At 37.7% G+C, this 52,423-nt stretch carries 49 protein-coding genes and 3 pseudogenes; 22 read left to right on the top strand and 30 right to left on the bottom strand.

What is annotated here, in order from left to right:
* Window positions 1-83: 83 nt before the first annotated feature.
* The 6 genes and pseudogenes from H4J66_RS07275 to H4J66_RS20260 form a co-directional block, all read right to left on the bottom strand.
* Window positions 84-551: pseudogene (locus H4J66_RS07275) on the bottom strand (peptide-methionine (S)-S-oxide reductase).
* Window positions 552-591: 40 nt separating this feature from the next.
* Complete coding sequence (gene msrA, locus H4J66_RS07270) at window positions 592-1,092, bottom strand: peptide-methionine (S)-S-oxide reductase MsrA (RefSeq protein ID WP_182172481.1); 501 nt, start codon at window positions 1,090-1,092, stop codon at window positions 592-594.
* A gap of 2 nt (window positions 1,093-1,094) precedes the next feature.
* A complete protein-coding gene (msrB, locus tag H4J66_RS07265; RefSeq protein ID WP_182172478.1) occupies window positions 1,095-1,541 on the bottom strand; it encodes a peptide-methionine (R)-S-oxide reductase MsrB in 447 nt (148 codons plus the stop codon).
* 567 nt (window positions 1,542-2,108) lie between these two features.
* Entirely contained in the window at window positions 2,109-2,366 is a 258-nt protein-coding gene (locus H4J66_RS07260; RefSeq protein WP_182172476.1) for a hypothetical protein, read from the bottom strand.
* A gap of 228 nt (window positions 2,367-2,594) precedes the next feature.
* Window positions 2,595-2,930, bottom strand: coding sequence for a cytochrome P460 family protein (locus tag H4J66_RS20265; RefSeq protein ID WP_310650636.1), 336 nt, complete (start codon window positions 2,928-2,930; stop codon window positions 2,595-2,597).
* Window positions 2,931-3,039: 109 nt separating this feature from the next.
* Window positions 3,040-3,207 (bottom strand): hypothetical protein, encoded by a 168-nt coding sequence (locus H4J66_RS20260; protein ID WP_259369080.1) that lies wholly within the window; start codon window positions 3,205-3,207, stop codon window positions 3,040-3,042.
* 55 nt (window positions 3,208-3,262) lie between these two features.
* On the opposite strand from H4J66_RS20260, the gene H4J66_RS20760 reads away from it, so the two are divergent.
* The 6 genes and pseudogenes from H4J66_RS20760 to H4J66_RS07235 all read left to right on the top strand — a co-directional run bounded on the left by H4J66_RS20760 (window position 3,263) and on the right by H4J66_RS07235 (window position 5,352).
* Window positions 3,263-3,493 (top strand): cupin domain-containing protein, encoded by a 231-nt coding sequence (locus H4J66_RS20760; protein ID WP_409049358.1) that lies wholly within the window; start codon window positions 3,263-3,265, stop codon window positions 3,491-3,493.
* Window positions 3,397-3,876, top strand: coding sequence for a cupin domain-containing protein (locus H4J66_RS07250; protein WP_182172474.1), 480 nt, complete (start codon window positions 3,397-3,399; stop codon window positions 3,874-3,876). The genes H4J66_RS20760 and H4J66_RS07250 overlap by 97 nt, the downstream gene beginning before the upstream one ends.
* A gap of 17 nt (window positions 3,877-3,893) precedes the next feature.
* Window positions 3,894-3,980 (top strand): annotated as a pseudogene (locus H4J66_RS20610) (hypothetical protein); the annotation flags it as partial.
* Between the two features lie 6 nt (window positions 3,981-3,986).
* Window positions 3,987-4,220 carry a helix-turn-helix domain-containing protein gene (locus tag H4J66_RS07245; RefSeq protein WP_182172472.1) on the top strand — a complete coding sequence of 78 codons (234 nt, stop codon included), beginning with the start codon at window positions 3,987-3,989 and terminating at the stop codon, window positions 4,218-4,220.
* A 138-nt stretch (window positions 4,221-4,358) separates the two neighbouring features.
* On the top strand, window positions 4,359-4,547 hold the full coding sequence (locus tag H4J66_RS20755) for a type II toxin-antitoxin system RelE/ParE family toxin (protein ID WP_409049357.1): 189 nt from the start codon (window positions 4,359-4,361) through the stop codon (window positions 4,545-4,547).
* Window positions 4,548-4,848: 301 nt separating this feature from the next.
* Entirely contained in the window at window positions 4,849-5,352 is a 504-nt protein-coding gene (locus tag H4J66_RS07235; RefSeq protein WP_182172468.1) for a MarR family winged helix-turn-helix transcriptional regulator, read from the top strand.
* 32 nt (window positions 5,353-5,384) lie between these two features.
* Here the strand turns inward: H4J66_RS07235 and H4J66_RS07230 are convergent, their stop codons facing one another.
* Complete coding sequence (locus H4J66_RS07230; RefSeq protein ID WP_182172466.1) at window positions 5,385-7,340, bottom strand: choline BCCT transporter BetT; 1,956 nt, start codon at window positions 7,338-7,340, stop codon at window positions 5,385-5,387.
* Window positions 7,341-7,595: 255 nt separating this feature from the next.
* Here H4J66_RS07230 and H4J66_RS07225 point away from each other — a divergent pair, with 255 nt between their 5' ends.
* The 3 genes from H4J66_RS07225 (at window position 7,596) to H4J66_RS07215 (ending at window position 13,546) form a co-directional block, all read left to right on the top strand.
* Window positions 7,596-10,250, top strand: a complete 2,655-nt coding sequence (locus tag H4J66_RS07225; protein WP_182172463.1) for a TonB-dependent receptor — start codon at window positions 7,596-7,598, stop codon at window positions 10,248-10,250.
* A gap of 130 nt (window positions 10,251-10,380) precedes the next feature.
* Complete coding sequence (locus H4J66_RS07220; protein ID WP_182172460.1) at window positions 10,381-12,390, top strand: tetratricopeptide repeat-containing sulfotransferase family protein; 2,010 nt, start codon at window positions 10,381-10,383, stop codon at window positions 12,388-12,390.
* 118 nt (window positions 12,391-12,508) lie between these two features.
* Window positions 12,509-13,546, top strand: a complete 1,038-nt coding sequence (locus tag H4J66_RS07215; RefSeq protein ID WP_259369079.1) for a GGDEF domain-containing protein — start codon at window positions 12,509-12,511, stop codon at window positions 13,544-13,546.
* A gap of 75 nt (window positions 13,547-13,621) precedes the next feature.
* Here H4J66_RS07215 and H4J66_RS07210 read toward each other — a convergent pair whose 3' ends face one another.
* From H4J66_RS07210 to H4J66_RS07205, 3 genes and pseudogenes are all read right to left on the bottom strand, one after another.
* A complete protein-coding gene (locus H4J66_RS07210; RefSeq protein WP_259369081.1) occupies window positions 13,622-13,996 on the bottom strand; it encodes a response regulator in 375 nt (124 codons plus the stop codon).
* 51 nt (window positions 13,997-14,047) lie between these two features.
* Window positions 14,048-14,161: pseudogene (locus H4J66_RS20255) on the bottom strand (ATP-binding protein); the annotation flags it as partial.
* A 99-nt stretch (window positions 14,162-14,260) separates the two neighbouring features.
* Window positions 14,261-14,530, bottom strand: coding sequence for a HAMP domain-containing sensor histidine kinase (locus H4J66_RS07205; protein WP_182172454.1), 270 nt, complete (start codon window positions 14,528-14,530; stop codon window positions 14,261-14,263).
* A 573-nt stretch (window positions 14,531-15,103) separates the two neighbouring features.
* Here H4J66_RS07205 and H4J66_RS07200 point away from each other — a divergent pair.
* The 4 genes from H4J66_RS07200 (at window position 15,104) to H4J66_RS07185 (ending at window position 19,532) form a co-directional block, all read left to right on the top strand.
* Window positions 15,104-15,571 carry a (2Fe-2S)-binding protein gene (locus H4J66_RS07200; protein WP_259368652.1) on the top strand — a complete coding sequence of 156 codons (468 nt, stop codon included), beginning with the start codon at window positions 15,104-15,106 and terminating at the stop codon, window positions 15,569-15,571.
* Window position 15,572: 1 nt separating this feature from the next.
* Window positions 15,573-17,750, top strand: a complete 2,178-nt coding sequence (locus tag H4J66_RS07195) for a xanthine dehydrogenase family protein molybdopterin-binding subunit (protein WP_182172451.1) — start codon at window positions 15,573-15,575, stop codon at window positions 17,748-17,750.
* 90 nt (window positions 17,751-17,840) lie between these two features.
* The gene (locus H4J66_RS07190) at window positions 17,841-18,863 is read left to right on the top strand and encodes an XdhC family protein (RefSeq protein WP_182172448.1); all 1,023 of its coding nucleotides are present in this window, start codon (window positions 17,841-17,843) and stop codon (window positions 18,861-18,863) included.
* 24 nt (window positions 18,864-18,887) lie between these two features.
* A complete protein-coding gene (locus H4J66_RS07185; RefSeq protein ID WP_182172445.1) occupies window positions 18,888-19,532 on the top strand; it encodes an NTP transferase domain-containing protein in 645 nt (214 codons plus the stop codon).
* Between the two features lie 212 nt (window positions 19,533-19,744).
* On the opposite strand, the gene H4J66_RS07180 is transcribed toward H4J66_RS07185, so the two are convergent.
* Entirely contained in the window at window positions 19,745-20,152 is a 408-nt protein-coding gene (locus H4J66_RS07180) for a GFA family protein (protein WP_182172442.1), read from the bottom strand.
* Between the two features lie 353 nt (window positions 20,153-20,505).
* Here H4J66_RS07180 and H4J66_RS07175 point away from each other — a divergent pair, with 353 nt between their 5' ends.
* Window positions 20,506-22,839 carry a fatty acid cis/trans isomerase gene (locus H4J66_RS07175; RefSeq protein ID WP_182172439.1) on the top strand — a complete coding sequence of 778 codons (2,334 nt, stop codon included), beginning with the start codon at window positions 20,506-20,508 and terminating at the stop codon, window positions 22,837-22,839.
* A 149-nt stretch (window positions 22,840-22,988) separates the two neighbouring features.
* Here H4J66_RS07175 and H4J66_RS07170 read toward each other — a convergent pair whose 3' ends face one another.
* From H4J66_RS07170 to H4J66_RS07160, 3 genes are read right to left on the bottom strand one after another with little or no spacing between them, the layout of a single operon-like run.
* The gene (locus H4J66_RS07170) at window positions 22,989-23,696 is read right to left on the bottom strand and encodes an energy transducer TonB (protein ID WP_182172436.1); all 708 of its coding nucleotides are present in this window, start codon (window positions 23,694-23,696) and stop codon (window positions 22,989-22,991) included.
* A complete protein-coding gene (locus H4J66_RS07165; protein WP_182172434.1) occupies window positions 23,693-24,289 on the bottom strand; it encodes a sigma-70 family RNA polymerase sigma factor in 597 nt (198 codons plus the stop codon). Before H4J66_RS07165 ends, H4J66_RS07170 begins: the two co-directional genes overlap by 4 nt.
* 9 nt (window positions 24,290-24,298) lie before the next feature.
* Window positions 24,299-24,907, bottom strand: coding sequence for an energy transducer TonB (locus tag H4J66_RS07160; RefSeq protein WP_182172431.1), 609 nt, complete (start codon window positions 24,905-24,907; stop codon window positions 24,299-24,301).
* 286 nt (window positions 24,908-25,193) lie between these two features.
* Here H4J66_RS07160 and H4J66_RS07155 point away from each other — a divergent pair, with 286 nt between their 5' ends.
* Entirely contained in the window at window positions 25,194-26,636 is a 1,443-nt protein-coding gene (locus H4J66_RS07155) for a response regulator (protein WP_182172429.1), read from the top strand.
* On the opposite strand, the gene H4J66_RS07150 is transcribed toward H4J66_RS07155, so the two are convergent.
* The 3 genes from H4J66_RS07150 to H4J66_RS07140 all read right to left on the bottom strand — a co-directional run bounded on the left by H4J66_RS07150 (window position 26,633) and on the right by H4J66_RS07140 (window position 28,715).
* Window positions 26,633-27,055, bottom strand: a complete 423-nt coding sequence (locus H4J66_RS07150; protein ID WP_182172426.1) for a hypothetical protein — start codon at window positions 27,053-27,055, stop codon at window positions 26,633-26,635. The two genes, H4J66_RS07155 and H4J66_RS07150, sit on opposite strands and share 4 nt — an antisense overlap.
* Window positions 27,056-27,086: 31 nt before the next feature.
* Window positions 27,087-28,067: a WD40 repeat domain-containing protein gene (locus H4J66_RS07145; RefSeq protein ID WP_182172423.1), complete on the bottom strand. Its 981-nt coding sequence runs from the start codon at window positions 28,065-28,067 to the stop codon at window positions 27,087-27,089.
* A gap of 174 nt (window positions 28,068-28,241) precedes the next feature.
* Window positions 28,242-28,715, bottom strand: a complete 474-nt coding sequence (locus tag H4J66_RS07140; RefSeq protein ID WP_220463233.1) for an NYN domain-containing protein — start codon at window positions 28,713-28,715, stop codon at window positions 28,242-28,244.
* Between the two features lie 138 nt (window positions 28,716-28,853).
* Here H4J66_RS07140 and plsB point away from each other — a divergent pair, with 138 nt between their 5' ends.
* Entirely contained in the window at window positions 28,854-31,295 is a 2,442-nt protein-coding gene (gene plsB / locus H4J66_RS07135) for a glycerol-3-phosphate 1-O-acyltransferase PlsB (RefSeq protein ID WP_182172417.1), read from the top strand.
* A 104-nt stretch (window positions 31,296-31,399) separates the two neighbouring features.
* Here the strand turns inward: plsB and ubiA are convergent, their stop codons facing one another.
* Both ubiA and H4J66_RS07125 read right to left on the bottom strand, forming a co-directional pair.
* Entirely contained in the window at window positions 31,400-32,263 is an 864-nt protein-coding gene (gene ubiA / locus H4J66_RS07130; protein WP_182172414.1) for a 4-hydroxybenzoate octaprenyltransferase, read from the bottom strand.
* Window positions 32,264-32,300: 37 nt separating this feature from the next.
* Window positions 32,301-32,873, bottom strand: coding sequence for a chorismate lyase (locus tag H4J66_RS07125; protein WP_182172411.1), 573 nt, complete (start codon window positions 32,871-32,873; stop codon window positions 32,301-32,303).
* A 308-nt stretch (window positions 32,874-33,181) separates the two neighbouring features.
* Between H4J66_RS07125 and H4J66_RS07120 the strand changes: the two genes are divergently transcribed.
* Window positions 33,182-33,574, top strand: coding sequence for a flagellar basal body-associated protein FliL (locus H4J66_RS07120; RefSeq protein ID WP_182172409.1), 393 nt, complete (start codon window positions 33,182-33,184; stop codon window positions 33,572-33,574).
* A gap of 352 nt (window positions 33,575-33,926) precedes the next feature.
* Here H4J66_RS07120 and glpG read toward each other — a convergent pair whose 3' ends face one another.
* Both glpG and glpE read right to left on the bottom strand, forming a co-directional pair.
* Window positions 33,927-34,799, bottom strand: a complete 873-nt coding sequence (gene glpG, locus H4J66_RS07115) for a rhomboid family intramembrane serine protease GlpG (protein WP_182172406.1) — start codon at window positions 34,797-34,799, stop codon at window positions 33,927-33,929.
* A gap of 13 nt (window positions 34,800-34,812) precedes the next feature.
* Window positions 34,813-35,142 (bottom strand): thiosulfate sulfurtransferase GlpE, encoded by a 330-nt coding sequence (gene glpE, locus H4J66_RS07110; protein ID WP_083277969.1) that lies wholly within the window; start codon window positions 35,140-35,142, stop codon window positions 34,813-34,815.
* A gap of 213 nt (window positions 35,143-35,355) precedes the next feature.
* Between glpE and H4J66_RS07105 the strand changes: the two genes are divergently transcribed.
* Window positions 35,356-35,967, top strand: a complete 612-nt coding sequence (locus tag H4J66_RS07105; protein WP_182172404.1) for a DUF952 domain-containing protein — start codon at window positions 35,356-35,358, stop codon at window positions 35,965-35,967.
* A 122-nt stretch (window positions 35,968-36,089) separates the two neighbouring features.
* On the opposite strand, the gene H4J66_RS07100 is transcribed toward H4J66_RS07105, so the two are convergent.
* Both H4J66_RS07100 and H4J66_RS07095 read right to left on the bottom strand, forming a co-directional pair.
* On the bottom strand, window positions 36,090-37,277 hold the full coding sequence (locus H4J66_RS07100; protein ID WP_182172491.1) for an amino acid aminotransferase: 1,188 nt from the start codon (window positions 37,275-37,277) through the stop codon (window positions 36,090-36,092).
* A 256-nt stretch (window positions 37,278-37,533) separates the two neighbouring features.
* Window positions 37,534-38,244 (bottom strand): DUF445 family protein, encoded by a 711-nt coding sequence (locus H4J66_RS07095; protein ID WP_182172402.1) that lies wholly within the window; start codon window positions 38,242-38,244, stop codon window positions 37,534-37,536.
* Between the two features lie 115 nt (window positions 38,245-38,359).
* On the opposite strand from H4J66_RS07095, the gene H4J66_RS07090 reads away from it, so the two are divergent.
* Together H4J66_RS07090 and H4J66_RS07085 are read left to right on the top strand one after the other, a co-directional pair.
* Complete coding sequence (locus H4J66_RS07090) at window positions 38,360-39,217, top strand: peptidylprolyl isomerase (RefSeq protein ID WP_182172400.1); 858 nt, start codon at window positions 38,360-38,362, stop codon at window positions 39,215-39,217.
* An 88-nt stretch (window positions 39,218-39,305) separates the two neighbouring features.
* A complete protein-coding gene (locus tag H4J66_RS07085; protein WP_182172398.1) occupies window positions 39,306-41,561 on the top strand; it encodes an EAL domain-containing protein in 2,256 nt (751 codons plus the stop codon).
* Between the two features lie 263 nt (window positions 41,562-41,824).
* Here H4J66_RS07085 and H4J66_RS20250 read toward each other — a convergent pair whose 3' ends face one another.
* The 6 genes from H4J66_RS20250 to H4J66_RS07070 all read right to left on the bottom strand — a co-directional run bounded on the left by H4J66_RS20250 (window position 41,825) and on the right by H4J66_RS07070 (window position 47,096).
* Entirely contained in the window at window positions 41,825-42,208 is a 384-nt protein-coding gene (locus H4J66_RS20250; protein ID WP_310650634.1) for a methyl-accepting chemotaxis protein, read from the bottom strand.
* Window positions 42,209-42,305: 97 nt separating this feature from the next.
* Complete coding sequence (locus H4J66_RS20245; RefSeq protein ID WP_259369078.1) at window positions 42,306-42,506, bottom strand: hypothetical protein; 201 nt, start codon at window positions 42,504-42,506, stop codon at window positions 42,306-42,308.
* 75 nt (window positions 42,507-42,581) lie between these two features.
* The gene (locus H4J66_RS20240) at window positions 42,582-42,827 is read right to left on the bottom strand and encodes a hypothetical protein (protein ID WP_259369077.1); all 246 of its coding nucleotides are present in this window, start codon (window positions 42,825-42,827) and stop codon (window positions 42,582-42,584) included.
* 337 nt (window positions 42,828-43,164) lie between these two features.
* Complete coding sequence (locus H4J66_RS20235; RefSeq protein WP_310650635.1) at window positions 43,165-43,245, bottom strand: hypothetical protein; 81 nt, start codon at window positions 43,243-43,245, stop codon at window positions 43,165-43,167.
* 291 nt (window positions 43,246-43,536) lie between these two features.
* Entirely contained in the window at window positions 43,537-44,010 is a 474-nt protein-coding gene (gene greB, locus H4J66_RS07075; protein ID WP_182172396.1) for a transcription elongation factor GreB, read from the bottom strand.
* A gap of 308 nt (window positions 44,011-44,318) precedes the next feature.
* On the bottom strand, window positions 44,319-47,096 hold the full coding sequence (locus H4J66_RS07070; protein WP_182172487.1) for a pitrilysin family protein: 2,778 nt from the start codon (window positions 47,094-47,096) through the stop codon (window positions 44,319-44,321).
* Between the two features lie 596 nt (window positions 47,097-47,692).
* On the opposite strand from H4J66_RS07070, the gene H4J66_RS07065 reads away from it, so the two are divergent.
* Both H4J66_RS07065 and H4J66_RS07060 read left to right on the top strand, forming a co-directional pair.
* Complete coding sequence (locus tag H4J66_RS07065) at window positions 47,693-48,559, top strand: SPFH domain-containing protein (RefSeq protein WP_182172394.1); 867 nt, start codon at window positions 47,693-47,695, stop codon at window positions 48,557-48,559.
* A gap of 23 nt (window positions 48,560-48,582) precedes the next feature.
* On the top strand, window positions 48,583-48,765 hold the full coding sequence (locus H4J66_RS07060; protein ID WP_220463235.1) for a hypothetical protein: 183 nt from the start codon (window positions 48,583-48,585) through the stop codon (window positions 48,763-48,765).
* Window positions 48,766-49,067: 302 nt separating this feature from the next.
* Here H4J66_RS07060 and polA read toward each other — a convergent pair whose 3' ends face one another.
* Window positions 49,068-51,827, bottom strand: coding sequence for a DNA polymerase I (polA, locus tag H4J66_RS07055; RefSeq protein ID WP_182172392.1), 2,760 nt, complete (start codon window positions 51,825-51,827; stop codon window positions 49,068-49,070).
* Window positions 51,828-52,423: the final 596 nt, after the last annotated feature.

Raw genomic sequence — 52,423 nt, 5'->3', positions numbered from 1 at the left:
GTGTATCAGATAAACTGATTTGTTGTGAACGAGGCTTGGGCATAAAAATCACCACACTTATAAGAGGGTAAATTAAGTGTAGTTTATTGTTGAAAAAACAAACAAGTTATTATGGGTGGCTTAATTAGCATTTTAGGTGATTTATATAAGTAATTGAGCAATTGATCTTTATTTGCCTCAAACGAATAAAATGGTAGTACCTGTGTGATAATTGGTTTATCAAAATCACTTTGTAAAGTATCTAAAGCGCTGTTAACTTGTTGGTTTTGACTATCGTTATAGGTATATATCGCCGATCGTTATTTTTGACGCATAGAGTGGTTTGCTGTCGAGGCATGAGTATGTAAATGAATTTCAATCAAAGTCTGCAAAGAAATTATAGATTGAACAAAATAAACTTCAATCGCTTCAAATAACTCAGCATTATCATCGATTGAAGTAATCCAGCCTTGCTTTAACGCTTTGATACCAATAAGTGATTCAAAAACCCCTTCGGTACACCAATGGCAACCACCACCTAAACCAATCTTGCTGAAGTTTTCAGTATGCATAGTGTTATCTGTAGTTACTATTGAAGTTACTTTTATTAGCTCATTTTACTGAAGGTAATACCCAGTCACTTCGGGGAAAGTGGCAAGTATAACCATTTGGTATTCTTTGTAGATAATCTTGATGCTCTATTTCCGCTTCCCAAAAATCACCGGCAAGTGCTAACTCAGTAACTACAGTCCCAGGCCATAAACCTGATGCATTAACATCGCTTATCGTTTGCATCGCTACAGCATTTTGTTCAGCTGAACAGTAATAAATCGCTGAACGATATGAAGCACCTTTATCATTTCCTTGTTGGTGTTGTGTTGTTGGATCATGGATTTGAAAAAACAATTCAAGGATACTGCGAAAACTAACAATATTAGTATCAAATGAAATTTCTATGCCTTCTGCGTGACTGCCATGATTACGATAAGTTGCGTTGATGACATTTCCACCGGTATAACCCACTCGGGTTGACGTAACTCCGGGAAGCTTGCGTATAAGATCTTGCATACCCCAGAAGCAACCACCAGCTAAAATAGCGCGTTCAATTGTCATATTTATACATTCTCCACTTGATTAACGTATTCGCCATAACCATTAGTGACCATTTTATCACGATGAATAAAACGAAGTGATGCTGAATTAATACAGTAACGTAACCCACCTTCGCTTGTTGGACCATCGTTAAATACATGTCCTAAGTGACTGTCCCCATGACCCGAGCGAACTTCAGTTCGAATCATGCCATGGCTGTTATCATTAATTTCTTTAACATTTTTTGTTTCTATCGGTTTGGTAAAGCTTGGCCAACCACAGCCTGATTCATATTTATCTGATGAAGCAAATAACGGCTCACCTGAAACAATGTCGACATAAATGCCTGGCGAAGTATTATTAAGGTGCGCTCCGCTACCCGCTTGCTCTGTACCATTTTCTTGTGTTACGCGATATTGTTCTTTGGTTAGTGCTGAAATTACTTCGGTGGATTTTTGATAGATTGTCATAACTTTCTGTCCTCGGCGTTTTGTCACATTTCATTGTGACGCTATAGGTATTCACTGTATGTAATAACGGTACTCGTTATTTTATTTTATTTTATTTTATTTTATTTTTTGATGTATTATTGCCTTACCAACATGACCAATCGACAATATGGGCAGTATGATTTCTGAAGCTATATCCCGATGATAATTGGCAAAAGCTTCTATAAAAGTGATCATCAACAGTTTAAAATTATGTTGCAATAATTTGAATGAATTCAGACAAAAAAAACTAGGCAAGCCAATAGCACCAGCTATTAGAATATCAAAACCTGTAGTTATTAATGCACTGACGGGTAGTGAAAAAAAGCATAAAGTACAAAATATAATGCATTATTTTTACCGATCTATCTAACAATACGTTATGAACAACGATTAAGGTCCAATTCGCAGCTTCAGTTTTCCTAGTATGGCAATATTAAGAGTAAGCAGTTAAGTAAGTCACCGCAATACTCCAGTGTAATATCGTTACCATAATGTCGTGTACCCATATTAGTTAATAGCTAGTTATTTAGATCTACCGTTTAATGCTTATCTGTCTTTACCTCCAAGTGGGATATGACAACCTAAACACATTTGTAAACGATCTGATAAATCTACGCCTTGATACTTAATGATTCTACCATCAGAATAATACTCAGCCGAAAACCAATCACTATTAGTTGAGTCGTAGCCTTTTTCACGTTGAAAAATAATCGTAAGCGCGAAATAATTATCAGCTTGATCATCGCTATAAATTTTATGCGGTGTAAGTTCTTTTTTAGCTCCATAGTTATGCTTAACGATCAATTTTCATTTTTTCCCTTCTATTTCAGCGTTAATTGAGATAGCTTTTTGAATACTGCTATTGGGTCGGTTTCCTATAAATGAGTAACTGCGTTTACGCCCATTACCTATTAGTTGAGAATGTGGGCATATTTGCCTGCGATAAAAGTTATTTATAAAGCGATAAGAATGAGCCAGTTTAAGATTCGACCTTAATATAAAATCAAAAGAAAACAGCTCGATAAATTGTTTTTATTTAATTGGCTTAAGACTGTCTAAATGTCCACCACCAGCCTTCATTTTCATTCCTTTACCTTGACTTAATACAGGGTAATATTGAGTAAAAACAAAATCATCTACGGCAGCACCGGCATGACATGAATTACAAGATTTTGCAGGGAATGCTTTTGCTGTTTTTGATAGCGTTTTATGATCTGCACTTGAGAAACTAAAATATGCACAGTTACCGGGTTCATCTTTAAAATGTTTTTTACTTTTAATGGTCGCTTCAAGACCGATAAAGTCCCCCATAAAACATCCTCTGCCACTGACAGCAGATTTTGAGCCAACTGAAACTAGTTCTTTAATAATGATAGTACCCTCACGAAATTCACTTTTATTTTTCCAATGTTTTCAGCTCTTAGGATCAATATAAACATTATGAAGTTCAGGAAATGCAGCTTTGCCATTATTCATATCATTGGGGGGTAACGGGGGTGCCAACGTAGATCCATTCTCGATAGCCCATAGGGCGTTCTAGCTCACCATTTTTCATTACAAATGCTTCATTTGCATAAGTGGATCCTGAAAAAATGACTTGCACAAATAGTAAAGATACTGCTATTAATATTTTATTCGCTTTCATAATATACTCTGATTTATTTCGTGTAAGCCACTATAACAATCATTGCTACTAACCCTTGGTATCTGAAATACTCAAAAATGTCGTTCATCAACTCAAATGTCCAATATCAGAATTTAATGTACTTGACGATGTTATAGATACGCTTCGTTTTTGTGGCAGTATATTCTTTCATTCGAGCCTTGCAGCTCCATGGGGAATATCATTATCATCAATTGTGATGCCCAGATTTCATATTGCGTTAGAAGGCGGTTTTATGTTGGGGCACAAACCAGTAATACTAATGTAGCGCCAATGGATATCGTCATGATGCCAGGCGGAGATCTGCATTGGATAGCAGACGAAATTGGAAGCAAATTGGTGCCGAGTGAACAAGCGGGGGACGCCTGTGCTTTAGGTATGCCACTTTTTCAACAAGGTGAGATAACCAATAAGATTATGTATGAAATAATTGAATACGATGAGGATATTGGATATCCTATTCTCAGTGCCTTACCCTCCATAGTTCAACTTTCCAATATTCAATCAAATGATAATATTTGGATGACAGTAAAGTTAATTGATGTGGAAATAAAGAGAACAAATAATAAAAAAAACAGTATTATCGACCGTTTAACTGAAGTCTTATTTATTCAATTATTAAACAGTTTTATTGAGAAAAATAATCACTAACAGGTTTCTTATCCGCGATTAAAGAACCTCGTTTAAATAAAATATTACAGCTCATCCATCAACACCCTCAAAGACAATGGACTCTCAATATTATTAGTGATGTTGTCGGTATGTCTCGTGCAACATTACAACGTAAATTCAAAGCTACCATCGTTGTTTCTCACATGGTTTATGTAAGCCGTTGGCGTATGGCAAAAGCTTATCAATTGTTAAATTATTCAAATTTATTACTTGAAGGAATTGCTGATCTCATTGGATTTTCAGACGCTCGAACACTTTCACATGCATTCAAAGATCACTATGATGATACCCCTAGCCAATTCCGTAAGAAATTAGGGCGATAAATATCATTATAAACGCTGTATTCCTCTTAATAAAGATAAGGTAAGTTTGTTTCAAACATTCAAAGCTGTACCTTAAAATAGATATTTTCACCAAAAATTGATACATAGCAAAAGTTATTTTTATAAATCCAACCTATAATGAGTCATATGGAAAAATTACCCAACAATCCGAAAATTGGCAGACAATTTCCTGAATTTAGCATGTCATCAATTAGAAAATTAATTCACTCACCTTTTCGTATTATGTATGTATTAAATAAAATAAGCATTCAGATTATTAGAGTCTGGCGGAGCAAAAGATTAATGCATTTACTGTTAGATTATTGAGTCAAAAATGATGTTCTGGTATCAATCTGTGAGTATGTAACGGCAATAAATAACGTTTAAATCCAAGTTATGACATGAACCACACTCTTAGTATCTAGCCTAATCCCCGTTAAACTAAGTAAATCTTATACCGAAAATTTTATTGTGATTTGGGTTGTTGAGGGTTCAAGTCCCTTTAGTTATAGGGCTTTTCTAAATTTCTCTTGAAAACCATCTAATAACGCCTATTTAGGTAATTTATCTAGGTGTTGCTGATTTTTTTGATTAAACTAACAGTAATTAAAGTAAGAAGTACACTGTAATGGAAAAACATCAACAATTATTAATTGCCTTAAGGAAAGTTATCCGGGCAATCGGTTTACATTCAAAACAACTGAATAAGACATCAGGTTTAACGACCCCACAATTACTAATTATGCTAGAAATTGATAAAACCTCTGGTATCAATTCAAGTCAAGTCGCTAAAAATGTTAATTTAAGTGCTGCTACCGTGACTAATATTTTGGATAGGCTAGAGAATAAAGGCCTAGTTTCAAGAGTACGTAGTACCCAAGACAAACGTAAAGTCAGTTTATATTTAACCGAGAATGGTAAAGCACTTTTACTCAACGCACCACAAGCTTTGCAAGAGCATTTCATTGAAAATTTTGCTAATTTGGCACAGTGGGAGCAATCACAGTTACTTTCATCTATGGAGCGATTGGCCGGTATGATGGATGCAAATGAAATAGATGCTGCCCCACTATTAGAACTTAATGCGATGAGCGCCAGCAGCACTCAGAAAGCTGACACACCTGATAAGTAAGTACAGCTCGGTTTAACCCGAGCTGTATTCAATTAGCGTAGCAAATGTAAGAAATGTAAATGCTTGTGGTATTGATCAATAATATTGTTGATCACTGCCGTTTTCGACCAGCCCATAATGTCATAGTCTTGCCCACCTTCGCCCAAGTGAACTTCAGCACGATAATAACTTTGCTCATCTTCCGCTTCATTGGCTTCAATAACATAGTCAGGTTGAGAGTACTTACGAGCTAACACCCGATAAACAAACTCTTGTGCTTCACCATGGTCAACAATTAACGTCAGCCCATCATCATTTGAGATTTCAACATTGATTTGGTTAGCTTGTAGCTCTTTAGCGACGGAGTCAAATGCTGGAATTACTGTCTGCGTAACAAACTTACTTACATTAGCTTTGTTGGGGAAATCGACAACATTTTTTAAGCGCATTTGCCAACTATCACTATTCTCATTACCTGAATGTGGGATTGCTGTGATTAGCTGACTATCCTGCTTAAAAGCTTCAACTTTTAACGATTTAATCAAGCCTGTAATGGCAAGCAATAACACGATAGTAAAAGGTAAAGCACTGGCAATAGTCATGGTTTGGAGGGCATTAAGACCACCTGCCAATAATAATATTGCCGCAACGATACCAATACCTACCGCCCAATACACACGTTGCCATAGCGGCGTATCATTTTTGCCATGCGAGCAAAGCATATCAACGACCATAGCGCCTGAATCACAGGAGGTGACAAAAAATATCACAATCATTAAGACACTAAAGAATGACAACACCGAAGATAATGGGAAGTTTTCAAGAAAGACAAATAAAGCAACAGATGAGTCTTTACTTACCATCTCACCTAATTCGACAATACCTTGATTATAGACCAAATCAATCGCACTATTACCAAAAATAGTCATCCAAAATAAAGTGAATACCGTGGGTATTAGCATAACGCCAACAATAAATTCTCTGATAGTACGGCCACGTGAAATCCTGGCAATGAACAAACCAACAAAAGGTGCCCACGCCAACCACCAGCCCCAATAGAATATTGTCCAGCCACCTATCCATTCAGTCTTTTTGTATGCGAATAAATTAAAGGTGTTATGAATGATATCCGCTAAATAGTCACCAATATTTTGTAAATAGGCTTGTAATAAAAATACTGTTGGACCGAGTACAAAAATTAATAATAACAAGATTACCGCTAAAACCATGTTGGTTTCAGAGAGTATTTTAATGCCCTTATCTAGCCCTGTGGCAACTGATATAACCGCAAGTGACGTGATACCAAACATAATAATTATTTGATTAATGACTGAGACTTCAATACCGAACAAATAACCAAAACCTGCATTAACTTGTGAGGCACCTAAGCCCAGGGAAGTAGCGACACCAAAGACCGTACTCACCACAGCAAAAATGTCGACTAAATGTCCTGGCCATTTATATATTCTATCCCCAATCAAAGGATATAGTGCAGAGCGTAACGTTAGCGGTAAATTATGACGATAACTAAAATAGGCTAATACTAAGGCAACAATGGCATAGATAGCCCAGGCATGAAGTCCCCAATGAAAAAATGTCATTTTCATTGCTTCTTGCACAGCTTCAACTGTACCTGTTTCTGCTGTCGGTGGTGACAAGTAGTGCATTAAGGGTTCTGCGACACCAAAAAACATTAAGCCAATGCCCATTCCAGCAGCAAAGAGCATCGACAGCCAAGAGACTAAGGTGTAATCAGGTGTTGAATGATCTGGACCTAACCGAATGTCGCCGTAACGAGAAACGCCTAAAAAGATAACAAAAAAGAAGATGAATGCGACAGTCAGTACATAGAACCAACTACCATTTTCAATAATACTCGTTTGAATAAGTGTAAATAAACTTTGCGCCTGTTGAGGTAGTGCAGCGGTATAAACTAACAAGGCAATAATAATAGCGGAGGCACTGCCAAATACCTTCTTGTTTAATTGACTCTTTACAGTTGTAGGCAAATTCTTCCCCTGATTTTAATTAGTATTGATATTATATCGACTTAAGCCATGCTGTAAACAATTGTGTATACGACACAAGGAAATTTAAAGAGGAATAAATGCTTTATTAGAAACACAAATACATCAACTAATACATAAACATTTGTAAAAATTATCTATAAGTCCTATTTTTTGTTAAGCTATACTTGAATAAATATAGTTAGAACTCTAATAATATCAACTCAAAACATAATCAAATACCAAGGGATACTTAATATGAAATTCACTAAGTTGCATTATGCTGTGCTTACAGCACTAGCTGCATCGAGCGCGCTCTCTGCAGAGGAAGTCAAAAAGCAACAAAAAGCAACGATAGAAGTTATTGAAGTTACTGCAACTAAACGCATTGAATCTATTCAAGATGTTCCTGTTACCGTTACCGCTTTAACGGGTGATAGTTTAGAAAAACTTGGGGTGTCAAATTTCGACGAATATGTAGAATTTTTACCTAATGTTGTTTTTCAGGGCACTGGCCCTGGACAGAATGAAATATATATTCGTGGTGCAGCTACCGCACAAACAAACATATCTGTTTCTTCAGTACAGGCATTGCAACCGTCAGTTGCTTTTTACTTAGACGAACAACCTGTTTCTATGCAAGGACGTAACTTAGATGTTTACGCGACTGATGTTGAACGTATAGAAGTTTTACCTGGGCCACAAGGCACACTTTTTGGTGCTAGCTCGCAATCGGGCACAGTTCGCTTGATTACCAAAAAACCAAACCATGATGGCTTTTCTGCCGGCTTTGATACCAGCACAAGTACCACAAAAGGTGGTGATTTAAGTAATTCTGTTGAAGCTTATTTCAATATGTCTCTAACAGATTCACTTGCCGTTCGTGTTGCTACTTACAATGATCACCAAGGTGGTTGGATAGATAATATTCGCAATGTTCCTGGTCAAGGTGGTTATAACGGTAGTGCGGTAGTTATTGATAGAATTTCTGCTAATTTTGCTAAACTAGCAGATCCTGAAAATACACCGGTAACTGCTCCACAAAATGATGCTTTAGTCGAGGACGACTTTAACACGGCCAATTATGCTGGTGCACGTTTTGGTGCCTCATACTTGATCAATGACGAATGGAACCTTTTAGTTCAACACACTCAACAATCTCTCGATACTGAAGGTGTGTTTTCTTATGATCCAAATCTTGAAGGCCAAACATCAACAAACCGTTTTGTACCAGAAAATAACAATGATGACTTTGGTTTAACCACGTGGACACTAGAGGGCCGCCTTGAGCAACTTGATATCGTTTATACTGGTGGTTACTTAGACAGAGATATTAATTCAACGATTGATTACACCGGTTATACTAATGGTGGCCAATTCTCTGCTTATTACGTTTGTAATTATGCAAGTGCACCTGAAGCACAAGAATGTCTTGACCCAACTAAGTATTACAAAGAAGAAACGAGTACCTCTCGTACCACCCACGAACTTCGATTCAATACTCCAGCTGACAATGCTTGGCGTATAACGGCTGGTGTTTTTTATGACACACAAGAAGTATCATCAGTGGGTCAATTTAAAATAGCCAATACCGAACTTTTTCCTGATTTAAAAAGAAAACTTGTTGGTAGTGAAGGTATTAACAGTAATGGTGGACCTTTCCCTGCTGAAGTGAGCTTTGTTAATGATGTTACCCACACGATAGATCAAGTCGCGGTATTTGGTCAGTTTGCTTATGACATAACCGACACCGTTACTGCAAGTTTTGGTGCACGTTGGTATCAAATTGATGACATTTACAAAGGGTCAACAACAACCGCTGATGTTAGTGGTCGATTACGTGCCTTTGGTGACGGAAGTGACGCTGCCTTGAACGAATTTTTTGGTGAAGAAGAAGCAACTGCTATTAAAGAAGCTATTGCTAGCGGTCAGTTAGACACAAGTCTACTTGACAATAGTGGTAAATTAACCGTAGATGATACAATTATTAAAGCCTCGGTTGATTGGAAGGTAACTAACGATGTGATGGTCTTTGCTTCCTATTCTGAAGGTTTTAGACCGCCGGTAACTAACCGTGTAGGTGGTGGTGCTGCTGCAAACCAAGAAGGCGCTTTTGAAGGTTTTCGTATACCCGTATACTCAACTACCGATAGCTTAGATAACGTTGAAGTTGGTTTTAAATCAACCTTGTTTGAGCAAACATTACGTTTTAATGCAACCGCTTATTATTCAAAAATATCTGATCTACAGACCTCTCGCTATGATCCAACCAATATCAGTTTCTTAGTATTTACTGATAACGTAGGTGATGCAGAGATCAAAGGTATTGATGGTGATTTTAGTTGGGTAGTGACTGACAACTTAGTGATCTCGGGCGCGTTCAGCTTAATTGATACTGAATTAACATCAGTTAATGACGTACTTGATGGCATTGCACCAAGTGTGGGTAGTAGATTACCTTATTCAGCTAAATTTTCAGGCAACCTACAAGCAGAATATTACTATAATATCTCTGGTGATTTAACCGGTTATGTCAACGGTTCAATTAGTTATACCGGCGAAAGACTTGCGGGTATGGCGATGGATGCTTACATGGTCGAAGATGCGACTAATTTAGTTTATGGCACAGGTTCAGGTTTAAGTATTCAAAAAGAAGCTGATGTTTATAAAGGTGTTAACTATCAAAGTAGTAACGGAGAAACCTTTGCCGGTGGTCGTTACATCCAAGATAGTTACGTTTTGGCCAACTTAAGCTTTGGTGTGACTAACGACGAATGGAAAGCAGAAGTTTTTATTGATAACTTAACTGATAAAAGCGCTATTCTGTACGTAGATACACAACAATATACGCCAAAAGTTGTTTCTAACAGACCTCGTACCGTAGGCTTTAGATTCTCGTATGATTTTTATTAAGCGTTAATATTACTTAACTTTTAACTAAAAACGAAATAAAGCCGCTTGAACTTTGTATCAAGCGGCTTTTTATTGATAGAGTATCTCATCAAAGCAAGACCACTTGTTAACCTGCCTTGGAGCAAAATCGTTGAACAACACAACTTTCCCCCCGATTGAAACACACTTAAAATCGATTCAAACCTTAATCCAAACAGCAAAATTTAACGAAGCGATTGCACAAAGTAAAGCACTACAACAACAAGTTACCAAACAACAAGACCACATTGAATTATGGTATTTAATGGCTATTGCCCAGCGCTATAGCAAAGAATTTACCCAAGCACTCACCAGTATTAACGCGTTACTTGAACTTGATACCCTGCACAGCCGAGCAAATCAAGAACAAGGTTATACGCATTTGGCCTTAAACAAGGTTAAGCAAGCTAAATTATCCTTTGAAAAAGCCGTACAACTTAATCCAAGTTTAGTGGGTAGTTGGCATGAACTGATTCAACTTTATCGACAAGACGGCCAACAAGAACAGGTGCAAAAGGCAGCTAACCATCTCGAAAAATTAAAAAAATTACCACCGGCTTTACTGGCAGTTACCGAATTAAGGTATGAAGGGAAATTATTAAAAGCTGAGCAAATTTGTCGACATTTTTTACAGAACAACAAGCGTCATGTTGATGGCATGTGCTTACTTGCTGAAATAGGTATGGAGCTAAAGGTTTATGACGATGCTGAATTTTTACTGGCTAGCGCCCTTGAATTAGCCCCTGATCATATTCATGCACGCTCTCAATATCTAAACCTTCTTATCCGTTTAGGAAAATATAAAGCCGCAGAGCAGCAGGTTGAAATATTACTACTGACACAACCAGACAATCTTAGCTATAAGATAGCCAAAGCCAATGCATTGACCGGCTTAGGTAAAATAGAACAAGCTATTACTTTGTTTGATCAAGCCATCAAACAAGATAACAAGATCCCCGGTTTCTATTTACAACTTGGTCATGCACTAAAAGCTCAAGGCGATATCAAAAAAGCGGTTGCTGCTTACCAAAAAGCTTATCAATTAAACCCGAGCTACGGTGATGCATTTTGGAGTTTAGCCAATACGAAAACCTACCGCTTTAGTGATGAAGAAATCACCAAAATGCAACACCAGCGCACGGATGAGAATTTGGCGATAACCGACAAAGTGCAATTACATTTTGCTACCGGTAAAGCCTTTGAAGACAGAGAAGACTATCAGCAAGCCTTTGAAGCTTATCAGCAAGGTAATGAATTACAGCATGCTAGCAACGGCTTTGACATTAATAAAATAGAACAACAAGTCGCTGAACAAATAAAATACTGTACCCACGAGTTATTTGAAGTTCGTCGCAATTTAGGTCTTAACTCACCTGACCCTATTTTTATTGTTGGTTTGCCCCGTGCAGGTTCAACCCTGCTTGAACAAATACTGGCTTCACACAGTCAAGTTGATGGCACGATGGAACTACACAATATTTTAGGCTTAGCGTCGAGGTTACGCGGACGCGAGAATAATAAAAATGATCAGGAAAGTCATAAAGAAAGCCAATACCCCAAAAATTTAGCTGAAATTAATCCGACATATTTTAAACGCTTTGGTCAACAATTTATTGATGAAACACGTGTATACCGTGAGCAAGCACCACTTTTTATTGACAAAATGCCTAACAACTTTTTACACATAGGTTTGATTAAATTAATACTGCCAAACGCGAAAATTATTGACGCAAGACGCCAACCAATGGCTTGTTGCTTTAGTGGTTTTAAGCAATTATTTGCCGAAGGACAAGATTTTAGTTACAACCTTGAAGACATTGGACGTTATTATCAAGCTTATTTAAAATTAATGGCCCATTGGGACCAGGTATTACCTGACTTCGTATTAACCGTTAATCATGAAGATGTGGTTGATGACTTAGAAAAGCAGGTCAGAAGAATACTTGATTTTTGTGGCTTAAGCTTTGAACAATCGTGTGTTGATTTTCATAAAACCAAACGCACCATTAAAACCCCAAGCTCTGAGCAAGTCCGTCAGCCAATTTACAAAAGTGCTACCGAGCAATGGCGTCACTTTGAACCTTACTTAGCGCCATTAAAAAAAGTATTAAACATCGAATAACCTGTTGTTATTAAGAGATTAGTAAATATTTAAAACCATTATATAAACTGTTATAGTGAATAAATAAACAGCGAAATAACACCTTCGCTAAAAAAGGATTTTGTGAGAACAAGCTAAAATGAACCACTTTGATAACAAAAAATTTCATCAACCTCATGTCATTTCATTATTTGCATTAGTGGGTATGTCGATAACGGCTGTTATGGGAATTGTTGGTCTTTTTAACAAAAATTTTGTTTTAGCGATATCGTTATTCATCGCCAGCTTTATTTATTTCATCGGTTATTACGCCTACAAAAAATTTAACAATGTTAAATTAAGCTCCGCAATTATTCTATATTCTTTATATATATTAATGTTTTATCTTATATATACTGGTGGCGTTGAGAATACAGGTCCATTATGGGTGTTTATTGTTGCTCCTGTTTCAGTATTTGTTCATGGCTTAAAACGTGGCCTGATAGATCTGATGTTCTTTGTAATAATATCTATCGGGATCATGAGTATACCAGCGGAAATTATTTCTCATGCTGCCTACAGCACTGAATTTAAATTACGCTTATTATACTCTTTTTTAACCGTGACTTTTCTTTCTGCTCTATATGAATATTCAAGAGATCAATCTTATCAGCACACCTTAAAATTAAGTGAGAAATACCAACGCTTGGCGCATTTAGATCCCCTAACCCAATTATCTAATCGCCGTGCTGCGCTTACCCTGTTAAAACGAGAACAAGCACGTGTCATTCGAAGTAAAGAATCTTTATCTATTATTTTATGTGACATTGACCACTTTAAAAAAATTAATGATAAGTACGGTCATAATGCGGGTGATGCAGTATTAATTGAGTTAGCAAAAATATTTACCAACGGTATGAGGGAGCAAGATTGTATTGCTCGTTGGGGCGGAGAAGAGTTTTTATTTATTTTACCGCAAACCCAAGCCGAAAGTGCCCATGTTTTAGCAGAAAAAATCCAAGAAAAACTCCAACACCATATCGTTCATTATGAAGGCCATGATATTAATGTCAGGATGAGTATGGGCATTGAGCAATTCAAAGACAACCAAACCATTGATGAAATGATCAACTGTGCAGATAAGCAGCTTTACCAAGCGAAGAATGCTGGCAGAAATCAAATTTTTCCAAAATTTTAAATTTGCTGTTTTATCACACGGTAATCAAAGGATTATGGCGCCTGATCAGCATAGCTTAAAATCAAAATATGCCCATCATACAATGTATTTAGTACAAGCCTCGTAAAGCTCTTGTAGTTGTACAGGTTTGCTTAGCACGCGGTCAAAGCCTATCTCTTTATATAACTCAACATCTTCACTCATAACATTTGCCGTTATCGCAACAATTGGAATATTAGAGCTTGCTCTAATAATTTTACAGGCTTCAACGCCATCCATTACCGGCATTTGAATATCCATAAAGATAACCTTAGGATGATGGGTTTTAAACAGTTCGATACATTCAGTGCCATTTTTCGCCATTAGTATATTGGCACTGGTCGGCGCCATTAACTTATTAAATATGGTGCGATTAATGGCAGTATCCTCAGCAAGTAGAATAGTGATGTTATTTAATTGCGGTGTCGCCAAAAGTACTTTTTCTTTCAATATTTTCTGTTTATTTGTTCGAGTCAAAGGTAAAGAAATAACGAAACAACTCCCTTCACCTAACTTGCTTTGCACCTCTATATTGCCCCCCATCATTTTAGCTAAATTCAAAGCGATATTAACACCTAAACCTGTGCCACCATATTTTCTGGTCGTCGACTTATCCGCTTATTCAAAACGGTCAAAAATACTGCTCAATGCATATTCAGACATGCCTATGCCCGTGTCGATCACCTTAATAACGACTTATTGTGAGCCACTAATATTAATATCTACGCTACCTTGATGAGTAAATTTAAGTGCATTAGAGATAATATTAATCAAGACCTGTTTTACTCTCGTTACATCACCTAGCCAATATTGATGAAAATGATCATCAAAGTTCAATGCTAATGTGATTGAATTTTCGACCGCTATGGGTTTAAATTCATTATAAAGATTGTTGAGCAGTTCCTTTAAATCAAAAGAATTGTCCTCAAATTCTACTTTGTCGGCCTCAATTTCAGAAAAATCCAAAATATCATTCAAAATGGTTAATCAGGGAACCACCATTCTTCACGTGTTGTCGCATTATGAGAACCTACATCGATAATGCCACCTTCATCTATCATGCGGGTATACATTTTCTCCATGGTGCCTTACCACACTTCGATTTGTACGTGCGCTAAACCACGTTGCAGTCCCCCCCATTGAGCACCTGTGGTTTTTTTTGAAAAATAACAGAGTAGCCCATACCCTCAAATAATCCGGCTGCAATATGAGATAAAACCAACTAACTTGTCCAATCGTTTAAGACAACTTTTATCGGTTCGTCATTACGAAGGCTCTGCGCTTGAGAGGAAGTAAACGTCAGTAGGTTAAAAATAATGAATAACAACAGTATGAGTTTTGTTTTGTTTCAATATTGCACTAACTATAGACAGGTTTTCGATAAATTATAGGTAATAATTATGTGAAAATCTTACTTTTAGCGCTAATAACAGCACAATCTGTCTTTGGTCGTAGATATTTGATTGTTTACCGATTTTACTTTTGTGTAATAGGCCATATCAGGCTAATCTAGGATCACACAAAAATAGGATAGTACTTATGAAACAGTCGATGATAATCAACGGAAAAGCTCATGAAATTACGGTAGATGGTGATATGCCACTTTTATGGTTTCTTCGAGACAACTTGGAGTTCACTGGCACCAAGTTCGGCTGTGGTAGTGGTTTGTGTGGTGCTTGTACCGTTCACGTTGATGGCCAAGCCATACGTTCATGTATTACTCCCGTAAGTACCTTGGTTGATAAAAAAATCACCACCATTGAAGGACTATCCGAAAAGGGTGATCACCCGCTACAAAAAGCTTGGTTAAATAATAATGTTCCCCAATGTGGATATTGTCAGGCCGGACAAATTATGAATGCGGCTAGCTTGTTAGCGGTTAATACTTCCCCCACTGAAGCTGAAATTGATACGGCAATGCAAGGTAACATTTGTCGTTGCGGTACCTACCAACGCATTAAAAAAGCCATCGTTGAAGCTGCTGACACGTTAAGTAAAGAGGTTTAGTATGACCATTTCAAATGTAAGCCGTCGTAATTTTTTAAAAACAGCCGGTTTAGCCACCGGTGGTTTAGTGATAAGTGTCGCTCTACCGATGAATGCCTTAGCAGAAAAGGGCATTATCAAAGACAGTGGTGGTGAACTTAACGCTTTTATTCACTTGGCTGAAAATGGCGATACTATTATCTATTGTGGCCGCTGCGAAATGGGCCAAGGAATTAGTACTGCCCTGCCTTCTGCTGTCGCTGATGAAATGGAAGCTGATTGGCAGCGTGTTACAGTAAAACAAGGTGACGCCAACGAAAAATATGGTCCACAAGCAACAGGTGGTTCAGCGAGTATCCGCGTAATGTACCAGCCTATGCGTGAAGCTGGGGCGACAGCAAAAGCAATGTTAATTGCCGCAGCAGCAAAAGTGTGGAAAACCTCTCCTGAAAACTGCTTTGCCCAAGCACATTTTGTTATTAATAAAACCAATCAACAAAAACTCGCTTATGGTGAATTAGCAAGTATTGCCGCCAATATGCCAATACCTGAAAAACCTATGCTTAAAAACAAAAGTGACTTTAATTACATAGGTAAAGAATTACCTCGTCATGATCAGGCAGCAGTGGTGGTCGGTAAACGTATTTATGGTGTCGACACTAAACTACCCGGCTTAAAATATGCGGCCATGATCCATTGCCCTGTTTTAGGTGGTGCCTTGAAAAGCCTTGATAAAACCGAGGCTTTAAAAATGAAAGGTGTTATTGACGTTATCGAAATTCCACGTTTTAATATCCCGTTTGGTTCTATTGGCGGTGTTGCCGTAGTAGCTGACAATAGCTGGACGGCACAACAAGCGGTGAAAAAGTTAAAAATAACTTGGGATTTAGGCGAAAATGCTATTTACGACACCAAAGAATATAAACAGCAACTGGTTAAAAATGTTGAAAAACCAGCAACGTTAGCTGCTGAACGTGGTGATATTGAAAAAGCGTTTGGCGCAGCAAAACATAAGATGTCAGCCACTTATACCGGAGGACATCTTTCACATGCACCGATGGAGCCTAATGCGAGTGTCGTATGGGTACAAAAAGACTCCTGTGAAGTATGGGCGTCAACACAAAGCCCTGCCGATATTCAAAAAGTATTAGGGCAATACTTAACACGCGAGCCAAAAGATATCGTAGTGCATGTAGCAATGGCCGGTGGTGCTTTTGGTCGTAAATTTAAGTGTGACTACGTTCATGAAGCCGCTGTTATTTCAGAAAAGACTGGCGTGCCAATTCAGCTGACGTGGACCCGCGAAGAAGATATGCGTACGGGCTATTATCACTCGATAAATGCCCAACATATTGAAGCATCTATGGACGACCAAGGAAACGTAACAGGTTGGTTACATCGCGCCGCCTTTCCGTCAATATCAACTTTATTTGACCCTTCGTTGGTTAGAACACCAGCGAATAGTTTAGAAGATATTACTAATCATTTATTTGGTATTGAGAATTGTCGTATCGAATCAGGTGATGCCAAAGCTCATACGCGTATTGGTTGGTACCGTGCAGTTTATGCTATTTTCTATGGCTTTGCTTTTAGTACCTTTGCCGACGAATTAGCGTACAAAGCAAATAAAGATCCTTTGTCTTTTGTTAATCAAATTTTTGATAACAATAAAAATAAAGAACAGCAAGCAAACGTCAAACGAGCTAAAGATATTCTCGCCATTGCTGCTGAAAAATCAGGCTGGGAGAACCGTAAATTACTACCAAAAGGACAAGCTATTGGTTTAGCGGTGCATTATAGTTTTCAAAGTTTTGTTGCCATGGCAGTACATGTTGAAGTCAACGGTGATGATATTAAAGTATTAAATGTAGACTGTGCGATAGATTGTGGCCAAGTACTGAACCTTGATGGCGCAACCGCGCAAATGGAAGGTGCTGTTGTTATGGGCATGTCATTAGCATTAAGCACTGAGATAACCTTTAGAGAAGGTGCTGTGGTTAATTCAAATTTTCATGATTACCCCGTGATGCGTATTACCGATATGCCAAATGTTAGGGTTCATATTCCTGATTCAGATGAAAGCCCAACAGGATTAGGCGAACCCGGTGTTGCTCCTTTTGCACCCGCATTAAGCAATGCTGTCTTTGCCGCTTCAGGTAAGCGCTATAGAGATTTACCTTTTAAACCGATGTCAGTGTAAGGATTAAATGAACGTTTTATTGTTAATTTTTTTATATTGTTGTAGCAATTTCGAGCAACAACACGTATTGCTCAGCAAGGACTTTTCCCTATGAGCAATCATTTATCGCACTTATTAGCGCAATGGTACCCGCATCGAGATAACGCTGACTGGGTACTTGCTACTATTTACCAAACCGAAGGCCCGTGTTACAGAAAACCCGGAGCTATGATGTTATTTAGTAGCCAAGGTGATCAATTAGGTATGCTCAGTGGTGGCTGTTTAGAGTCAGATATTGGTGTTAATGCCAGAAAAGTTATGCAAACGAACAAGTCAATGTTGGTTTGCTATGATGGAACAGACGAAGATGATATGTCTTTTCATCTGGGTATTGGCTGTGGCGGCACGATTTATATAATGTTACAGCAAGTCAATAACGCTAATGACTATTTATCATTGGCGCAAGTCTACGATGCACTTAAGCATCGTATTTCTGGCTACCTTTATCAAAGTATTGTCAAGCAAGGCAATGATGCGCAAGCTTATTTTGAAGCGGCAAAAGTAACGAATATAGCGGCAACAGCGACATTAATTTCCTCCCCCTTAAATAACGATGACAAAACAAACTGGTTAGCAACGCCGATTGTACCCGAGCCTCACCTGCTAGTTGTTGGCGGAGGTATTGACGCGCGTCCACTGGTCAATATGGCTGAACAGCTAGGTTGGAAAGTATCGTTGTGGGATCCACGTCCCGCCAATGCTCGAAAAGAATATTTTTCAAATGTTAGCCATATTATAAAAGGCGAAGCCGAAGTACTGACCACCTTTGCTGCAGAAAAAGATGTTAACGCCGCCATATTAATGAGCCATAACGTCTCGATTGACGCACAAGCTCTAAAAGCTTTAGCTAACACCAATATTCAATATTTAGCTTTGCTTGGTCCAAACAATAGAAAGCAGCAAGTTATTACTCAGGCTGAAGTTGTCGAGCGATCCTTATCGTTTACATTCGCCGGCCCTGCGGGTCTTGAAATCGGTGGAACCTTGCCTGAGAGTATAGCCTTGTCGATACTTGCCGAATGCCATGCCAGCCTATTTAACAAAAGTGCTCAGTCAATTAGCCATGTACTTTAGTCGCCGCCATCGAACAATAACACCATGAAACACCCTGATTATAACTTGAAAATAGTGCTACTGGCGGCAGGTAAAAGTGAACGTTTTAACGGCATTAAGGTACTCGCAAAACTACAGCAGCAAGAAACGTCAATGACTTTGCTCGAACATGCTTTACAACAACTTTCTTTGGCACTTAAGACACTGAATATCAGTAACAAAAATATTCGTGTCGCCACAGGGCGTTATCATCAACAAATAAGCGAATTATTAGACGACCCCAACCTCTTAGATTATTGCGAAGCGGCTCATTTAGGCTTAGGACACACTATTGCGCAGTCAGTGAATAATCTACTCAATGACCATAAGTGTATTAGCCATATAATGATTACTCTGGCTGACCAAGTTGCCTTGAATGCCGATGATTATAGCCTATTGATAAAACAGTCTTTGGCTTTACCAGAAAAATTAGTTTGTGCAAAAGCAGGAGAAGAGTTAATGCCCCCCGCTATATTTCCTTACACTTATTTTACTGAATTAGCTCAGTTAAAAGGTGATAAAGGTGCTAAACCTATTTTGTATAACAATAAGGATAAGCTAGAAACTGTCAGTATTGCCCACGCTGAAAAAGATATAGACACCCAGCAAGATCTACTTGACTGGCATAACAATAATGATGGCATTTTGTGACAAGTATACTCATTGAAGATTTATCAATCATCGGCTTTGACAATGTTATTTTCACCTTCTATTTGTAGCCAAAACTAACGACAATTAATAACCCTGTCAATGAAGTGGGAAGCATGTCAGCAAAACTAGTACTCAAGGGTGTTTTTCAAATAGAAAGCGTCGACATACAAGATCTATTCGCCCCTAATTTAGTTGTCAATAATGCGTTAATTCTATTGCCAGTTAGGCTCAAAGCTATCATATTCTAGCAGGTTAACCTTTAAGTCTTCCCAGTTTGCTTTTGAAGTGACAAAATTGTGCGAGCTAGGTCTTTCTATAATATCAGAATCAACTATACCTAAACGAAGTCTAAGCCTTGTTGGGTCTTGCTCATTTGAACTAAAAACAGGCGAACCACATTTTGAACAAAAGTGACGACTTCTACCTGGCTTGAAGGCAAAGGTTATTAAAAAATCTTCACCTGAAGTGATTTCAAAATCAGCGGTATTAATAAAACCATTGGTAGCAAAAGCCAACCCACTATTCTTTCGACATAATGAACAATGACAGTGAATAATATCACTTATTGCCCCACTAATTTTAAGGTTTATCGTGCCACACAAACACTGACCTAAATACATATAATCCACCCCTTTGGTTTATCTTTATAAGACACAGCATTAGCCTTGAGTCTCAGTAATCGTTATAGATTCTATCAATAACTTGTCATTATTATCATCTAAAAAAAGCGATATAGATAAATAGGCCGTTTCATCCCAAACCCAGTAATTATCTGCTTATTATTACCGATATGAACCATAGATAGGGTTCGTCTCCTCATAAATAAAACGGCTACAAATAGCGCTTTATTCATCGTGCTTTGTTAATACATAAAGATGCTGTAATAAAAAAGCACTTAACGTTATCGGCTATTTATATTAAAATTGTTAGCTTAAGCAGCGATTGTCTGCATGTTTTATGCTTTAGGATTTTAATGCGTTTTTTTAAATTATTACTACTTTTCATCTTTATTTCAGGTTGTGCAACTATCACTTATATTGAGCTTGATGACCGTTACGGCTTTTCAAACCCAATTCATCGCAGCAATGTTACGACTATAACGCCACAACAAAGCGAGCTGTTTCATAATCAAGTGCGACCAATTTTAGAAAATCGCTGTATTGTTTGTCATGGCTGTTACGATGCACCTTGCCAATTAAAAATGGAATCTATTGCCGGTATTGAACGAGGCGCCAATAAAACTGTTGTTTATGATGGTGCACGTTTACAAGCGATCCCGGTAACTAATATCCAAGGTAACCCTAAAACAATTGACCAATGGCGTAGTGAAGAGTTTTATCCCATTTTAAATGAACGCCAGCAATCACCACAAGCCAACTTAGCCAGCAGCTTGATGTATCAAATGCTACAGCTAAAGCGTAATAATCCATTACCTGACGAGGTGATTTTATCGAAAGCATTTGATGTTAGTCTAAACCGCCAGCAAGAATGCCCCACCATAGATGAATTCAAACATTATCAAGAAAATAACCCTTTAGGTGGCATGCCTTACGCTTTACCTAATTTACCTGATGATGAATACCAACAATTAACGCTATGGTTAGCTGAAGGTGCAAAAATGCCTGCGCCTACTGCACCAAGTGCGACTGAGCTTGTTATGGTTGAAAAATGGGAGACTTTTTTAAATGGCGACTCTAAAAAAGAACAGCTCGTTGGCCGATATCTTTACGAACACTTATATTTAGCCAATTTATATTTTGACGCTAGCCAGCAAAGCTTTTTTAATATCGTTCGTTCAAAAACACCACCCACACAAGCGGTGCAAATTATTACCACTCGTCGCCCATTTGAAGACCCTAACGTTGAGCGCGTTTATTACCGTTTACAGAAAAAACAAGCCACTGTTTTAGCAAAACGTCATATGCCTTACCGTTTTGATTTAGCGAAATTTACTCGCTATAAAGCGCTGTTTTTTAGCCCCGATTACACAGTAGAGGAACTCCCTGGCTATAAACTAAAATATGCATCAAACCCTTTTATTACCTTTCAGGCATTGCCTCTTGAATCTCGTTATCGTTTTTTGCTTGATGAAGCGCAATTTTCAATTATGAATTTCATTAAAGGACCGGTTTGCCGAGGCCAAATTGCCCTGAATGTTATTGAAGACCAATTCTGGGTGGCCTTTGAAAACCCAGAGAATATTGATATGTTTGGTATTAACAAATTTTTAGTTGAACACAGCAAACTATTACAATTTCCAGCCGCAACCAGCAGCAGCGTATTATCGATTCTAGATTGGCGCGAATATACCAGTCGACAAAAAGAATATGTCGCAGCGAAAAAAGCCTTTATTGAAAGCCTTGATCTGCGAGCTGGCAATATTGATCTTGATTTAATTTGGAGTGGTGAAAATAATCCTAACGCTGCACTGACTATTTTCCGGCATTTTGACAGTGCTTCAGTGGTTAAAGGTTTTGTTGGCAAGCCACCCAAATCTGCTTGGGTGATTGGTTACCCACTACTTGAGCGCATTCATTACTTATTAGTTGCTGGATTTGATGTTTATGGCGATGTTGGTCATCAATTAAAAACCCGTTTATATATGGACTTTTTACGTATGGAGGGTGAATCAGCTTTTTTAATGTTATTGCCCCAGAAAGTTCGAAAAGAGACCCACGACCTATGGTATCGCGAGACAAGTTCGGATGTTAATGACTATAATTTTTTAACTAACTTCGCTGATTTGCCCGATTCGGGGATTGAATACCAAACTGACCAACCCCAAGCAGAGTTATACCAACTGCTCAAAGAGCATACCGCAACAACACACAATAATAGTCATCAATTAACGTTGTCAATTAATGACTATAAATTCAAACGCCTGGAAAATTTAACTGGTGAAAGTGTTTCTTTACTACCAGAAGTCAGCTTTGTTGTCGTAAATGATAGCAACACAAGTCAGGTATTTACCCTGTTGAGAAATTCTGCCCATAGTAATGTAGCGCATTTGTTTGCAGAGAAAAAGCGTCGACTACATGCAGAAGATACGCTCACCGTAGCCAGAGGTGCCATAGGGACTTACCCGAAAGCGTTTTTTAATATTAGTCAGCAAGAAGTGGCTGAATTTATTGTTGCTATAGAAAATATGAAAACAAAAGATGATTACTTTAATTTGAAAAGTCGTTATGCGGTCAGACGTACCAATACAGACTTTTGGACGTTTTCCGACAAACTACATCAGCAACTAAACAATGATCAAGGTATTGAGTTTGGTTTATTAGATTACAATCGTTTGGAAAATAAGTAATAGCACTAAAAAAAGGCAAAAAAAAGGCGTTTCTTGAAACCAAGAAACGCTTTATAAAAACATAAACACTAAGGGAAATAAACTCTCGTATAATAAGAGCCCCTATTGCCTGATAAGTTCAAATTAATTTAAATAAATTAATTATTTATTTATTTCAGCGTGAAATCAAAAATAATTTCATAGCCCTCTTCACTGTATATTCCCCGACGATAACGCCATTTTGATAACGCTTTTCTAGCAGAGATATTAAGCTCGCGATTAACACTCGACTCGACAGTGCTAATATTTAAAACTTCACCTTGTGGCGAAATACTATAAGCCAGCTTTACGGTACCTGATTGTTGGGCTCTAATTGCGTCAACCGAATATTTTGGTTGCTCTTGATAGAGTGGCACCAAAGATAACATTGGTGGTTTAATATCGGCGGTCACTGAAACAGTGACAACATCAATAGGCAGTGAAACAATTAAGGTCTCTGGTCTATTATTAGCTCCAAGAGCAACTTCATTCGCAGATTGAGCAGGAACAACATAGGGTTGTTTGGGTGCTAATGGCGGTATAACAACCGCAATAAATTTATCTTCTGGGATTATTTCTTGAAATTTAACAACACTTAGCTTTGTTGGCGATTTTGGCGCTGTTTGGAGGTTCACTTGCTTAGAAAAATGACTTATCACAGCTAAAATACTAAAGGAAGCTACGCCTCCTAAAAATAAGATGCTCAATAACTGCATTAGGCTATATCGCGATTTTTTACTTTTTTGCAAAGCTGACAAGTGAATTTCTGGTGCTATGACTTGTTGCTTTCTTTGTTGATAAAGTGAGGCGATTTCTTCATCACAGGATGGGTGTTTCATGATTTATCTTCCAATAAATTTTTAATATAAGTTCTGGCATAACGTAAACGGCTTTTAATCGTTTCAAAGCTTTCACCGGTTAATTCGGCAATTTGTTCAAGTGAAAAACCTTCTTGTTGAAAAATAAAAGCTTCTCGCTGGTAAAAAGGCAATAAGGTAATCGCTCGATTGAAAAGGGCTAATCTATCGATATACTCAAATTGTTGCTCTAGTGAGTGATTATCGGTCTGCGACAATAGTTGTATATCTGTGGCCGCCCCCTGCTCATCAAGGGATTGTGTTTGCCAACGATTTTGCCTTCTTAATTCATCAATTAAGGTATTTCTAGCAATGGTAAACAACCAGCTTTTAACATTGCTGTGTGCTGGATGACTCGCTTTAATGTTCATCACCTTTAACCACATCGACTGAATAATATCTTCAGCGGTTTCTTTATCAGACTGGCTCAGTAAATAATGATAAATTGGCTGATTAAATTGCTTTACCAGCAAAGTAAAATATTTATCTTTGCTGGTGGCAATATAACGCGTTATTAATATTTCAGGGCTGATAGTTGGATTAAACCAACCCTTAACCATAGAAGGTAACTTCAAAGGCGCATCCTAACTTTGTTGATCCATAGAAAAATCTAATTGTACGGTACGACCTTTTTGATAGACCGCTGCTCCATCAACCGATTTTGCCTGATATTTCCATTTTCTTAAAGCATGTCTAGCTGCTTTATCAAAAATACGTTTTGGCTGGGCGTCAATCACTGAGATATTCACAACTTTACCGACTTCATTAATATCAAAAGCTAATTGCACCCAGCCTTCAGTTCCTTTTCTCATAGCTTCTATTGGGTATTTAGGATTAACACGTACGATGGGGCGAGCCTCATTATTATTCATCCCTTGGTATTGCTTAAAGCCAGTATTACCTCCCGTCATTGAGATTGGAGCTGATCGGTAGGATAAATTGTGCGTGTCACTTGCAACATCAATTGTCACAACATTTCTTGGCATAGGCTCTGGTGGTGCTGGTGGTTCAAGCTTTACCTTATCGATTTCAATAACTTTTGAATCTTTAGGTAATTGTGCCACTTCAACAATAACATCGGTTAATGGCTTGGTAATATTTACACTGTCGCTACTGATTAAATACGCCATAAAAGCAAATAAACTGAAAGTAATAATAACTGCCAAGCTGATATAAGATAATAATTTAGCCATAGTAATTCCTTTATTTAACAAACAAAAAACAGATATAAGCGCTAAATTGCGACTTATACAGGTAAAACGTTTGGAAAAAGTAAAAGGGGTTAAATTATGTTTAACTAAAAGGATATTTATAAATAACCTGGTGATTACTCATCATTAACTATATTGTAAAATGAGGTTGGTTGATTCCATAAAAATCACATTAGCTACTGTTCAAAATAGAAATAAAGAGTATAGTTAATGAGCGCTTATCGTTCTTTTATCTACCAAAGCGCTTCATTTAAGACAAGGAGCAGTTATGATGAATTCAAATATTTTCCTAGTAAACCTACCCGATCAAGTCTCTAAAAGTTTGCTACCCGTATTACAGGGAGAAAATTTAGGACATGTCGAATCATTCATAGCTGATGACCTCACCCAACCTCTAAAAGTCGATATAACAAACACTGATTATCTCATTCTTTATATTGAAAAGATTGATGAAGAGAGTTTTAGCAGACTTAAATTAAAACAAAATATACCCACTTTATTGATCACCCGTTTTCTTAATTTTGAAATGGAAAGAACCGCTAAAGAACATTTTATTGATATGGTGGTCAATGAAAATGATAGCGAATTAAGCTCTCTGATTTACGGTTTTATTAGACAGCACGATATTTATCGTTTTCAACACGCACTGGTTGTGGATGACTCAAGAGTTGATAGCCGTATTGTTGCCAATATTTTGAGTAGTGAGTTTATTCATAACGACACTGAGCTTAATAGCGAGCAAGTAATAGAGCGTTTAAGATTAACACCCACAATTAATATTCTGATTCTTGATTATGAAATGCCCTCTAAAAATGGCTGTGAATTAATGCAAGAAATAAAGAAAACTTTTGTGGATCGATCTTTTATTTTTATTGGTTTAACCGGTAATAGAAATGGTGCGATTAAATTTTTAGCCAATGGTGCTGATAATGTTTTTATTAAGCCTATCGATAATGAACTCTTTATCTTAACGCTTAGAAGATTGATCTTTAATGTGCATAAAATGAATAAAGATCAATGTACTCTCAACGACTATAAAAAAATCATTAATAATATGACTAAGGAAATTTCTGATCCTATTTACGTGTTAACAACGGTGAACGATTGTTTATTAGAGGGAAAAGTCAGTAAGGCACAATACCAAAATTTTAAAGAACTTAGCCAGTTATCCAAAGAAAAATTAACCCGTACTTTTGACAGTTTTTTAAATTATTTTGCCATTTCTAACTATATGCAAAGCTCTGCTTTAAAATCGTCTTCGTTGCAATCAATGATAGCAACACAACTATACCTCGAATCAAGCAGAGATAAATTACGTAATATTATCGTCAAAAAATCGTTTGATGATGATATTAAAAACTTATGTGTTCCAGAGAAGATTGGTCAAGTTATCAATCAATTGACTCATGATGCAGTGATGCGGTCACAAAACGGTGGTGAGCTTAAAATTCGACTTTACACAAAAAATGAGGATATTGTTTTTGAAGTAGAAGACGCCTCACCTTTAGATAAAGCCAATCCGCTGTCATCTGCAGGAATAGAAAAGTCTCCTGAATATATATTCCAAACCCCTATTTTAAATCAATTACTTTGCCAAAAAATTATCAATGAATACGATGGTTCTATAGGGGTTCATCATGAAAATAGTGGCGACGTACATTTTTTTAAAATTCCCAAAAAGACATTTTATTTAGGAGAAATGTATCACTAGCTTATGGCTTTATTCGTTAATCTTCTGGCTAGTGATTCATTAATTTCTTCAAATGCGACCACATAATAGCCGTCCATTAGCGCGCTTTTCAATTCGGTATAAACTTTAAATCGCTTAACGCCATGGCGCTTGGTCTGAATATTCACGGTCACCGTAACAAAGCTATCTTTTTCGGCATATATTGATTCCATACTCAGTTCCCATAAGCTTTCAACGACCTTCTGATAATGGGAATCTGGATAGGCTTTTTGCCACCAATGATTTTTATCCGGTATATCGGCTAAATCCCAACCAATAATGTTAGTAAAGCTTTGGTTCAAATAAACAATAGTATGATTTAGCGCTTCTTCATTAAGCTCAACAACCATAATAGGCAGTGGTAACATATCAAAAGATGTTGTTGGAATTGGCTTAAACAAAGTAGTACCTCTAACCTAAAAGGTTATAAAATTAATGAACAGGAAAATGCCACAGCTCTAAAACGCCATCACTATTACTGGCATTAATAAACTTGATGGTTTCGCTATCCCCATCATTCATTGCGACACTTAATACCGATGCTCGGCCATTTTCCATTGCTGACTGCCACTGAGCGATTAATGCGCCATCAGCCACTCGCCATAATTGTAATACTTGTCTGGGTGAGCCAGTTAAAAATAGTTGTTTGTCAGCAGAAAAAACAGAGTCATTCACTTCCATAAATTTTAAATAAGTATCTAATTCTGCAATGAGCTGGCCTGTTGCTAGGTTCCAAAATTTGCGTTCTTTAACCGCGTCAATACTAAAACCAACCAAACCATCGCTACTGATATCAACATGATTAACTCGACTGCCATGACTAAATTCAAACAGGGTTTTACCCGTTGAAGTCTTCCATAACTGGGCCGCTTTATCACTTGAGCCGGTAAAAGCAATTTGACCGTTTTCAGACAGACTCACCGCATTTATATCTAAACGATGTTTTTGAAAAGTAGTAACCTTATTCGCTTTGGTATCAATAATACTGGCTTTACCGCTACGAAATCCTAATAACAGTAACTGGCCATTTTTAGACACTGACATATCATTAATGATATTATCTGCAACTTGCCACTCACCGACTATTTCAAGATTATCAATTGTATATTGCTTTACAGACACACGATTAGAAAGATATAAGAACTGATTGTTATTACTGATATAAGCGATTTCAATATGTTGTGCATGATTAGCGGGAAGGCATTTAGGCAATATTGATTGCTGATTTTTCTGCCAAATACAGACGCCATTATCATTAACAACCGCCGTTAACTTACCATCATCGGAAAGGGCTGTGGTTGCTATCGCTGATTTACTGTAACTGCTTTTGCTAACCGCTGCAGAATTATAGACGTCTTGTTGACTACAGGCTGATGCAAATAAAGAAAGCATCAGTAATATCAATATTTTCATTGTCTAATCATTTTATTTCATCTGTATGTACAACTACTATCGCACATCTTTAAGAAAAAGCGGATAATTTTTGTTCGCTAGCAATCAAGGGTATATGGCAACATTAGCAATCATTAAAATATGGCCATTAATGATTAGCAGAGCACAGACTCACTGTAATTTCGACAAGCAAAGTTATATTAGTAACCCGTCATCAATCGCAAAATAATCATCCGCCGCGTTAATTAATGAGTTAGCGGTTAAAGCGGACACACCATAAACATGTGTGGTTACTCCATAACGCTCTTTAACTTTGCGAAGTAGTAAATCAAAGTCACCATCGCCAGATAATAATATAACGGTATCAACATCGCCGGCACTTTCCATGACATCAATGGTAATACCGACGTCCCAGTCACCTTTGGCAGAGCCATCTCGACGTTGAATAAACGGCTTAAGCTTTACCTCAAAGCCAATATGTTTTAACGCTTTTTGAAATTTATGTTGGGCATCATCACTGCGTTGAATGGCATAGGCATTGGCGATAACAATATCGCCTTGCTCACTAATTTGTTGCCAAAACTTTCGGTAGTTAAACTGCCTTTGAAAGCTATCACGGGTGGTATAGTAAATATTTTGTACATCTACAAATATAGCTATTTTGTTCAGTTGGCTTGTCATTTATTACTCGATGATAAAGGAAGGATGTTGGTGATTGCCACCATTACCAAAAACCATAGGCAACATGCTACAATAAAGCTACTATTAAAAACATGTCTAAAAGTATAATAATTCAGAGAAAACTCGATGTCAGCCATACGTTCATTATTCTATTTCTTATTACGTTTCCCGATAAAATTGCTTGTTCGCAGTAAGATTGTTCCTGACAACTATTTAGAGTCAGAAGAAGTAAAACTTGAACAGCCACAGTTTTATGTTATTCGTCATCAATCTGCCAGTGATCTACTTGCCCTACGAAAAGCCTGTAAAACCTTAAAATTACCCGATCCACTAAGCCTGGTAACCGTTAATGGGCAAAGTTTTTCACGTTTATTGTGCTTAGAAAAACCTACACCGCTGTTTCGTTGGCGAAAAGCAGGTCATACCGAAGCGATCACCCAAGGCTTCGAATTATTAAAGCAGCACAGCATCGACGAAAAATTAGATGCTCATCTCATACCTGCTCATGTTATTTGGGGCAGAACACCAACCAAAGAACATAATAATGCCAATATTGGTACTGTTTTAGCGGATCAAGAATCACCTTCGTGGTTACGAAAATTTTTCATTGTATTATTTTTAGGGCGTAATTCTATTGTCCGATTTAGTGAAGCGATTTCTTTTCGTTTTATGGCAGACAAGCATGGTACAACGCAAGCAAGTGCACAAAAGTTAATGCGTATTGCTCGTTTTCACTTTTACCGCCAAACGATTGCAGTAACGGGCCCAAGGTTAATGCACCGTCAACAAATGTTTGCGACACTGCTTGCTAATCCATCGATAAAACGCTTAATCAGCGACGAAGCCAAAAGCAAAGCAATTAGTGAAGAGCAAGTGAAAAAACAAGCCCTCGCCATCATGGATGAAATTGCCGGTGATTACCGTGACTCTATGGTTCGTTTAGGCGCGCGTATTTTAACTTGGCTGTGGAGTCGCTTATACAGCGGTATAAACATCAATAATGCAAAAGTGCTGCGCGATCTCGCTCAAGAAGGCCATGAAATTATTTATGTGCCTTGTCACCGAAGCCACATGGATTATTTACTACTTACCTATGTCATTTTCCAAGAAGGCTTAGTGACTCCTAGAATAGCCGCCGGTATTAATTTAAATTTTTGGCCAGCAGGCCCTATTTTCCGCAAAGCCGGGGCGTTTTTTATTCGTCGTAGCTTTAAAGGCAACCGCTTATATTCCACTATCTTTCGCGAGTATTTAGGCTTATTATTTGAACGTGGCTACTCGGTAAAATATTATTCTGAAGGCGGTCGCAGTAGAACTGGCCGTTTACTACCCCCTAAAACGGGTATGCTTGCCATGACGATACAAAGCCTGCTTCGTGGCATTGATCGTCCATTAACCTTAGTGCCAGTTTATTTAGGTTACGAGCATGTCATGGAAGTCGGCACCTATCATAAAGAATTAAGTGGTAGCCAGAAGAAAAATGAATCTATCTTTGGTGTGATTAAAGCGATTAAAAATTTACGAAATTATGGAAAAGGTTACGTGAATTTTGGTGAACCTATCAATATTAACCAGTTCTTAAATAAACAGGTTCCTAACTGGAAAGACGATATCGACCCTATTGATCCACAAAAGCCAACATGGTTAACACCAAGTGTTAATATTCTGGCTGATCAAGTAATGACACATATCAATCAAAGCGCCGCCATAAACGGTACCGCTTTAGTCGCACTTATTTTGCATGCTTGTAATAATAAAGCACTCGCTAAAACAGAATTAATTAGCCAGCTTGATTTATTTTTAAACTTACAGCGCAATGCGCCTTATAGTCAGCAATTGACCATCCCCTGTGAAGATGGCCAGCAACTACTTGAAGAGGTTATCTCTCTTAATAAAGTCACGGTTAATCAAGACAGTTATGGCGACATTATTTCATTATCTGAAACCGCCATTTTAGAAATGCGTTATTACCGTAATAATATTTTACATAGCTATATATTACCTGCGCTCATTTGCCGAGTATTGGAACGCCATAGCAAAATAGATATCAACACTTTATTAGAGCAAGTGCAACGGATCATCAGTTTAGTAAAAATTGATTTGTTTTTATGGCAAAGCGAAAATGATGTCGTGGAACAAACAGAGCAAATAGTAAAATTTTTAATGGCCGAAGGTCTTATTCGAAAAAGTAATAGTGGCTTTTTAAGCGTAGTGAATGACGTTGAACTGACCACTAATATTCGTTTAATCGGCGAATGCATTAATGAAACCATGCAACGTCTTACCATTATCTGTTCATTAACACATCGTTTATCACCTATTAGTAAAAATGACCTTGAAGACAAAGTTGTTGCTATTGCTAAGCGCTTATCGGTATTAAATGACATTAATGCTCCTGAGTTTATTGATAAAAAAGCCCAGGGAATTTTAATTAAAGCCATGATTGAGCAAGGCTATATTAATAAAGATGAAAACGACCAACTCGTTGATAGCAGTACTTTAGGTTTGTTAAAGTCGTCGGTTACTCAACTGATAGATATTGAAGTTTTACAGAGTATTATTCGTTAACCCTTGCACAAATAAAGCGGGCTACATCGTCATCCTGAACGATTATCAGGATGACGCACCACAAGCATAATGTTGGAACTCATGATTATACGGAGCCGTAGTAACTAGAGGTACTCTATTGATATGCCAATAAAAATCACTAAACCTACAAAATGATTATTCAAAAAAGCTTGAAAACATTTATCACGCTCTCTATCGACAATTAAAATTTGTTGATAACAAAAAAATCCGGACGCAACAACAAGACTCAGTTGATAAGGCCAACCAAAAGCGAGCATTTCACCCACGCTCATTAACAAAGCTAGTGTAGCCAGTTGAAGAAATAGAATAATACGTTTGTCATAGCGACCAAATAGAATGGCCGTTGATTTTATACCAATTTTTAAATCGTCATCGCGGTCAACCATCGCATACATAGTATCGTAAGCTACCGTCCATAATAAGTTAGCGCTAAAGAGTAGCCAAGCAACTGTGGGGATTTCACCCATACCTTCGGCAAACGCCATAATCATCCCCCAGCTAAACGCTGCACCTAATACCACTTGGGGTAACTGGGTATAGCGTTTCATAAAAGGGTAACTTGCTGCCAGTAACACCGCAACCACTGACAATTGAATGGTGAACCAACTTAAGGTTAAAACTAAGCCGAGCGCAATGCCAATCAACAAACCAAATAACGATAATGCATCGTTTGGTGTTAAAATACCGGTAACTAATGGCCTATGCTGGGTTCGCTTTACTTGTCCGTCTACTTTACGATCTGCCCAGTCATTAATAACACAACCTGCGCTGCGCATAACAAAAACACCTAAGGTAAATACAGTTAGCCAATGTAAGAGTGGAAAACCATCGCCCGCTATCCATAACGCCCAATATGTTGGCCATAATAGCAAGTAGGTACCGATCGGCTTGTCGGCGCGAGTAATTGTTACAATGCCTTGCCACTTATCTGCAATAGAATTTGTCATATATTATCCTGAAGATTTTTTATTTTTTTTCTATATCTCATAATTGATTAGTTTGATAAGCAAAGGCATTTGGTAAAAATATTTCAGCAACTAATAAAGGTTTATCATGCAGCATAAACGTTGAACGCCGTCCCCAGAGCTCAGTTTTAACCGGTAATTTAAGATGTCGGGCTAGTGCTGATACGGTAGTGGTTGGAGAAAAAGACGAGATTTCAATGCATTTACGGGTTAACTCTTTTTTGCTAAACAGCACCTGTCCTAACGATTGGTTACCTAAGTGTGCTAACTTCTGCTCTTCACCGGTTAAGCTTTTTAAAGGCAGTAAGCTGCGGGCAAAGACTTGTGGCACATTGTCACAATATAATATCACCTCACGAACTAACACTTGTTCTCCTACATTAATGTCTGCCGTTGCTTCTTCTCTTGTGCAAGGCTGAATTTTTTGCCCTAAGACTTCAACACGAAAATGTTGGCAACATTGGCTTAAACGAGCAGTTAACGAGCTTGGGTCGAGTAACCAACTTAATAGCGTTTCACTAAGCGATACTCCTAAAGGAGACTGCCATGTTGTATCGATAGTAATGGGAAATAATGGATGCGACTGGGTCATAACAACTAATTAATAACTATTTTATTAAACAATAACCTGCATATCATATCAGTATTGTTTAATTTATGCCGCTGGTAATTTGGTACTCGCAGCCGACCCAATTCAAGTAGTGATTTCTAAGGAAGCCGAGCTAGCATCAATAAGCCACACGGAATAAATTAGCCTATCAAATGGGTTATACTTGAGGGGTTTTTAGCGCTTAGCGTTATAAAAATAAATAAAGCGAACAAATTTGCTAATAAAAGCTAATGATTCATTGTAATATAGTCGATAGTCTTTTCGATTCTCCAGTTAAAAAGAGCGGCAAAATGAAAAACACCTTATTAATATTAGCGACATTATTGTCGTTCTCTTTTCCTTTATCTTCAGTGAAAGCGGCAGACTATGCTTACTTTGGTTTTGAACCCGCTATTATCACTAACTATGTAGCGGTAAAAAAGAAACTTGGCTATGTTCGTCTCACCGTTGAATTGATGATTGAAGATTCGGCAAATTATGAAGCGGTTGAGCATCATGCACCGTTATTACGCGATGCTATTATTGCTATTATTGGTCAGCAACCTGAAGCAAAAGTAAAATCGATTAATGGTCGCCACGAAATCCAGCGTTTATGTGAAGAAAAAGTGAAGAGTCTTTTGACACAAGAAACAGGTCAACCGCTAATTAAAAAATTGTTATTTACACAGTGGTTAGACAACTAACAGTAAATTAAAAGATACCCGTAGGTTGGTAAAACTCAACCTACGGTTTTTTAATAAAGAACTAATGCCTTTTCATCGATAACACGTTGACTGCCGCTAACAAACAACCGCTGACTAAGCCTAACCCGAATAAGCACGCAGTATTTGCCATCATATTAACCGGCAAAACATTAGCCTAAACCAGAACCTAGCCCTGTTAATACAGAACTAATGCTTTTTCATCAATAACGCGTTGACTGCCGCTAACAAACAGCCGCTGACTAAGCCTAATCTGAATAAGCGCGCAGTATTTGCCATCATATTAACCGGCAAACGTTAGCCTAGACCAGAACCTAGCCCTGTTGCTATAGAACTAATGCCTTTTCATCAACAAAACGTTGACTGCTGCTAACAAACAGCCACTGACTAGTCCTAATAAGTGCGCAGTATTTGCCATATTAACCGGTAAAACATCAGCGTAGCCCAGTAAAAGCCAAAACAGTAAAAAGCCAATAATGGGCTTAGAGATCATTAAACCTTTTTCAGGTGCTAGCCAGCCATACCACCAAACATAACCCACTAAGCCATAAACCACACCAGACAGGCCGCCAAAGTTAGGACCTGAAACCATAAACTGCCCGAGATTAGAGACCAGTGCGGTGATCAAAAATAAATTAATTAACGCCCCCTTCCCTAAAGTCCGTTCAACACTGCCACCTAATTGCCACCACCACATAGTATTAAAGACAATATGTAACCATGAAAAATGAAACAGTGCGGGCCCTAAAAGACGTAATGGAGAATCAAAAAAGGCCTCGATCGTTAACTTAGGATAGAAATGTAATAATTCAAAAGTCGGTCGAGCGAAACCCAACAAGCTCGCGATAAAAACTAACCAGCACAAAGCAAAAACAGTTAAGGTTACCACACCGGCATGAGCTAAAAATTGCTGTTTAAAGCTTGTTATTAATGACGGAGAGTTATCTTGAACTTGTGAAACTTGTCCGCTTTGCCATGCAGCTTGTTGATATTTTTCTTGGTAAGGATCGGCAATAAATTCAGCAAAAATTTCTTTTGCTTGGTCTATTTTATGGCTTGCACAATAAATAACATAGTCGCTGTCATCCTTTTGAACTTTAGCATCGATATCTAAACTGGTTAAATAATTCGCAAACAACAAGGCAATGTTATGTTGTTTAACTTGTACTAACGGACTTAGCTCATCCGCTGAATTATATTCCGACATTATGCTCAACTATTTAGTGTTCTATATCTTGTGGAAAACGTAATTGCCAATCAGTAAAGCCGCCATCGAGTGAATAAACATCACTGAAGTCTTGGCTAATAAGAAACTGTGCCGCTTGTTGGCTAGAAATACCGTGATAACAGCAAACAACAACGGGGGCATCTAAGTCGGCTTCACGAATGAAATCGGCAAAGTTTTCATTGCTCAAATGAATAGCACCAGGAATATGATTTGCTTGAAAAGAAGCCGCGTCACGAATATCAACAATGACATGAGTTTTATCAGTTAAACTCTCGTGTAAGGTGGCCAGTTGCATATGTTTGAAATTGGTTTGTTCAGTCATTTTTTATTTCCCTAAAAATTTACGCCGTTAATGTAGCATAATTTTACATCTAGACGTTACCATTCAAAACTCAGCAAAATACATATTGATTGCGAATAGTGATAAGACAACAAATATATTCTTTGTTGTTTACCATTTAAAGCATGTGCACTTATCGGTAACATAGACAATTAATAGCTTTATCGCTAATAACAATTAAACACAGGAAAACCCATGGGCTTTAAAATAGCAAATAATTCAATTCTCCGTTCAGATGATTACGTAGAGTTAGTGCGTGGAAGAACCTATCCCTTTGAAAGAAAAGGTCATCAGCATCTTGCTGACAATGTTCCTCTATGGTTAACAGGTACTGATTGGACTGCTCGAGCAGAAATAAGCGTTGTAAGTCAGTCTATTGAAAATAATAATATTAAAGGGATATTTCGTGTTGACTACCTTTACCAAAAAGATGAGCAACAAATACTCACAAATACTTTTATTCGCATGTATGCAGGACTCGATGATCCGGCTATCTATTTACTCTCATCAAATGCTGAATATCAACAAGCACTAAGTGCAGGTAAGCTAACGCGTGATTCGTTAACCAGCGAAGGCTTTATTCATGCGACACCAAAAAGTCAATTAAACCGTCTTGCCAATAAATATTATAAAGACAAAGAGCAGCCACTTATTTTGATTGTTGATAAAGAGTTAGTTATACCAGAAATAAAGTGGGAACCTGCAAGTGGTGGCTTATACCCTCATATATATGGCCCCTTAAACATCAATGCGGTTACTCGGGTTGAAAAAATATCACTGAATGAGGATGGAAATTTTTACCTCTAAAGATAACCGCTTACTCGCATTATCAATTGGCTAGATAACCAAAAAACAATAAAGCCAAAACACCGAGATGTTTTGGCTTTAATTCTTTTTTAAGCGTTAAAGTGGTTAACTAATCTTAGCGCTTAAAGAACTTTCGCGATAGATTTTGCTAAGTAATCAACATTACTATTCGCAATACCCGCAATACTCATACGGCTTGAACCGACCATATAAATACTATATTCATCTTGTAACTGTTGCACTTGCTCAGGGGTTATACCTAAGAATGAAAACATTCCCATTTGACGGGTAATAAAGCTGAAATCACGAGTGACACCGTTTTCGACTAACTTATCAACCAAGAGTTGACGGTTACCATTAATACGGTCTCGCATTTCTTTTAATTCTACATGCCACTGGGTACGTAGTTCATCAGAACTTAAGATTGTTTCAACCAATGCGGCACCATGCGCTGGTGGCATAGAATAAATAACACGGATCACATAAAGTAATACGGACTGTGCAACATCAACTGCGGCAGATGTTTCGCCAATAATAGTACAAGCGCCAATACGTTCGCGGTATAAACCAAAGTTTTTCGAACATGAACTACAAACAATCATTTCTTTCGCGTGTTCAGCCATTAAACGCAAACCATAGGCATCTTCGTCTAAACCAACACCAAAACCTTGGTATGCCATATCGATAAGGGGTAAAAAACCAATGTCTTTAGCCACTTCAACAACTTGTTGCCACTGCTCATTGTTTAAATCCATACCACTGGGATTATGACAACACGCATGTAACAACACAGCATCATCGCTGCTGACTTCTTTTAATGCCGCTAACATGCCATCAAAATCAAGCGTTTTGTTTTCGTGGTCGTAATACGGATAGGTTTTAACGGTTAAACCAGCGGCTTCAAACAAACCGGTATGATTTGCCCATGTTGGGTTACTCACCCAAATAGTGGCGCCCGCTTTGCAAGACTTAATAAATTCAGCCGCAACACGTAATGCCCCAGTTCCACCGGGAGTAGAAACCGTACGAGCTCTATTTTCGAGCAGCACTTTATGGTGACCGAAAATTAATTTGCTCATCTCTTCATTGAATACAGGTGAGCCGGTAGGACCAATGTAAACTTTGGTATCTTCGTGATCGTTACGATATTTTTCCGCTGCTTTCACACAGTCTAAAATCGCTGTATGACCTGCTTCATTTTTATAAACGCCCACACCCAAATCAATTTTATGTGGGTTTGAATCTTCACGATATTTAGCCAACAAGCCTAAAATAGGATCGGCTGGCAAAGCCTTTAAGCTACCAAACATGTCTCCGGTTACCTTATTCAATGACGGGATGTTCTTAATTGGGCGATTTCGCTCAACAAGAGAGATAAATCCCTGTGTTTAGAGCGCAAGCATAGCCCCAATAAGGTTAAATTTAAAGCGTTTAAACTAAAAAATTGCAGGAATTAATAGCACAAAAGGGACTAAGGAATAACAAGGATAACCTTGTTATCTGTAATGACAAGTTTCGCAACAAATTATATCCAACGTTTGTTGCGAAATAGTCGCTGATAAAATCTTAGAAATTATTAGTAACGGCGGCGATAAAGCCAATAATACCACCGAATACACCTCCCCAAACAACCAACCAACCTAAGTGTTTGCGGATCATCGCTTGGATAATTTCCTTGACCAGTTGTGGTGTTAGTTCATTTAACCTTTGATCAATAATTTCACTGACTTTATCACGCATATCCGCCATAACACTCGGCTGCTCTAACTCATCCTTGAGGATATTGTTAAATTCTTCACTTTGTGAAATTTTCCCAACGGTGACTTTCATTTTTTCAATAAACGGTTCTCGTAACGGCTGTAATGCTTCACTGCCTCCGACCATCGCTAACATGCCACCAAACGATGACTTTTCAATAACATCAACTAAGTCATCAAAAGCAGGATTCAAGTCTAATTTTTCAATGACGGGCGTTAAGTCTAAAGACACTAACCCCCCTGAACCACCCGATAAAAATCGGTCAATATTTTCTTCAGTGAAAAACTGTTCCATCATCAGCTCTTTTATTGCTTTTTTAAAATCTTCAAAGCGCGCAGGAATAACACCAGAGCCATATAAAAAGGGGACTTTTTCAAAAAGCATATGTATCGCAATCCAATTAGTAAATGCTCCCGACAAGGCGAATAAGCCTATGGTAAAGAGTAAAGACTGCTCGAAAAAATAACCCGCTAACGTAGCAAGCAAGGCGATAATATTAGTCATAAAGCTTTTATTCACTGAGTACCTCAAAATTAGTGTTGGTTTCTATCGTGTTATATTAACAATTACAGGGTTTTGCGCCAACTTTTTTACTGTATAGTCACGGGTAAACAATAAAGATTAAGGAAACGTCATGAAAATCAAACTTATTTTAGTCATGAGTACATTACTGACTATTTTTAGCGCTGCGGCACAAACATCAAAAGTAGCTGATGAATGGCGAGCTTTAGATGTTGCGAGAACCGTATTATTGACACTACCACACGGAAAAGTTGTTATAGAACTGGCACCACAGTTTTCGCCTAAGCATGTCGAACAATTTATAAAACTGACCCAATCAGGTCATTATGATGGTAATAAGTTCTATCGAGTGATCGACGGTTTTGTTGCGCAAGGAGGTCCTGAAGATGGCAGTCGTCAAGATAAGTTAGTACCAACATTAATCATGGAAGGTGACTTTACTACCGATGAAAACTGGCAGTTCACTAAAATTCAAAACAATGATTTATTCGCTGAAAAAACAGGTTTTAAAGACGGATTTTCATTAGCTCATAACCCGAGTGAAAAAAAAGCCTGGTTAACGCACTGCCCAGGTGTCATTGCAATGGCTAGGGGTAATGACGCCGACTCCGGCACCAGTCATTTTTATATTGTTAATGGTCAAGCCACTCGCTATTTAGATCGAATCATGACTATCTTTGGTCGTGTGGTTTATGGCATGAATCACGTACAAGCCATTACTAGAACATCAGTTATTGAAGGTGATAAGCCTGTTGCTGAAAAAGATTATACCATCATGACAAGCATGAGAATGATGAATGACGTGCCGAAGGAACAACAAATTTTATTAGCCGTAAAAGATACCGAGCACCCCGCTTTTAGTCAAATGATAGAAAAACAAAAAAAACGAGAAAATGCATTTTTCTACAAAAAACCACCACCCGTGTTAGATATTTGCCAAACGCCAGTGAAAAGCCAGATAATTAATTAAAACTTACTTAAAAGGGGGGGATCGCTTTGACCTTGAAAATGTTTTGCTATAAATTAACCCGTAATGTAATAAATAATCTTGGTGAGATATGGACATAGCTAGATTAAAAAAACTATTATCTCATCAACAAGATATCTTATCTAAAATTGCCTTAGGTCGGTCTTTAAATGATGTACTAAATGATATTTGTTTATCTATAGAAGAGCTTATCGATGACAAGTCAGCGAAGTGCTCAATATTATCGTTAAAAGACGAACAACTTTTTCACTGCGCTGCGCCAAATATTGATGATAAGTATTGTCAGGCTATTAATGGCGTACGCATTGGCCCAAAAGTAGGTTCTTGTGGGACTGCAGCATTTAGAAAGTCTCGAGTCATTGTTGAAGACATCGCAATATCCCCGTTATGGCAAGACTTTAAAGCACTCGCATTGAGCTTTGATCTTAAATCGTGTTGGTCAACCCCCATTATTTCAACAAAGTCCAAAACTCTTGGTTCTCTTGCCATTTACCATAGCTCTCCTAAATCTCCAACGGATAAAGATTTAGAGTTAATCGACTATTTCGTGCATTTTTCAAGCATCGCTTTAGAAAAAAACGTTGAATCACTTAACGCCAAGCAACTGATTGCTGATCTACAAAAAAGTAACCAAAAATTCCAAGCTTTTACTCAGGTTATGCCTGATTTAGCCTTAATATTGAGTGAAGATGGCGTATATACCGATATTTATGGCTCAGCTGATGAATTGTTATATGGTTCAATTAACAAACTTATTAACAAAAATGTAAATGACGCTTTACCTAAAGAAGATGCACAGCCAATCATGTCGGTCATTGAAAAGACCTTAGCCACTAATGAAGTGCAAATTTTTGAATATCAGCTTGACGTTCTAAAAGGTAATATGACTTTCGAGGGGAGAACAGCCCCCCTTGACCATTATCAGCCAAACTTTCCTAATAAAAGGCATATCGTCTGGATAGCTAGAGATATAACAGTGCGTAAAGAGGCAGAAAAGGCGATTGAGAAATTGGCTTTTTTTGATCCATTAACCAACCTTCCTAATAGACGAATGCTCAACGAAAGATTGACAATGTGCATTGAAAGAATAAAACGTTCTGGCAAAACTGGCGCTTTATTATTTTTGGATCTGGATAACTTTAAAAGAATTAATGACTCACTAGGACATAGCGCTGGAGATCAAATTTTAGTCGAATTATCAACAAGACTTAGCGCTGCTATAAGGGCATCAGATACTTTAGCCAGAGTGGGTGGCGATGAATTTATTCTTTTATTGGAATATGTTGGTGAAAGTAATGAGCAGGCCATTATAGAATCTGAAAAGATCGCTCAAAAATTACACAGCGTATTTGATGAAAAATTTGAGTTAGGTGAATTAGCATTTCAGGTCAGTTGCAGTATCGGTATTAGCCTAGTTAACAATGGTAACTTATTAGTAGATAACATCTTGAAGTTTGCAGATACCGCTATGTATCGCGCAAAAATGAAAAAAGGTAATAGTTATAACTTCTATGACCCCGAATTACAAACCTTACTAGAAAAGCAGGCTGAACTCGAAACTGATCTTGTTAGAGCAATCGCTAATGAAGAGTTTTGTGCCTATTTTCAGCCGCAAGTAAATACCTTGGGTAAAGTCATTGGAGCAGAGGCGCTTATTCGATGGAATCATCCCAGTAAAGGTCTGGTCGCACCCAATGATTTTATACCTATTGCTGAACAATATGGGCTTATTCAAAAATTACAAAACATTGTTTTACGTGATATTTGTATATTAATTACGCAACTGCGTACCGATAATATTATTGACGAGTTGTTCAGTGTTTCAATCAATATAAGTCATTGCCAATTTAACTCATCTACTTTAAAAACTGAGTTACTTAATGCCATAGCTGACTTCGATATACGACCATCACAGATTAAGTTAGAGATTACTGAGTCGATGTTGGCTGGAGATATTGATAATACCATTCAACAAATGCAAGAAATTAAAGCAAAAGGCTTTACCTTCTCCATAGATGACTTTGGTACTGGCTACTCTTGTTTAACACACTTAAGTGCTTTCCCGGTCAATGAACTTAAAATTGATAAAAGCTTTATCGATAAAATCTTAGATAATGGCACCGGCTTTAGTATCGTTAATACGATAATAACCTTAGCTAAAAGCCTTAACATAACCGTGGTTGCTGAGGGAGTAGAAGCGTTAGAGCAGCACGAGTTACTCAAAACGCTACATATTGATTCAATTCAAGGTTATCTAATTGCCAAGCCTATGACTAAAGGTGACTATCTAGCGTGGCATAAAATTAATATTGACCATCACCACTAGTTTATTAATACCAACCACTGATTTATATCTGTTGATTCTACTGAAATTAATGCCGCTAAAAATTCATTTTTTAAGCGGCATTTTTACAATAGAAGCGACAATCCTGGTATCTAGGCTGCTAATGTAAACTATAAAAATTATCTGCCTTTAATAATGGACTACGTTTCAAAGGCTCGTTACCAGACCTTTTTAATAATAAAGTGGCGCTATCTTATTTTTATTTAATAATGATTAAACATTACCTTAGCCATTAAACCCTTGCCCTAAAGCGCTAAGCGCATTGGCTTTTTTTTAATGTTAACCGTCTCACGTTCAACCGTATTTGTTTGTTGAAGATTATTTTGAGAAGCATCACTGATGTTAATAATATTGCGGCTAATTTCCTGAGAAACCATACTTTGCTCTTCTGATGCTGTCGATATTTGTATGGCTAAATCAGAAATATCAGTGATCAATGAATATACCTTATCAACAACATCATGAGCTTCTGTTACTTTTTCCACACAACTGTCCGCAGACTCTTTACCTTTTGTCATAGTTTGCACCCATGATAAAAGTGTATTTTGCATTTCTGATATTGGGCTTTGTATTTGCTCTGTTGCCGCATGGGTTCTGCTTGATAACGCCCTAACTTCATCGGCCACCACAGAAAATCCTCGACCATGTTCTCCTGCGCGTGCGGCTTCGATTACCCATTAAGTGCTAATAAATTAGTTTGATCTGCAATGCCTTGTATTACATGCATTATGCTGCCAAATTTTCAACCTCACTGGCGAGCTCTGTTGCCGAAGACACTGAGTTTGCGACTTCTTCAGCCAATATATTGACTTTTTCCGTGGTGGTGTGCATGGCTTTTATGGCAATTTCACAATCTGAATGGGCTTGATTAACTTTTTGTAAAGTAAATGTGGTGTTCTGGGCAACCTCATCGATTGTTGCAACCATTTCTTCAACAGCTGTCGCGACTTGGTGTAATTCAGCCGTTTCTTGTTCAACACCTTCTTTAGCTATTCTCGCCGCTTACTCAAGCGTACTCACGCCTGCACTGAGTAAATCACTACTGTCGGTAATACGACCTAAAATTGTTTTAATTTTACCTTCAGCCATTTTCAAATGAAAATCGGCAATACCTTGAGGTTTGCTTCCACAATAAATTAACCGTGAAAGACTGTCATAGTCTCTGCTGAGTTTTTTAAAATATTTAGGCGTATTGATAATTTCATTTTTATAAATTATAAAGGGTAGTAAAAGTAATAAAAACATCATGTATGGATAATAAAGAGCGCTGAACAATGTTGTTATACTTGCGCCAATGTAGGCTGCATTTTTAATACTGGCATTTTCGTACCACTTATTTAAAGACTTGCCCGCTTGTAGTGCTTGATAAGATAATATGGCATTACTTTTAGTTTTCTCTTCTAAGCGTGTTCTTACTGATTGAAAACCAACTAGCTGACCTGACTCAAAATAGGGGTAATAAAAGCATCAACCCATTAATAACGGCCATCTTTGCAGCGATTCTTAACAACACCTCGCCAAGGTAAGCCCGATTCTAAATTAGTCCATAAATCTTTAAAGGCAGGCTTAGGCATGTCTGGATGCCTTACAATGCTATGATTTGTCCAACGAGTTCATCAAGGGAGTAGCCGGCAATTTTACAAAAGTCTGGGTTCGCGTAAGTAATGACACCCTTTTTATTGGTTGTTGAAATTAGTTCTACACCGTTTTCAAAATTAACTTCTTCATTAATAATCGATTGCTTTTGTCTTGTATAGATAAATCCTTTTGTATGAATTTATTGTTTTTATATTTTAGTTAATAAAATGATAAGATCAAAAATATCAACAAAATATACTGATTTTGAAGGGATATTACATAAAAAAATGGGAAGTTGAGACACCCTGGTATTTTAATAAATTGAAATAGAGCAATCGATGTTTAAAGCACGATAAACCTTAGTACTCTTGTGTGCTGTTTATTTATACCAAATTTTTAAAATATCAAAAACACGCTCACCTTCGGGTGTCTGTACTACGACCTCGTCATCAACACACTTACCTATTAATGCCCTTGCCATTGGTGAATCAAGACTTATCTCTCCTTTTTTAACGTCCCATTCATCAGGCCCCACCACTCGATAGGTGAGTTCTTTGTCGTCTTCATTAATTAACGAGACCCAAGCACCAAAATAAACTTTACCTTCTTGCTTAGCATCATAATAGACAATCGTTAAGTCCTCGGTTCGTTTAACTAAAAACCTTACGCGTCGGTCAATTTCACGCAAACGCCTTTTACCATAGATGTATTCTGCATTTTCACTTCGATCGCCCTGCGCAGCAGCTTCTGAGACAGATTTAGTGATAAGAGGACGCTCTTCCTTCCATAAGTATTTTAGTTCCTTATCTAAGCGATCCCAGCCTGCGCGGGTAATATAGTTACTTCGTTTCATATTTTTTAAACACTCGTAAGCAGAATATTTATTGTGACAGGATTAAGCTGAACTGACCATACTCAGCAATAATAAAGATAACAGGTTTAATAAAACATCGTCGCTCTTTGCTATCCGTAGCAACGCGACATTGCCTAAATGAATGCAGAGGCTATGATTTGTCTGGGAAAAATGATGTGAAAAAAGCAATAATGCAGCGAACGCATGAATGCCTAAGAGCTGTCATGACCGTTCATCCTGAGCATAAAAAAGCCTTAACGTTTATCGTTAAGGCTTTATATCAATCACTCAAAGAGCAACAAGTAAGATTAGATTTCGTAATCAATCACTTCATAACCCAATGCTTTTAGTTGGGGTTTTAATGTTTTAGCATCACCAACAACTACCATTAACATTTCCGCTAAATTTAAGTGTTTCTTTGCAAGCGCATTTATTTCTTCTGCACTGATTGTTTCAACAATCTCTGCACGCTCTTGCACAAAACTTGGCTTTAAATCGTATTCTAAGATTTGCGCTAAGAAACCTAATTTTGCCCGTGGTGTTTCATATTTTAACGCATCTCTTTGATTAATTGAATTACGCATAAAGCTTAATTCTTCTGCCGTGATACCTTGTTCGCTGTAGCCTTTTATTTCGTTTACAAACTCAATAATTGACTTATCGGTAACATCGGCACGAACTTCAGCAGAGGCGGTAAATGTACCAGAGAATTTGTCAGCACTAAAACCAGAACGTGCGCCGTAGGTATAACCTTTATCTTCACGAAGGTTTAGGTTTATACGACTATTAAATGCGCCACCTAAGGTAAAGTTCATTAAATAAGACTTGTAATACTCGCCGGTTATATCTTGCGTCATAGAGCGTTTACCAATGCGAATCGCGGATTGTGCGGCACCCTCTTTATTCACTAAATAAATAACACCCGCTTTTGTCTCAGGTTTAGCCAGTGTTAACACTAAGCTTGATCCTTTACCTTGCCAGCTAGAAAAGACGTTAAGTGATTTAATTAGCGTTTTTTCTTTCAAATCTGATACGACGATTAACTGACTATCACTGGGTTTTACTTGCTGTTCGTAGAAGGTTTTAACATCTGCTAAGATAATATTATTGAGGCTTTGCTCGGTACCTTGGCTTGAAGTTGCTGCAATGTTGTCAGCTTGCAATAATTGACGATAAGCTGTTGAGGCTAAATAACCAGCATCTTTCTTGCTATTAATTGCGCCCTGAATAGCATTACTTTTGTTACGTGAAAATTCCGCTTCAATGAATGCTGGGTGCATTAATTTTTCATTAACCAGTGCCATTGTCGCATCAAGGTTTTTAGTTAGTGTACTGACATTAACATTCAAGTATTGATTACCCGCATAAATAGCGATTGAGCTACCTAATTTTTGTAATTCATTACTCATTTCTTCAGCACTACGTTTGGTGGTCGATTCATTTAATGCACTAGCAAGTAACGAAACAACGCCTGCCTTATCTTTGTCTGAGTAATAATGACCCGCAGGGATTTTTAACAATAATGATGTTGTTGGGGTTTCAATGCTTTGCGTACCCAGCACTTTAATACCATTGGCTAACGTTTTGTTCCACATCTGTGGCACAGCTACTGATTTATTAGCAGCTGAGATTGGCATTTTACTGCGATCAAAATTATCTTTTGCTTTACGAACCACTAAACTCTCTGCTGAGGTTTCAGATGTTTGACCTTTACTACGCGGTGCAGGAATAAAATTATCTTGTGCTGCGATTAGATCAAGTTTGCCTTTAGGCACTATGCTCATGATCACCGCATGTTGGTCTTTAATATACTTTTTAAAGACTCGCATAACATCAGCCTTAGTAACATTGGCATAACGTGCGATATCTTTTTCAATGTAATTTGGATCGCCCTTAAATGTTTGATTAGCCGCAAGTGTACTCACTTTGCCTGAAACACTTTGTAAACCAAAGATAAAGCTTGCTTCCATACTCGCTTTAACTTTCGCTAGATCGTCGTCTTGTACGCCACGCTCTTCAAATTCAACTAAGCTATCGCGGATCACTTTTTCTATATCTGCTAATGTTTTTCCTGAAGCCGGGTGTGGTAACGCTAATAAAGTGAAGGTACAAGCTAGTTCTGCACAGGGATGCCCCACTGAAGCTTGAACCGCTAATTGATTTTTCACTAAGTTTTTATAAAGCAAAGATGTTTTACCGCCACCTAAAATACTGGATAAAACGTCAAGTGGGGCTTCATCTGCATGGCGAACAGAAACGGTCGGATAAGACATATACACTAAAGGTAAATGAACATTATCTTCCATGGAAATATAACGGTCTTCATTTATGGTGAATGTAGGTTTCTCAGGCATCGCGATTTTAGGTCCGCGCGGGATAGACCCAAAATACTGTTCCACTAAGGCTAACGTTTCTTTAGCGTCAATATCACCACCTATGGTTAAGGTTGCGTTATTTGGACCATACCATTTTAAGAAAAATGCTTTTAAGTCGTTAACATTTACACGATCTAGATCCTCTAAGTAACCGATGGTTTGCCATGAGTAAGGGTGCCCTGCCGGATATAACGCTTCGGCAACTCTCTCTCCTAATAAACCGTAAGGACGATTATCATAACTTTGTCCTCTTTCATTTTTTACCGTTTCACGTTGTACTTCAAATTTTTCTTGCGTTACCGCATCTACCAAAAAGCCCATACGGTCTGACTCTAACCACAACATTTTTTCTAGTTGGTTAGCTGGAACTGTTTGAAAATAATTAGTTCGGTCACCGTTAGTGGTTCCATTTAAGGTACCACCAGCTTCAGTTATTAATTTAAAATGCTGTTCGTCAGCTACGTTTTCAGAACCTTGAAACATCATATGTTCGAAAAAATGAGCAAAACCTGACTTACCCAACTCTTCGCGAGCAGAGCCAACGTGATAAGTCATGTCAACATGAACTAAGGGATCAGAAGCATCTTTATGAAGAATAACCGTCAAACCATTACTTAAGGTATATTTTTGATAAGGAATAACAGTTTTACCCGCTTCTGTGGTTACTTGCTCAACAAAACTTACACCTGCTGGTAATGTTACTTCAACCATGGTGGTGGTTGGCGCAGTTTGTTCACATGCTGCTAAACAAGTTAATAGCAATGGGATGCTCCATTTTTTCAATTTATGCTCCTTGGTGGCTTTATTATCTATATAAATATATTTTCTCGCGCTCAACTTCTGCGCCAGTATCTAGCTCTAATATATGATTTGCTCACTTGCTTTGCCAATGATATTTCTGTTTTGTAATACTTTGTTACTTATTTGTTAACCTTTAAATTTAAAACAAAAAAGACAACGGCTGTTGTCTCAATGAATACAGGAAAAATATTAGCTACTCTTTTTGTTTTTTCTCTTGTTCTTGCTGTTCTTGTGTTTCAGTTTTCACTGGTTGATGACCTTCGCCGCCACCGCCTCTGCATCATCCCATTGTATTTTCCTATTGAATAATGAAGGAAAAATTATAGCTAAGCCTGAACTCGACAAAATTGATCGAAATCATCAAACGTCTAATAACTTTAGCCTTTTACTGACACCTAAACGTTTATAAATATCTTATTTAATGAATGTTGCTCTGCTAAATACTTGCAACAAACAATAAGTGATATCATAATGATATCACTTATTGGAATCTTACTGAGAATAATATGATTACGGAAAAAGAAATCAAAGCCCCCAATGGCATTATGTTTATTTTTGTTTTATTGACATTACAGATTGGAACTTTCACCTTGTTAATTAATAACATAATAAATAACAATGTCACACTTACCATTATTAGTTTATTGGTCACCCTTGCTATTTTTATTTGCTGGTTTGGTTTTTTTATGGTCAATCCCAAAGAAGCTCGGGTAATGCAATTGTTTGGTAAGTACACGGGTACCGTTCATGATTCAGGCCTACGCTGGGCTAACCCTTTTTACACAAAAATGCGCGTCTCTTTACGGGTTAAAAATTTCGAAAGTAGTAAACTAAAAGTTAATGACAAAAATGGTAACCCCATTGAGATTGCGGCGGTTATTGTCTGGGAAGTAACAGATACCGCTGAGGCCGTTTTCCAGGTTGATGATTATGAGGATTTTGTCTCAATTCAAAGTGAATCCGCATTACGTAATTTAGCCACAAGTTATGCGTACGATCATCACGAGGATGACGATATTTCTTTACGCAGCGATCCTACTCAAATTTCAGCCGCATTAAAAATTGAAGTGCAAGACCGGTTAGAAAAAGCTGGAGTCACTGTGATTGAATCTCGTATTAGTCATTTAGCCTACGCGCCAGAAATTGCCAACGCTATGCTAAGACGCCAGCAAGCCATGGCAATTATTGCCGCACGTAGAACCATAGTCGAAGGTGCTGTCGGTATGGTAGAAATGGCATTAACAAAATTAGAAGAGCGTCAAATTGTAGAACTTGATGCAGAAAGAAAAGCCGCTATGGTGAGTAACTTATTAGTTGTTCTATGTAGCGACGAAGCGGCACAACCTGTAGTAAATACTGGCAGCTTATACTAATCGTCAATTGAGTGAGAAATATTGTGGCAAAAAAAGCATATCCTCTTCGCATTAATGAAGAAATTCTTTCTGCCATGCAACGCTGGTCTGATGATGAATTACGCAGTTTAAACGCACAAATAGAGTACGTGCTGCGTGATGCCTTAAGAAAGTCTGGCCGAACTAAGCCTAAACCGATAGAAACTATTATTGATCCTAAAAATTAATCTTGTTTTTAAATACCCATAAACGGATGATCGACAGTGATACTGTTATTAAGTGGTGTCGATCACTCATATTCTGAAATATAATTACATAAGACATAGTTATCAAATTTTAGACAAAAAAATACCGATGACAATGTCATCGGCTTATAAGCTACGAGGAGAGCTTGAATATACAAATTATTACAACAAGTGTTCACAAAAGAACAACTCCATTATAGAGTAATCATTCTACTTTTGTAAAGCGAATTATGTAATTAAATTACACTTTAGTTTTAAAAACACCAAAAAGTACTCTTGTATAGTTAATGCGCCTGTTCCCAGTTATCGCCAATACCTGCCTCAGCAATGAGAGGGACTTTTAACTTTACCGCATCATTCATAATTTCAACAAGCTTCGCCGTTGTTTGATCAACGATGTCTTGATGAATTTCAAATATCAACTCATCGTGTACTTGCATTGTCATTTTAATACGTGGGTCTTGCTGGATTTGTATCCATTCATCTACAGCTAACATTGCTTTTTTAATGATATCAGCGGCAGTGCCTTGCATAGGTGCATTAATAGCGGCACGTTCAGCACCTTTTCTACGCATCGCATTTTTAGCTTTAATATCAGGTAAATATAAACGACGACCAAAGCATGTTTCCACAAAACCTTGCTCTGCAGCTTGCTGACGCGTGTCCTCCATGTAAGCCATAACATTAGGGTAACGTTCAAAATATTTATCCATATACTCTTGCGCGCGATGGCGAGGCACATCAAGTTGTTTTGCTAAACCAAACGCTGACATTCCGTAAATCAAACCAAAGTTTACTGCTTTAGCGCTACGGCGTTGATCAACGGTTACCTCGGTCAAATCGACACCAAATATTTCAGCCGCTGTTGCTTTATGCACATCTCGCCCTTCTGAAAAGGCAGAGACTAATCCTGGATCATCAGATAAATGCGCCATAATACGCAATTCTATTTGAGAATAATCTATCGCGACAATTTTATGATCTTTGGGCGCAATAAAAGCTAAGCGAATTTTTCGACCTTCTTCACTACGAATTGGAATATTTTGAAGGTTTGGATCGGTCGAAGATAAACGCCCTGTTGCCGCAACGGCTTGTTGATAAGAGGTATGTACTCGACCTAACTTACACACTAACAATGGAAGCTTATCAGTGTAAGTTGATTTTAACTTACTCAGTCCTCGGTTTTCTAAAATAACTTTCGGTAAAGGGTAATCTAACGCCAGCTCTTGTAACACTTCTTCTGCAGTTGAAGGTGCACCTTTGGGCGTTTTCTTAATTACTGGGATTTTTAACTCTTCAAACAATATTTTTTGTAGTTGCTTGGGTGATGATAAGTTAAACGTTTGTCCAGCAATATCGTGTGCTTGAATTTCTAATTCTTGTAAGCGCATACCAAGTGCATGGCTTTGTTCATTGAGCAAATCAGAATCGATTAGAACACCGTGTTGCTCCATACGCGCTAAAATAGGTAACAAAGGCATTTCAATGTCGGTAAATACTGACAATTGATCTTTATTTTTTTCTAACTTGGCATAAATGGCTTGGTGCAAGCGCAAGGTAATATCGGCATCTTCGGCGGCATAATATCCGGCTTTTTCAATTTCAATTTGGTTGAAAGTTAATTTTTTAGCGCCCTTGCCAGCAACTTCCTCAAAACTGACCGTTTTGTAACCTAAATATTTAGTCGCTAACGCGTCCATATTGTGGCGAGTCGCAACACTGTTTAAACAATAAGACTCGATCATGGTATCAAAAGTAATACCTTGCATTTCAATACCGTAACGTGCAAGCACATTAACATCATACTTTAAGTTCTGACCAACTTTTGCTTGATTTTTATCTTCGAGAAGTGGTTTTAATTGCGTCAAGACCCAGTCACGGTCGAGCTGTTTGGGTGCATCAGGATAATCATGCATAAGCGGCACATAAGCGGCAGTTCCAGCTTCGACAGAAAACGATAAGCCCACTAACTCAGCTTTCATATAATCGACACTGGTTGTTTCGGTGTCAAAGGCAAAGAGATCAGTATTTTTTAATTTTGTCAGCCAAGAAGTAAACTCAGCTTCGCTAAAAATAATTTGATAGTCAGTTTCAATATCATCTGTTGCAGGTGTTTCTTCTACAATCGTGTCAACACTTGAGGGTTGTTGTCCGGGTGAACCCGCAATAGCAGATTCGCCATTTTGTAAGTCTGCTAATAACCGGCGTAGTTCAAATCGAGTGTATAACTCAGTTAATTTTTCAACATCGGCAACGCCTGGCTGTAATTGATCGGCGGTTTGCTCAAGCGGTACATCAAGTTTAATAGTAGCTAATTCATAAGAGAGGGGTAAAAACTCAAGTGCTTCACGTAAATACTCACCAATCTTACCTTTTACGTTTCCAGCATTAGCCATGACATTTTCTAAATTTTCGTGCTCAAGCAACCATTTTACTGCGGTTTTGGGACCACACTTATTGACCCCTGGAATATTATCGACTTTATCACCCATTAACGCGAGGTAATCAATAATTTGGTCTGGGCGGACACCAAACTTTTCAATAACACCATCAACATCCATTTTTACATCGGTCATGGTATTAATAAGCGTGACATGCTTATCAACGAGTTGTGCCATGTCTTTGTCGCCGGTTGAAATAACGGTGTCGATACCGGCTTTACTCGCTTGTTCTGCCAAGGTACCAATAACGTCATCGGCTTCGACGCCATCAATCACCAATAGCGGTAACCCCATAGCGGCAACAATTTCATGGATGGGTGCAATTTGAGTACGAAGATCGTCGGGCATTGGTGGACGATTCGCTTTATATTCAGGATACATGTCATTACGAAAGGTCTTGCCTTTCGCATCAAATATCACAATAACATTGCCATTTGGATAATTTTTTTTCAGACTTTTTAGCATGTTTAACACGCCAGTAATCGCACCGGTAGGTTGACCATCTTTTGTTGATAATGCTTGTAAATATGGAACATGATAAGCACGGAATAAGTACGAAGAACCATCTACTAAAATGAGTGGCGATAAAGCAGAATTTGTCATGATGATATGTGACTAGAAGTGAAATTTGGCTAAGGATGCCATACTCAGTACATTCTCTCCACTTAATCTATAAAATTAGTCACAAAAGATCGTTTAAATTGTGGATAAGTATGTTGAAAACAACGAAAAAAATCATAACAACCAAATGGCTATTACGATAAATTGATAGGTAACATCTTATTTTTATTGGGAAAAGGTAGTTTTAAATTCCTTTTTCACATATTTATTATTATTTTTATTTATGTGGATAAAAATTTATCCTGTATGTTTTCAGCATCTTATTAATTGTGTGTTTTTTGTGCTGCTCAAATAAACGAGGTAAGAGAGTACCAGAATTTTCTCTCAATACCAGACAATTATTAAATTATTTTTAGTGGTATATTTCTGCTTTAAATAACTAAAAAACATAAGCGAATAACAGTAAGACTTTGCGCGATTTTAAAGATAAAAAAACCTGAATTAATTTATCTATAATTTGAATAAAAGCTGAAATCATCAGAAAATAAATCATCGAAAATATTGCTTTATTATTCTTGCTTTATTATTGTTGCCATAAGATTACAACATTACAATTTTAATATTTTAATATTTTGTAA

The sequence above is a fragment of the Colwellia sp. MB3u-55 genome (assembly GCF_014076785.1).
GTDB lineage: Bacteria > Pseudomonadota > Gammaproteobacteria > Enterobacterales > Alteromonadaceae > Colwellia_A.
Note: the sequence above shows the minus strand (reverse complement) of the source record. Positions and strands in the feature narration are given on the sequence as shown.

Coding starts and splice junctions, on each gene's coding strand:
- msrA (WP_182172481.1), bottom strand. CDS start 1,092: ATGACAATTGAACGCGCTATTTTAGCTGGTGGTTGCTTCTGGGGTATG.
- msrB (WP_182172478.1), bottom strand. CDS start 1,541: ATGACAATCTATCAAAAATCCACCGAAGTAATTTCAGCACTAACCAAA.
- H4J66_RS20260 (WP_259369080.1), bottom strand. CDS start 3,207: ATGAAAGCGAATAAAATATTAATAGCAGTATCTTTACTATTTGTGCAA.
- H4J66_RS07250 (WP_182172474.1), top strand. CDS start 3,397: ATGGGGAATATCATTATCATCAATTGTGATGCCCAGATTTCATATTGC.
- H4J66_RS07245 (WP_182172472.1), top strand. CDS start 3,987: ATGTCTCGTGCAACATTACAACGTAAATTCAAAGCTACCATCGTTGTT.
- H4J66_RS20755 (WP_409049357.1), top strand. CDS start 4,359: ATGAGTCATATGGAAAAATTACCCAACAATCCGAAAATTGGCAGACAA.
- H4J66_RS07235 (WP_182172468.1), top strand. CDS start 4,849: ATGGAAAAACATCAACAATTATTAATTGCCTTAAGGAAAGTTATCCGG.
- H4J66_RS07225 (WP_182172463.1), top strand. CDS start 7,596: ATGAAATTCACTAAGTTGCATTATGCTGTGCTTACAGCACTAGCTGCA.
- H4J66_RS07215 (WP_259369079.1), top strand. CDS start 12,509: ATGAACCACTTTGATAACAAAAAATTTCATCAACCTCATGTCATTTCA.
- H4J66_RS07200 (WP_259368652.1), top strand. CDS start 15,104: ATGAAACAGTCGATGATAATCAACGGAAAAGCTCATGAAATTACGGTA.
- H4J66_RS07195 (WP_182172451.1), top strand. CDS start 15,573: ATGACCATTTCAAATGTAAGCCGTCGTAATTTTTTAAAAACAGCCGGT.
- H4J66_RS07190 (WP_182172448.1), top strand. CDS start 17,841: ATGAGCAATCATTTATCGCACTTATTAGCGCAATGGTACCCGCATCGA.
- H4J66_RS07185 (WP_182172445.1), top strand. CDS start 18,888: ATGAAACACCCTGATTATAACTTGAAAATAGTGCTACTGGCGGCAGGT.
- H4J66_RS07180 (WP_182172442.1), bottom strand. CDS start 20,152: ATGTATTTAGGTCAGTGTTTGTGTGGCACGATAAACCTTAAAATTAGT.
- H4J66_RS07175 (WP_182172439.1), top strand. CDS start 20,506: ATGCGTTTTTTTAAATTATTACTACTTTTCATCTTTATTTCAGGTTGT.
- H4J66_RS07170 (WP_182172436.1), bottom strand. CDS start 23,696: ATGAAACACCCATCCTGTGATGAAGAAATCGCCTCACTTTATCAACAA.
- H4J66_RS07160 (WP_182172431.1), bottom strand. CDS start 24,907: ATGGCTAAATTATTATCTTATATCAGCTTGGCAGTTATTATTACTTTC.
- H4J66_RS07155 (WP_182172429.1), top strand. CDS start 25,194: ATGATGAATTCAAATATTTTCCTAGTAAACCTACCCGATCAAGTCTCT.
- H4J66_RS07145 (WP_182172423.1), bottom strand. CDS start 28,067: ATGAAAATATTGATATTACTGATGCTTTCTTTATTTGCATCAGCCTGT.
- plsB (WP_182172417.1), top strand. CDS start 28,854: ATGTCAGCCATACGTTCATTATTCTATTTCTTATTACGTTTCCCGATA.
- ubiA (WP_182172414.1), bottom strand. CDS start 32,263: ATGACAAATTCTATTGCAGATAAGTGGCAAGGCATTGTAACAATTACT.
- H4J66_RS07125 (WP_182172411.1), bottom strand. CDS start 32,873: ATGACCCAGTCGCATCCATTATTTCCCATTACTATCGATACAACATGG.
- H4J66_RS07120 (WP_182172409.1), top strand. CDS start 33,182: ATGAAAAACACCTTATTAATATTAGCGACATTATTGTCGTTCTCTTTT.
- glpG (WP_182172406.1), bottom strand. CDS start 34,799: ATGTCGGAATATAATTCAGCGGATGAGCTAAGTCCGTTAGTACAAGTT.
- glpE (WP_083277969.1), bottom strand. CDS start 35,142: ATGACTGAACAAACCAATTTCAAACATATGCAACTGGCCACCTTACAC.
- H4J66_RS07105 (WP_182172404.1), top strand. CDS start 35,356: ATGGGCTTTAAAATAGCAAATAATTCAATTCTCCGTTCAGATGATTAC.
- H4J66_RS07100 (WP_182172491.1), bottom strand. CDS start 37,277: ATGTTTGGTAGCTTAAAGGCTTTGCCAGCCGATCCTATTTTAGGCTTG.
- H4J66_RS07090 (WP_182172400.1), top strand. CDS start 38,360: ATGAAAATCAAACTTATTTTAGTCATGAGTACATTACTGACTATTTTT.
- H4J66_RS07085 (WP_182172398.1), top strand. CDS start 39,306: ATGGACATAGCTAGATTAAAAAAACTATTATCTCATCAACAAGATATC.
- H4J66_RS20245 (WP_259369078.1), bottom strand. CDS start 42,506: ATGGTTGCAACAATCGATGAGGTTGCCCAGAACACCACATTTACTTTA.
- H4J66_RS20240 (WP_259369077.1), bottom strand. CDS start 42,827: ATGATGTTTTTATTACTTTTACTACCCTTTATAATTTATAAAAATGAA.
- greB (WP_182172396.1), bottom strand. CDS start 44,010: ATGAAACGAAGTAACTATATTACCCGCGCAGGCTGGGATCGCTTAGAT.
- H4J66_RS07070 (WP_182172487.1), bottom strand. CDS start 47,096: ATGGTTGAAGTAACATTACCAGCAGGTGTAAGTTTTGTTGAGCAAGTA.
- H4J66_RS07065 (WP_182172394.1), top strand. CDS start 47,693: ATGATTACGGAAAAAGAAATCAAAGCCCCCAATGGCATTATGTTTATT.
- polA (WP_182172392.1), bottom strand. CDS start 51,827: ATGACAAATTCTGCTTTATCGCCACTCATTTTAGTAGATGGTTCTTCG.